Below are 54,723 nucleotides of genomic sequence, written 5' to 3'. Positions count from 1 at the left end.
CAAGCGAGAGGACCTGGTCGACGCAGTCAAACGCCTGGTACCTGGCTTTAACCCTCATTCGTGACGAAGTCAGCGGCAGCTCTTGCGCTGCTTGATTTCATCATCGCTCGGCCGTTCGTGAATGAAGACGAACTCCGGCTTGCCATCTGCCATATAGATCTCAAGCCAGCCCCACTCCTCCAGGGACTCATCTACCGGTACATCAGGGCGACGGTCTGCACGCCAAGGTTCTCTGGCTACTAGCGTTCTCATAGATGACCCTCCAGTGTTTTGCCCGGTATAGCTGATTCAGTAGCGGGCGCAACCCAAAATGCCGCGGGGATCTCTCTGTTGGCTTGAAAGTTTCTGCATCGACGTTAGACAGGATGTCGTAGGCACTTACGCCATCTCGAACTGAGCCGAAACTCGGCCTGACGACTCTTCTAACGGAGCATGATCATGAGCGAACTTCTTCTGCGCGTCGTTTACCTGGCCCTGGGCATCTACACCTTCGCCAGTGCACTCATTACCACCAGCTGCTTGATGACCAAGGGCGGTGGCAAAGTATCGGCGGTCGACGCTTTCAACATGGGAAGCTTGTGGCTGACCTTTGTGGCGTTGGTGCTGATCGTAGGCTGGGCCTCGAAAGCCACTGCCACCCAGCACGGCCGCAAGCTTCCAGAGGCCTTCCAGCGTGCCGCGTTTCTCGCGCTGGGTTTGTTCTTCTTCACCTGCGCATTCGCGTCCACTATGGCTCTCAGCAAGCCTGATCTCTCGCCATCCGACGTTCTCTGCGTGAGCTCTCTCTGGCTAACCTTCGTTGTGTTCGCTTCAGTCGTATGCATCACCCCGCGCGGTACCGCTGCCGGTGTCCCTCTGGCAGCTGTTGCAGCCGTCGCCTGAATTTCGCTACGCGAGTTTGAGGTGCTTCCTCCTCGGGATACAGGCAGAGTACAAGCTCAGAACATGCCTGTGCCGAGGGGAAGATGGCTGATCATCAAGAGACATTTGCTGCGTATGGCGGCATGGACAGCTACAGAGCTATTCATGAAGCGCTTTCTTGCGCGCTGGCTGAACCAGGTGCACAAGGAAACAATGCCCACGGCGCGCGAGCTGCCTTTCTTCTGAGTGAAATCGCTCCTCTGCTTCTGGTTTCGCGCGCTGTGCAGGTGATTCAGGCTCTTGAAGGTGCCGGTGCATCACGTCAACTGCTGCGTGAAGTTGAGGCTCTTCTCTCCCGGGATGCTGCTGACCAGGCTTTGCCGTTGGTGAGCAACCAATGAGCCGTCTCGATGAGCTCACCTTCGAGCAAGGTTTTCCCCTACCAGCTGGTTTGCCAACTCAGGGTTGGCAAACCAAGAGCGCCCGCTGCAAGGACGATAGGTACTTTGTGTCCCGGTGCGGTCGCCTACACCTCGAGCACGCAGGTTTAAAGGCAAGGTTCAGCAGCAACGATGCGTCTGGTGTCCTTCATCTGTACACATCTGGCATGAATGGTGAGGAATGGTTTGAGCTCTGGCTGCACTTTCACAACGGCCAGGTCCAACAAGCCACGACAGAGCCATCCAGGTTAGATGGTTTTCGTGGAGAGACCACTTGGCACTTAGACGCCAATCGGGTGAGTGAGGCGATCGACGATGTTGACGATCTGATTTCCATCATCCGTCTTGCCAGGGCTCAGGGAAACCGACAATTCACCTCGGACAGTGTCCGGATCATGGTTGGTCTGGCGCTCTGCGACAAGGATTTGCTGGGCGACGTTCCGCCGGTGAATGCCTGGCGGTATCTGTCATCTGAACAGGTAAAAGCTGTCAGCACCTGGTGGAAGTAGACTCCTCCTGTCGCGTCGAGTTTTGCAGCGCCAGTTTCCGCTACTACAGCGTTTCGTAGCCTGATAGCCTTGCTACACACCTACCTGAGATGTGACATGCCAAACCCTGGAGCCATCAGTGAGCAAGCTGACCGAAAGCTGGAAGCTCTACGCGGTTTACCCACCGGCGCCGCTGCCGGCCGGCCGTTAACGCTTTCTGAGATTGGAGTCGACCCCGCCGACACCGCGGGCAGTGGTGATCACTACTTGCGCCTTCTGTTCAGGGACATTGGCGAGGTGGTCGGTGCAGACTTCATCGAGTCTCTCGATCCCGTTCTCCTCGAGCAGTTCTGCGTTATGTCCGTTACTCGCAACGAGCCAGGCGGAGAGATCCTGAGGGCGCTCATCCAGTCCTTCATGACTGCTTACGCTCGGCGTGACTCTGCTGACGATGCAATGGTGTGCCTGGCAAACCTTCTTCAGGCCGCCGAGCAACAGCCGGACAATGGGTACCTGACAAACTAGGGCCTGCCTTCAAAAAAATGCCGTGTGCTGGTTCTGGCACAGGTGACAGCACCATCCAATGAGGTCACTTTCAAAAGGAGTGCACCTCATGACCCCAGTACCCAATATCCGCTCGACGCCTCAGTTGGGTTTCGACTTTCTCGGCTCTGAGCCCGAGGCCATGTCAGTGAATCGCCCTGGCAATACCATCTCGATCGAGTTCGAGACCGGTGTGAGCACGGGCATCAAAGTGGCGGACGCTCTTTCGCGCATGTACGTAGACGATCGTGTATTTCGCCTGGGTAAGACCAACTGGCGGATGTTGCTCGATCACGCCTTGGCCCGTGGTTACACGGAGCTCTACCAGGTTGATGATGGCCGCCTGGCCCTTCGGATTCCTGGCGATCGCTATGGTCCAATCGCTCGGATGCCTGAAGTAGGACCGGAGTATGTGAAGCGCACGCTGATGAGCAAGTCGCTTACCGCGATGCAGCGGCGCCAGGATACGGTCAAGTCCGGCCGCCTGGCTGCGGCAGCAGGACTCAAGCTCGAGTGGGCTGCTGGACTGAAAGGTCTTGAGCTGTTCGTGTTTGAGGGGCGCCGACTCGCGGCATCCATTGCGGTCTCTCTCGATGAGATCCCTGTGACTGCCCAAAGTTGGATTGCGGATGTGCCGATCCAGTCGGCGCACTTCACCAAGCTGATTCGCGACGCCTCGATTGATGATCGGGATGGCGCCCTGGGAATGGCAGCAGCCGGGTCCCTTGGCACCTTTCTTCAACCCGGGGGGAAATGAAATGCGGCGGCCAGTTCTTTTCGGAGTATTGGAGCACCTGCTCGAGGATGACCTGGATCTGGGTGCTTCAGATATCTGCCCCGGATTGATTCGGTCCGCGGGATCAGCGATCGCCGACATGTTCCTGGATCTGGGCTACCAGTTGATAGGCGAGTTCCAGGACGGTCGAGATTTAGTCCAGAGCTACTTCTGCCAGCGCACTGGTGAAAGCTTTGAATTGCTTGGTCTGACGATGGTTCTCAACACGCTGAACGATCAGATGCCGGTTTCGCTCCTGATTCGTTGTGTTGGTGCTGAGTCGGACCGCGTCCCTCGAGCAGGTAGCGCAGTCCGATATCGGGGCAGCTGGTATCGATTGCTCACCCCGCAGACGACCCTTCTGGATGTGTTGGAACTGGCTCGTGAGGTTCCCGCTCCTAGTTTCCCTTTCACGTTGCCGGAGGCGGCATAGATGGCTGCCCGTAAGAAAGGCCGGCGCGAACACGACCATCCACTGCGCGCGTTGCGCAAAACCATGGGCCTATCGCAGCAGGAGCTTGGTGATGAACTCGGCTTGGCTAGAACGACGATTCTCACTGCTGAGAAAAGTGACCCCAAGACCAGCTTGATGCTCTCGGCCATCGGCTTGGGGTGTCTCCGGATGAGCGGCGAGCGAGTCTTGAAGTTGACGGGCAAGAGAATGGCTGAGCGCCGATCTCTATTGGGGTTGAGTCAGAAGGATCTAGCCGAGGCTTTGGGCTACGCAGAGTCATCGGTCCAGACGTGGGAGCGTCAAGGCCCTCCTCTCTGGGTACATCCCGCCCTGGTAGCAGTGGCCGTGACTATAGTGGCTCGTTAGACACGCTCGAGCAGCCTCACCTTTACACCGCGCTCGCGCAGGATATCGCCTGCGCGCTGCAGTCTTGAGTCTCCACGCTCCGCAATGATTATTGCGTGCGAGAGGCCGCCGGGGAGTGTTTCCTCACGCGGGTGATCCTTGCAACGGTCTGCTGGTATCTGAAGCGCTTTCAACAACGTGGCCTTTTGGGGCGATTGGCAAATACCTGTCGGTACCAGCAGCTCTCCAACCTTGTGGTCGCCGACTAGCTGCGAGATCTTTCTGATCTCCTCGGGGGTGATACCACCATCTGCGGTAACCACAAACAGTCGATCCATGGAGGCCTTAGCAATCCCCACCTGCTCCATTCGAACGAAATCGAGTCTGCCTTTGCAGCTATTACAGATCCTAAAGCGACCGGAACTGATTGAAGAGTGCATGCGTTTCGAAAGCTGAAAGGTACGACACCGGCATCGATACTGATACGGCCTGGGTGAAGACTGCGTGGTGTCCATGCGGTGGCAACGGTCGGGCGCCAGGCCAAAGCAATCTGTCATGATCGCTTGCCAGCGGGGCCCATGCCCTTCACCTTTCCCATAAAGCTGAAACGCTACGAGATGTGCAACCTCATGAGGAATCGTCTGCCCGACAACCTCCTTTAGGTTGGCCTCAAGCAGGATTCGATTAATGCGGATCGTGGGTTGAGATCCATCCGGATAGACACGGAACTGCCCAGCAACACGGCCCTTTAGATCAAACCGGATCGCCGAGATACTGAACACGCACTTGTAGTGCTGCTCAGCAATAGCCAAGCATTCTCGCACTCTCTGGTAGGCCGCTTTGACGCTATCCAATCTGGTCCCCCTCCACTTGCATCGATGATGCCGTGACCTGCAATCGGTGCAAGCCAAGTTGGGTGGAGCGTTTCCCGTCGAATTTGCTGAACGGAAATAGGCTTGCGGGTGTACGCAGGGTGGTTAGGCTGAAGCCCTCACAGCTGAGGCTTCCCTATGATTGCTGCTAAGCAGTTCATTCAAACCGCGTTACAGATCGAGTTACTTCCCGCTGAATTCACTCTGGAGCAGACACTCGATCTGGTTACTCAGGCTTTGCAGAACAGTCTTGATTCACGCTCCGACGTCGACGAGGTGCGAATCACCGCGCTGCGGAAGGCCCTGGGCACCATTGAGTCGACCACAACTGATCCGGTAGCAGCTCTAACAGCAAAACGAGCGTTGGTGACCGACGATGACTGAGATGAGCCTGCAGCAAGTAATGGTTGCTGATCTGGTACCAGACGCGGCACCGGACCTAGAGATCTTCGGACATATGCTGGCGCTTGGCTTATCTGAGCTTGGCCTCAAGGCCCAGATGGAGCTTCTAGACGGTTGGGCAAGAATTTCCCTGGAGGTCGGCCTGGAAGCCTACCAGTTCGGAATTCTCGAACCGGAGCGGGCCGGACTTTCTAAGGATGCGATCGACCTCCGCTTTGGCTTTTCATTGTCATTTGGAGTTCCAGACGGCGGCCTTCTGGATTCCATTCCCGACGTCATATTGAGCCTGCCGGCGGTCACGACCGTTGGTGAGCTGTTGAGCATCGTGCAGGGAAAGGTAAGTCCCGGGGGGTTCGTAGCACTGGAGAATTTTTCGGCACGCCACGCGCTATCGGTCCCGATCGAAAAATTCCCCAAGAGCGTGTTGCTGGCCGTGGGCGAGGCAGGTGGCGAGGCAGGATGGCGAATGGAGGCGACAAGGATTCGATACGACCTCTGGACCCAGGACGGTGGCAAGCTGCAAATCCACTCTCTGGTACCGACCAACAATCCGCATGAAGCAGCTCGTGAGGCGAACGAGCTCGGCTACTGGCCGACGGTCTATCGTTGTCTATCGGGACGGTTTGTCTGCTTCAAGTCTACGAGTGGCGGTGTTTTCATTTAACCAGGTGACAAGGAGTTACTGCCCTAGGGTAGCAGGCAGTACTCCTGGAGAAGCTTCAGCCTATCACCGGAGTTCACAGGGCTGGGCTTGATCTCCGTGGTGATCGATCGTTCGGTTGTCTGGCGTACCGAAGGCATCTTGTTCGGACCCTGCCGGATTTCGTAGACGATGCGGACGTCATAGCAGTGCTGCTTCACGCAGCCTGCATCGGCAGTGCAACTCTTACCTGTTCTCTCAACGTACGGCTCAGTCTGCTTACAGGTGACCGCGGATAGACCGGCCGTGCACTGGAATCCTTCGAGCTTCAGGTCATGTACAAGGTTCTCGGTGGCCGGGCTTGGGCTCGCAATCCAACCCGCTGTGCAACCTGAGAGCATGGAGATCGCTGCCAGTGTGAGGATGTGGCTTCTAGGCACGAGGAAGATCTCTGGTGAAGAGGGAAGCAAAGTAACCGGTGTGTGCAAGCAGCGCGAACCAAAAGTGGTGCAGGAAGTTCACTGGATTTTGGTGTTAGCGCTTTGGCTGGAATTCCCAGGGTTGCGCCGTATCCTCTTGCTACCTCGAACCAGGATTCAAGAAATGCTGAGTAAATCCAAGCTCTCTCTCTGTGTTGCTGTAGCCCTAAGCGCAAGCGTTGGCATTGGGGTTCTGTTGTCTCTCCCACCGGCCGGAGAGGTCGAAGCGTCAGCTGCTCCTCTCCAGGATGCAGATCAGGTGAAAGCATCGATCGTCGAGCAGTTCCGGGATCACCCAGAGTCCTTCACTGTTGCTGCAGCAGCAGCACGTCTCGCTGATGCGAGAGTTGATGGATTCGCTGTGTGCGTGGCCACGGTTGAAGCGACTGCTGAGCAGTATGTGTCGGTCGCGAGTTACATCGATCAAGCCAGGAAGAACGCTGGCGCGTTCAAGTCGGTCGTTGATCACGTGATGGACCAGCCCCAAGGCATGAGTGACTGCGATTTTCGCGTCATCAGTGCCATTGCCCGACTGACTAAGTAGACCAGCCCTACCGACCCTAAGTGAGTTCTCTTGGCATGACAGAAGCAACGTTCAGTTTCACAGGCACCCCGACAGGAAGGCTGATCCAGCCTAAGAAGGCTCTCGTAGCCATCTTCTGGTATGTCACGGCACTGATAGTGGGGGTTCTGGCGTTCGCAGCCGGCGCTGGCATTCACGGCCTGCTGTTCAGCCAACTCGGAGGGGTTCTTTTCGTCGGCCTGTGCTATCTACTCGCCCGCCGATCGGGCGCTGCTGGCAAGTTCATTGGACGATTCGGAGTCAAGGATCTGGCCTTGGGTGTTGGGGCTGTAGCTTTCATCTACGCCGCCGCGCTGCTTGCTCAAAAGGCCCTGGATATACCTCAAGAAGCGATGATGGCTTCTCTGTTTCAGGATCGTACCGCCCTTGAGGTCTTCTCAATTCTGGTCGTCGTGCTGGTGCTGGCCCCAGTCGGCGAAGAGCTCGCAATGCGGCACTTTTTCCTTGGGGCTTTTGACTGGCGTCGAAACGTACGGGTGGCAACCTGTGCTGTTGTTGCTAGCTCAGGGGTATTTGCTTTGATCCACATAGGCCAGTACGACAACAAGCTGTCCCTTCTGGTGATATTTGCCGTCGGTGTTGTCGCGGGGTATTTGCGGATTCGCTCTGACGGGCTGTTGCTGCCTATGATCGTCCATGGGTGTGCAGGTGGTTGCGCGCTGATCGTCAACCTCCTTCTCTGAATTCTTTCCTCCCAGCAGCGCTATGCGATCGCTGCTTCTGGCACAACACCGCTGGCCACCTAATGACCTCGAATCCCAATCGAGGTCTACTCCATGAAACCCCTCTCTCGTGCTACCTGGATCGCATTCGCTTCGCTGACCTTCGGAATCCTTTTTGGCTGCGCTGCGATTGGCTCGCTGCTGGTTTCGAGTAATCCACCATTTTTTGTCCCGCACCTCCTTGCTACTGCTGTGGCTGCAGCGCCGGCAATGCTGGTTGCGTTCGGTGTTGCTGCATTCTGGAGGCCAGCCCGGGCCGGCTTGCCCCCGCTGCTATTTCTCGGTGGCTTTACAGTGCCCGTGGATCTGGCGTTCCTTTGCCTACAAGGCCTCTTTGGCGAGCAGACGCTCAGACTGATCATTGGCGTTCTGTTGGTTGCCGCGGCGGCATGGGTATCCATTCCGATTTCGGGCGCCCAGGGCCGCTGTCTGTTACTGGGTGAGCGAAAGAGTTCGTTAAAGGTCCGCGTTGAGCCGGTGATCTCGAAATGAGCGGCGTCGACGTGCACCATCAGAAAGCAGTGTCGATGACTGAGCGGGCTCGTAACTGGCTCAAGAGTAATCCAAGTCTGGTCGACGTCAGGAAGGCCCAAATGGCCGTTGTGGCAAAAGCCGAGTCTGAAGGTGGCGATCTGAACGAAAGCCGCAAGACCTCGGACCTTCTCAGTGAGTACTTTGTTGATCTAGGCGGCGACCTGGATGAGCTCTCGATGTTTCGGGATGAACAGCCGGAGGTGGCGACAGCTGCATGCCAGGCCGCTCAGCTCGACCTGTCCCCTCTCTGCCCGGACGGACCGATTTCGGCGCCGCTTGCTGCAGGGGAGAAACTCCAGTTGTTCCAGGATCTCCAACGGCAGTTTGGTCAACTGAAGGGGCGGTCATGACGAAGCCCCTTGATGCTGCCAGGCAATGGGTCACTGATGAGTCACCATCAGAAGAGGAGATCCAGCAGTCAGTAGACAACCTTTGCCATCTTTACGCGGGCCCGCCTGCAGGCATGGGGCACGAGGACATCTTGGCTGCTATGAGCTACCTGATGAATCTTCTCGGCAAGCCAATGGACGAGATAGTGGTTCCTGAACGAAAGAGCACCCTCAGCTTGGATTCCGGCCCGCTTATCGATTTTCAGGACGCAACGCAGGGAGAGTCCTCAGCTGAAAGCCTCGAGGAACGTCGAGTGCGTTTTGAAGCTCTCCGGATGGAGTTAAAGGCTCCCTTCTAGTCGGCCTCACGCCGGCGGCCCTTCAAGGGTTCAACTGGAAGGCTTGGTACGACGCTGGCGTCAACATATAGGTCGGCGTCGAAAGCCTTCATCACGGACTTGAGTTCCGCTTCCTGCAGCAGGCGTGCGAGCGCAGGATGATTTCTGGTGATCGACTGCCATGCCTCTTTCTTCCGGCCTTCAGAGAGGCCGGTGAGGCGTACAAGCTTCTCGCCGGCCGGCAGAAGGGGCATCGAATAGCTTTCCATCCAGCTGGGTGGCTTCTCGCTCATGAGTTCCAAGTCAGTATCACGTTGAGGAGTCACTACTTTGCCGCGGGCAGAAACGAGGTCAACTCAAAACCCCAGTCGGGATTTCCTGCGTCTGTTTTGACTGGTGCATACCCGTCGCCTCGTTAGAATTCCTCTCAATTCGGGTAATACAGCTCTGACATGAAGGCATTAATCATCACCGACCAGGCCAGCACAGCTTTTGGCGCTCTTCAGGCCCTGGATGAAATGTTTACTGAGCTGCAGGTTTGCAACTCGGTTGAAGCGGCAATGCAGTTAAGACCCGGCTTTGGCCCTGACATGATTGTCGTCACGGATCTGAACTCGCCGCGTCGTGCTGCCGCGAGCGTTGCCCAGGAAGCAGCTATTGGTGATACGCCGGTGATCATCCTCACCGCTGGGCTATCTGCTGTGTGCAGCACTTACCCTCGCTGCTCCGTTCGTTTAACGCCACCCTTGACCCCACTGCGGGCGCGGAGAGCTCTTGAGCACTTGGGGCTGCCGGTACCTGCTTCGAAATATCCACTCCCCGCAGTTGCGGGCAGCCACATGTCGTAAGGACTCTTCAAATGATCAAGCCGATCCTCAGCTATACCGCCCTGTGCCTCGCGATAACCGGCTGCGCTGCTAAGCAGCCTGAGTTGCATGACTGGGCATACCAGTACGACTCCCAAGTGCACTCGGGGACCGTTCATGTCAAAGAAACGACCAATGTGCCGAACGAGCAGTGCGATATCCATTGGCGCAATGGGCGGACCTATCAGCCAAGCGGTGTGCAACAGACAGTTGGCTTCCGTCTCGAGCTTCAGATTCATGATGAATACCAGGACTCCACCAGCGAGTTGATCAAGGTTGTGCTTCCGTCCAACCAAGGTAGCGATGTCCTGGTGCGCGACCTGCAGAAGACCAAGACGCTCATGCTGAGCCCAGATGCAAACGGGATCATGAAGCAGGGCGATCTGTTCTTCTTCCCGAACGGCTACTTTGTGCGTGCGGCCCAGCCGGCGTTTGTTGGCAATGACGTGACATTCTGCCTTGGGGTCGACCACACCTACCTGCCGGATAGCGAGCTGTCTTCTTCGAATCCTCAGATCAACATGGACAGGCTCAATATCCGCTTCGCTGCAGAACCTGGCGTTGAAAAGACCTACAGCTTCGGCTCGGCCAAAGTGACTGTTCGAGCTGTGCTTCTGTGAAGGCCAGGTCTGTACTGGTTCTGCAGCCAGGGATGGGGATTGCATCCACTCTGTCTGGACTCACTGCAACTGAGCTGGCGTGCTACGTCCTGGGCGTTTACGAGTCGATGTTCGTGGGTGAGAGCCCTGTTTACCCAGAAGGTAAGGCGCAATTCATCCGTGACGTCCTCTGTGAGGGTTACATGGAATGCACCGAGGTCGTGGAGTGGACAGGTGTTGATGAAGTGGTTGAGCTGGATCTGGAAACGATCGAGCCCACCCCGGCCCACCGGCTGGATCACGCCAGTTTCCGTGACGTATCAGCTCATAAGCTGATGATGAAGAAATTCGCAGCAACTCTAACTTGAGGTATCACATGCGCTGGATGGCCATGCTTTTTCTATTCTCCCCGGTGGTGGCTCAAGCCTCCACTGAGGAACTGAATGTCACGATTGCGTATGGAACCCTGGAGCCGGTTGTATATCACTATCCGCTCGATCAGGAGCGGCGCGAGATCGATCTGCGCAAAAGCGATCGCTACCATGTCGCTTTCAAGGACACAGTCACCAAGAAGAGTATCTGTCGTGAAGCTCAGTACAAGACTGGCCTCTCGCTTACCCTGAAGCCTCTGCCAAAGGAGAAGGACGGTGGGCAGAAGGTGGAAGTGATCGGCCTGGTATCTAAGTTGGCTGGTGTGACTGACGGAGAGCGACTTTCTTGTGGTCTCAACCAGGAAGTGACTCTGAGCCATCAGGACTTTTCGGATACCGTGCTCGTTGAGGAGAACAGATCCAAGGCGATCGTCATTGACGGTGCGTACACAGTTATCCTCAAGATCCAGTAGAGGCTTTCTAGCTGCAGGAGGTGCGTAATGGCTTGGCACTATTCGCGTGTTGATCACCTGGTCCCGACTGCAGTCTGCTTCTTCTGCGAACGCCCACTTCGCAGCGCGAAAGGAATCGTCATCACCGATGGTGTGAAGGAGGCCTACGCGGGACCAAATTGCGCCAAGAAGCACCTTGGGGCCCCAGAGGAGCGTCTACTTGACGTTGCGCGCCTAGCCTTGCTGGTTGTGTCCGAGGGCGACCCCGGAGAGTCATCAGGGACAGCACCTCAGCCGAATCCCTCAACCCCTGATCCAGTCCCCCAGCGAGGGACTGGCAGTTCCTCAACGACCCCGGTGGCAAGAGCCCCCCTCCCCCCCCTGGATTCTGTTGCGCAGTACTTGCGTCTGCGCTACGAGATCATGGGAGCTTTCAAGTTCCACAAGTCGGCCCTGCTCACTGAGGCGTATGACTCGCTCAAGAGCGGCGAAATGGACGAGATTCTTCGAAAGCGCGTTGCGGGCACTATGCGCAGCGCTGGTGAAAATCAGACCGTGTTCAGCGAACGCAACATCAAGATTTGCGTGGCCATGAATCACTGGCTTCAGGAGGCTGTCAGGGAGACCCCCAAGGAGAGAGCTGGATTCCTGCAGGGCATGCTCAGCGCCCTGCACTCACGCTGGTTCCTCACTCGAAAGCAGCTTGAGGGAATAAATGCTTGGGGTGAGGGCTTGCGCAAGCGAGTTCACGACTTCCCGCACCTCGACATCAGTGTTTTCGATGGCGTGGTTGTTCCAGATTTCATGCAACGCTCGGCCAAGACAGACCAAAAATCTTCGTAGCGTTGATGTAGAGAAAAGGATTTCCTACAGGTTCTGCCACAACTGGACTGACCTCAATCTGTGCCCATCAGCAAACAGAACGAGGCTCCAACCGTGACTGCATCCACCCCTGAAACTGCAATCGCAGCAGCTGTGCGCCAAGACACCCAACAGGTAGGCGATCAGCTCCTGACTATTCCGCTGAATCAGATTCGTCGGAATCCGAACATCGATCCGCGCAAAGGCCGCAACGCTCAAGACTTCAAAGACCTGTGTGCGAGTATCGCTAGCCAGGGTGTACTTCAGCCGATTCTGGTACGCCCCATCGAAGGCGCCGAGGTGCCCTATGAGGTTGTTGCGGGCAACAGCCGTTTCGACGGTTCGGTCGAAGTGGGCAAGGAGTCGATCCCGGCGCTTGTCCGTGTAATGACCGACGCCGAGGCTCGTACTGCAGCCGCCATTGAGAACATTCAGCGATCTGACCTGACGCCCATTGAGGAGGCTTGGCACTGCGTGCGCCTGCTTGCCGACTCAGGCAATGACCACAGCGAGGTTTGCCGCAAGCTGGGTTGGAGTCGCAAGCTGCTGGACAGTCGTGTTCTCCTCTCGAAATGCTGTGATGAAGTAGCTACTGCCCTGGTTAGTGGCCAGATCAAGCTCGGCCATGCTGAGCTGCTGGCACCGCTGGTGCCGGATGAACAGCGCAGCATCTGCAAGGCGATCATTGACCGCGAACTGACGGTTGTAGCGACTCGTGACCGCATGATGCAGCTTACACCACTGATCTCGACTGCCCGCTTCGATACCAGCGCCTGTGCAGGCTGCGAGCACAACAGTCAGCGCTACGCTGATCTGTTCAGTGCATCCGTTGGCGAGGCCAAGTGTCAGTACCGTGCGTGTTGGAACAAGAAGACTGAGGAGCTGATCGAGGTTAAGCGTCTTGAGGCCGAGGCTGACTACGGACTTGTCCACACAGACCTGACCCTCCCTGCGGACGGTTACATCCTGATTGCGGCGACTGGCCCAAGTGGTGTCGGTACGGCGCAGATGAACGCCTGCATGTCCTGCCCACGCTACGGTGCTGTTGTTTCGACCAGCCAGGGCCGTGAGGGTGAGGTTGCGGGTGGTTACTGCTTCGATAAGAACTGTCACGCCGATCACGTCAAGGCATACCAGTTGGTTGTCGCTGAAGCGAACGGCGAAACCGTTGCGGATGAAGAAGCAACTAGCGCGGAGGGTGCAGCAGCATCCACGGTGCCGGCAGCCGGTGCTGCGAAGAAAGGCCCAGCCAATACGCCAAAGGGGAAAGCCAAGCCCCAGGAGATCAAGCGCTCGATTAAGAAGGTAGCGTTCGGCATGTATGGCCGCATGGCCCAGCAGGCTATCCAGTCGAGCCGCCAACTGACTCTCGCGATCAGCATTGTCAGTCTCTATCTGGACGTGCGCTCTGACGTTCCTGACGAGGCTCTGAAAGCAGCGCTCAAGGACGTCAAATTCCCTGTAGGTCTGTCGAACTTCAGCCGCGCCAACTTCGAGGTGCAGCTCGCCGCGATGCCCGTTGAAACCCTGGAGCAACTCCTGTGCGACATCGCTGCTACCTCGGTGCTTCGTCGCGACAGTTCGGACAGTTTTGCCAAGTCGATCTCTGGTGCGCAGTCACTTGCCTTCGTTCAAGCATCGGAGATGAATCCGACCGACTTCTTCCAGATGACAGAGGAATACCTCAAGGCACTGACCAAGCCGGGAATCATTCAAGACTGCAAGGCCAGCGGTTTCGACAAGAAATTTGACGAGATCAAAGGCGACAAGGCGTTCTCCAAGCTGGCCGCAGGAAAGGTCGATGACCTTAACAAAGCGATCCTGGATTTCACTGAGTTCAGTTGGAGCGGCTACTTGCCTGAAGCGCTGAAAGTTTCTGCGCATACCGATTCTGCCACCGCCTGAGCGGCCCCAAGCTGACACCACTTTCACAGGAGCAACAACATGGAAACGAGTAAATCCATCCTGCACGCAGTCGCCAGTGCTCTGAGCAACGGCCAAAGTGCCCGAATCGATGTTACCGGCCTTGGCGACGGTAAGGTCAAAGTCATCTACACGCCTCAGATTGGTGAAACGCCTGAAGGCGCGAGCCAGGAGCTTATCAATCTGCGAGCGGCCATTGCCCGTCCCTTCGTTGTCACCGGCACTGCCGGTGAGATCGAGGACAGTTTCGCGGCCCGGCTTCAAGAGAAAGCTGCGGTTGTATCTCGTGGCATGAACGCCCTGGATGAAATCGAGCGGCTGGCCCAGGCGGCTCGCAGTACAACCAAACCTGCCGCTGCACCCCAGGCCCAGGCCCCAAGGGAGCTGTCTGCCGACGATGAAGAGGAGGAGGAAGACGGCAGTGGTGGCGAAACCTCTGCGACCGCTCAGGGCGGTGCGCCTGCCGAGGCTGCGCCCCAACAGAAACCGACATCTATCGCGGCCGAATTTTAAGGAGCAGTTATGGCACAGATTCTCGATTTGGTACGTGTTTTCCGTTTCGGCGCTCGTGACCTGCCTGATCCGAACCCGGCTCTGTCGCCGGAGGAAGTAATGAAGCACTACGCCGGCCAGTTCCCTCGCCTGCTGGGCGCAAAGGTCATCGAACCCATCATCGAAGGAGACAACCATGTCTACGAGTTCAAGCAAGCAAACTTCGGTGATCGGGGCTGACAGCCCCCTCGACCTGCTGCGGTCGTGGGCTGCTGGTGGCACGCCGGAAGGTGCGGAGAATAAGGAGCCTGATCTCCTACCTGAACAAAAGGTGCGACTGTGGAAACTGCTCTCCTCGCCCAGCAAGCCGGGAACCATTTTAAGTTCCCAATCCCCCCGCTAAGCCCCCTCAACCCGCCTCGCATTAGCGAGGCGGTACGAGACTCCCTAGCCGAAGTGTTCATGTCGAACTCAGGCTACCGCGTTGACTTCACCAATCACGGCGCTTTCTGCCTTGAGGCAGAGCGCGGTGGTTACCTGTCCGCTGATGACCTCTCTTTGTTGAACCTGTATCCCAACGGCTACGGGTTGTACCAACTGGTGGACTTGGCAGTTGAAAGGGTAGGTTCAAGCCTGCAACTGAACCTGGGGCAAATGCTCACGGAAGATCAGCAGAAGCTGCTGAGCAAGCATTTGAGCTCCAAGCACATCGAGGTTGGTTATGCCTCAACGATTGCCTTGGCCTGCGCGGAGGCCGGCTTGTTGAATGAGGCACAGCTCGCTCCAGTGGTGGCGAATGTCCGTGACAGTGGAGAAGACCTTCTGCGGCTGGCCCACGAATCTCTGGATGCGCTTATTCCCGAGGATTTGAGGCTGGAGCCCTCATTGAGCGATGACGAAACCTATGAGGTTATCGGCACTGCGATCCACGGAGAGCATCTCTACCTGGTCGCAACTGACCGGATGGTGATAAACCTCAAGTTCCCTGAACTGACTTCTGACTTCCTGCCGATCCACATCATCCTGGTCAAAACCCTCGACCTGATGTCTCGGCACCTTGTGCCGTTCAACACACCCGCCAGCGCTATGGGCTACGGCAGTCTTTATTGCTGCGCAATTGACGAGGCATATCAAGGGATGGAAAACGTGGTGGACATGAGCAATCCGATGGCCATCGCAAACTACCTGGAGACAACTCCGTCTGAAAATTTCCCATTTGAAGCTGAGATGATCGGTCTGTTCGATGAAGGGGACGGGCTCACCGAGGAGGCCATAAACCATGCGGTCTACACGCTTTCCGAAATGCACGAACTGAGAACCGACTTTGGCTACTCGGTGGCGAATGCGGACGAGCCCCATGAGGTGCCTGCGCTCATTCTTCAGGCGAAGGAGATACGCGATCACGGTTCAGAACATCGAGAGTTACTTGAGGTGCTGATTGAGGCACTTGAGCTATGCAAGCGGAACCGAGATGAAGGGTACTACTTTGACGAAAGTAACTTCCCAGGCTCTGAGGATGTCGGCCTGCGGTTCTTTGACTGCATTTGGGTAGAGGTTGACGAGAAGTTCCCAAATCTCTCCTGCGAGGCGCTCGATTACTTCAATTCGTATGCCCAAGAGTGTGCAGAGGTATGTGTCGGCCTGCCTATCGGTAACGCGGAGGTTCTGGCACAGGACACGTTGAAGATAATGGATAGAACTCGACAGTGCCTTGACCTGTTGACACGAATCCAATCTTCTCTTAAGGCCGCTCCCCATGCTCAATAACGATACCGAAGCCAAAGCCCTTGTCGTGTACAAGTCCAAGCAGTCCAATCGAATCGACCTGACTTGCCACGACGTTGTTAGCACGAATAAGCCGGGCGAGTTTGTGCTCGGGGCTGGCCGGGCCTTCTCCGTGGAGGACCGTGAGGCGCTGGTCGATGTCCTGCTCAACGTTGAGGATGGCGTCGAGTTTCTCAACCCCAGGATTCTGGTGAAAAGCCGCAGCTGCTTGGTTTGGTACACCCCGCCTCAGCGTATCGATGTGATGGTGAAGGAGGATGGCCCTCTCCGTTCCTTCAATGCCCCGATTCCCGGCCTGCTCTATATCGCCACTGGCGGGAAGCTTCGTTGCTACGCCTACAAAGGCAAGAACCGCCCTGATGCGGACACCCTGCTCTATCGTCCTCCGCTCGGAAACGTCTATGGGGATGGCTCTTTCTGCACGGGGAACGCGAAGACGCCGGGTGACCACTCGGTGTCCAGCATTGAGGGCTGGGAGAATTTTGTGCTGCGCTGCACTAACACCCACTTGGGCGGCGTTAGCGTGATCAATGGCGTGAGCGATTACAAAGCCTTCTGTAGCTTCTACCAGACGTTGAGCGAAAAGGGTGCCAAGAGCTTCCCCAGTGGCAAGCTGGTCGCTGTGTATGCTCGCGGCGGTCACCAGACGTTGGAACAAGCCGTCATGGCAGGTGGTGCCTAATGAGTGGCGCGGTTTTGAAATTGCCGGTTGCACCGGTACTGGAGGCCCCAGCTCGCTGGACTACCGACGAAATTGAAATCGTGGTGATCGGCGCGGGTGGTAACGGCAGCGAAGTTATCGACTGCCTCGCCAGCTTTCACGTTGCTCTGCGAAGCCTGGGCCATCCAGCGGGGTTGAAGGTAACGGTTATTGACGATTCGGAAGTGCGCGAATCTAACGTGGTACGCCAGCGGTTCTGGCCGTGTGACATTGGTCAGTACAAAGCGCTCGCGTTGACCAATCGCTATAACCTGAACCTCGGTACCGAGTGGAGTGGCCTTCCTTTCCGGTTCCCAAGCCCTGAGACAAAAGACTGCATGGAGACGGCAGATGTCGTCATCAGCTGCGTCGATGTGAACTCAGCCAGACGAGCAATCGGAAACTACGAAGGCCGCATTCAGCGGGACGCACTGTGGTTGGACATGGGCAATGCCCACCGCAATGGACAGGCTGTTTTAGGGGCGCTCCACAAGGTACGCCGCGATAGCTACCCGAGTGTGATTGAGGAGTACCCTGAAGTCGAAACTGGCGCGGATAGCAATGTGAAGTCGTGCTCTGTGGCTGAGTCCATTGCTTCCCAGGACTGTCTAGTGAACCGGACGGTTGCTACTGCGGCGATGAACCCCCTGTGGGAGTTGTTGCGCACTGGATCAACTCGGAAACACTGGATCATGGTCAACCTAGAAACGGGTGAGCAAGGCAGTTACCCGTTCCCGGCAACCTAGATCAAAGCCAACTGCTTCGAGCGGAAGACTACCTCGGCCAATCGTTCAGCTGCATCTTCAGCCTGAGATGACCGGGCCATGAAATGCTCGCGCAAGTCGCGGACATAGTGCCCGGAGCATTTCACGCAGATCGAGAAGTCCTGCAGGACGGGAAGATCACCGTCCGCGACTACTCCCACCACGCCCCCGTCCCGGACATGCACGGAACAAAGGGGAACCACCTGGTCAATCGACTCTCCAGTATTGCTCAAGGCAAGATGCACGCGCTGTTCAGCAAGTAGCATCAGCAGTACAGCGCTATGCGGCAGATCGACTGTGGTGGTCTTCAAGATGGGTCAGTTCCTCAGTTCGGCAGCCAGTATAACTTCGGTTCATCCATGCTGAGGGCCATTTTAGGGGCACTTCCTCCACACTATTTGGGGTAGAGGAACCACAATGCCCAGCATCCATTTCTACGACGCGATTACTATCGGTAAGCACCCTGCAGACGGTCAGCTCGTACGCTACGACTCCCTGTATTGCCTGCCTGGCTCTGTCGCACACGATTCAACGAACATTCAGCTGCGGGATGACGTCCTTGCATCGCCGGAACAGATTGAAGATGGCGATGCAGCTTTGATGGATCTGGCAGCAGGTGTATCTGAGCTGAGTTGGGCCCGCGCGGCTCACCGAGTGTTCACTGCTCCAGATTGCCTTCATGTCGCTTTCGGTGGTACCGGGCGGCTTGAACAGTTCCTGCGCTTCAGCATGTACCGGAATCTGCTGCCCTTCCCGGGGGCATCCCATCCGCATGGGCTTCATTGCCTCGACCTGGAGACGATCGCACTTGCGGTACAACTCCTGCGGCCAGAGGTATTTCCCTGGCCAGGTGTGAAGATGACCAACTTGCATCAATTCCTCACATGGGACGCGAAGCTAAGCGGCGACAGCCTTGCTGTTCGCTCCAAGGAGATATTGGGTGCTCTGGTAGAAGCGGCTCCCAAAATGGTTGAGCACTCGATAAAGACGTCGTGGTTGCCGGGTGTGAGGTCGTCCTTGGGACTCGACGGCGGTGAGGTGACAGACCTGGATGCAGTCCGGCCATCACTTATCATCCACTCATCTATCGGCGGCCGGCGCAGCGCCGTGATTGCGTTCCCGGTGGCAGTTGATACTAACTACCCTGACATTCTGTTTGCCGCAGACCTCGAATCCGATCTGACTGAGCTATGTGACCCTACAACGGATGACCTGAGTGTCCTGGTTCGCTCAAGGCCAGATGATCGGAGCAAACCTCTAGTTCGTATAAGCCTGGCTCGCCTCCCCTTCTGCTCGCCGCTAAAAGCCATACGCAAAGAGGACGCCATGCGCTTGGGGGTGAACCTGGAAGTGGTCGCGGCCAACGTGGCGCTTTTGCGAAACAGTCGTTTCCTCGCTGCTCGACTGAAGGAGGATGCAATCCTTGCCCTTCCCCCTCAACCGTTCGATGTCTATCACAGGCTATGGGCAGGAGAGTTCTCAGCAGTTGAACAAGAGCGGATGAGAAACCTGCAGGAAGCCGACCCAAGCAGATGGCTTGAGATCGCTTCAGGCTCGACCGATGCACGATTCATTGAGCTTTGCGAAAGGCTGTTGGGCCGTGAGGCACCGGGGTTGCTCCCCGAGTCGATGATGGAGACCTGGAAGAGCCATGTTCTAAGCAGAGCCACTGGGGATTTGGTGAAGGCAGAATCGCTGGCGAGCCTCATCAAACGGTCGCAGGATATTGTGGACAGATCCCCGACTGCTGTTGGCCTGGTGAGGCTGCATGAGCGCCTGGTCAGGATCACCGGACAACCGAGAGCGTCCACTTGATGACCACCTACGACCCATACGAGTTCGTGACTTTCACCGGATACCCTTCGGCCCAGCACCCGCTGGGGGAACCGTATTTCTCACTGATGCATTTCATCGAGTCTGAAAAATTCAGAGGTGTAGACGAGGACTATCGTTCTTACCTCAGAACCCTGGAAGACCCAATCGACTTTCGCCTTGAGACAGTGGGTGTGGCGCAGTGCCGGCATCGTGCAGATTGGGATGGGGTAAAGATCAACCTGATCCATGCCGGTCTCTGGATGCAACTCGTGCAGAGGCAGGAGGAGCTGCGAGAACGGGTGCTGATTCCCGAATGCTCAACGGGCATCCGATTGATTGATGAAGCGGCCAGATCGATTTACAAGCGACTGATTGAAGCCAACAAGCCAGAGGAAGCCTTGCGACGTGTGATCCTTGCTGGTGATTCAGGGCTTGCTCCAGCAGTGGTACGGGACATGCTCGATGGTATTTTCAAAAGCCGCCTTCCTGACGAGATCTACTTGCTTGCCGGCGATGATGTTGCCCGAGTTGCGAGCGACTATGCGACGAGCCGATACATCCCGATCCGCATGTTTGAGTCGGGAGAGGAGAGCAAAGTTGCAGAGGGAATGCTCTTGAAAGGCTCACATGTCTTCACGTTTGGCCGTGAACAAGCGCCAGTCTGCAACTTCGCTCAGGCAGTTCTTGAGCTCTCCACGCGACAGGGAAAGGTGGTGCACCACATTCCCGTGGGTGACTAACGTGCGCCTGGTCGTTGCATTGCTGGCATTGGCCTGCGGCTCTGGGTGCGTTTCCCAGCCAGCATGGGTGGCTTCCCCGGCCTCGGCCGCATGCTCTGATATCGCTAGCAAGGAGTGTCTGAGCGAGATACTGGTACAAAACGCGATCGGCCCTGCAGTCTCCGCTCAAGCACGCGATGCTGTAATCCGAGATGCTCGTTTGACCCTGGCCAGCATCGGCGTTTCAGAGCCTCAGTCCTTAATCGAGTTCATGGATAGCCAAGAGAAGTGGATGTGTGCTCTGCCCGAAGACGCGTTATGGCAGGCCGCAGAAGCCGTTGAGATGGCCCGAGCAGGACGGCTCCCGGCAGCAGTGAAGGCTATAGCCGCCCTCCCTGATGGAGCAGGCAAGCGCTTTGCTATGCAGAAGACGACTGCACTGGCAGCGAAGGTAAATGACCAAGAATCGCTGGGAGGCATGCTGGTGCTGCTCAGCCATGATGATAAGCAAGCCTACATTGAGGGCCTCCAGGCCCGCTTGCTGAATCTACTGTCCATAGGCGACTTGGAGCGTGCGTCATCCCTGCAGGCCGAGCTGCTTAACGGACTACCGGCTGGCAAGGAAGGTGGGCTGGCCGCCGCTCAAATTGCAATCAGCTATGTGGTGACGGGTCACACCGACGATGCTAATGCGTTCCTACGCAAAGCTGCGGCAAGGAACCCGGATGCAGCAAGTGATGACGTCAGGCGCCTGCTCAATATGATGATTGCCGCATCTCAGGGCACATACCCACCGCCGCAAGACTTCTTCGAGTTCTCCAGTGACGCAGTGCGCCTACAAGCGCACATGGAGATGGTGATCTTCTATGCCCGAATAGGCCAAACCGACTTTTCGCGACGGATTGCGGGGGACATGGCGAGGTTGGCCGAGAAGAGGTCGTTCAGGGGTGAGGTCGGAGTTTCTAATGCGGCCTTCAGCAAGCTGCTGATTGAGGCGTTTTAAGGTTTCACTAACTGCTAGGAAGGCTTCTGGCACGGGCCTCTGCGCTGGAAGATGGACGAAATCCAAATACGGAAGCGTCCAATGGCCAGCACTATTGAAACCACCTCCACCGATCTCGGAAATCTGCTGAAGCCCCTCTGCAGAATTTCGCCCCGCAAGAACGGTGGCGCTCACGGTTACCTCTTGTTTCAGCTTGCCGATGGATCTATCGAGGTTACTGCGAGCAACGCACACCAGCAGATGTCTCTCAAAGGTAATACTGCTGCCTTCTTGACCTCTGGTGATGACGAGAGCTTCTGCGTCCCGGCTGCCAAGCTGGAATCGATTGTGTCGGCCCTCCCCCGCTCGGCGGGCGTCACCTTGAGCCATAGTGATGGCAAGATCAAAGTGGTCTGCGGGAGTGCGCGATTCACCCTGTTGGCCTTCCCCGCATCTGATTTCCCGCAGATGACTATCGACAACTTTGCTTCGACGGTAATGCTGGTCGATGGCGCGATGGTTGCCGGTGCTCTCCGGCAGGTTGGCTTCTGCGCAGCTCGCAATGAGGCACGCCATTATCTGAATGGGGTGCTGTTTGAGATGGCGCCTGGGCGACTTACTCTCGCTGCTTCTGATGGGCTACGCATGGGCGTTGTAGACCTCTGTGTTGAGGCGGTCAACGATGATTCCTTCATTCTCCCCAGCAGCTGCATCGAAGACGTTGCACTGTTCATTTCGTCAGCTGCGGAGGAGCAGATTGAGTTGGCCATCTGCAGCAACCTGGTTCGATTTACATCACCGACAGGTGTTCTCTTCTCGACCTTGATCGATGGGAAGTTTCCTGACTACCGGCGTTTGATCAATGCAGCTGAGAAAGGGGTGCCCTTGCAGATCAATCGTCAGGAGATGGCTGACTCCCTCTCTCGCGTAGCTTTGCTGTCCCAAGGAGGTTCTCCGTTTGTACGGTTGGGCTGTCAAGGTGAGAGCCTAACTGTCCAGTCCGTTGCCGGTGACGACGCTGCGCTTGATGTTCTGCCTTGTGATTACACCGGTGAACCCTTTGAAGTCGGTCTGCAGGTTGGCTTGGCTAGTGAGATTGTGCGGTCGTTGCCGTCTGACCAACTTCGATTTGTTTACAACGGAGCTTCTGGCACGTTGCTACGTCCAACAGACTTCCCCTCACACAGTTTTGTATTGATGCCGGTTCGCCTCTAGCGCCGGCGAGGGGAATGAAGATGACCATGACTGCAACCAGTAAGAATGCTGTGAAGCCCAGCCACCGGTCTGGCAAGGTTGGTTTCCGCTTGCCAGAGGCGCTGCCTCCCATTCCCGTTCTCGATGGCCCCAAGACCCTGCTCAGTGCTGAGCAGGAGCAGGGCCTTGGATACCGAATCATCCAAGGCCAGCTGGACCTGGTAAGCGCCCTTGCGGTGGACACAGGCATCGTCGAGTCCATGGTGAAGGATATGTGGGACGCCTTGGGTGAAAACGACAACGCCGACAAGGCTGTCGCGCTGGTTTATCACCAGGGGCTCTGGCTCCGCGCTGGGATGCTGCCAAAGGCTGAGTTCGCAAACCTTGCGCGCAAGAAACTCAACTCGATCCGCAGTCTGATCAGTGAGCTGCGTGCCATGACGAAGCAGGGTTTGGATGAGACGCTGTTTACGGCCGCGGTACGCGACGAACTCCGCGCGCGCCTGGGTCAAATCCTTCCGTACGACTACATCCTGAATCGCGCAGCTGATCAGTTTCGAGTCAAGTGCAAAGGCCTGAGCGCACTTTGCCGTGACCTGGTGAAGTTCATTTCTGAAGAGGTACGCCTTTCTAAGGCTCAAGTTGAAGGCATCGTGTGTGGGAACTGGACATCGCCGAAGCTTATTCCGGCGTTGCTGGCATCAGGGGGCTATGAGCTGAAGTTCTATCCGCCGGCGGAGATGAAGCGCCTGCGCAACGGGATCGTTGAACGTCAGCACCAGATTCTGCATGCGGCAACTATTGGTGAAGCGCCTGCAGGTGACCTGCTGGCATCCTGGTCGGTCTTCATGCGTTTTGGTCGCGATATCGAGGCCTGTGTTGAAACCTTCGTCAAGGCGAACATGCGTCTGGTAGAGCGCCATGTCTATCAGTACCGCTTCGCTGACATTGAGATTGTTCGGTCCGCAGCGAACATGGGCCTGGTTCGCGCTGTTTACCGTTTTGCCCCGGAAATGGGATTCAAGTTCTCGACGATCGCTGTTACCTGGATTCGCGTCTGCATTCTGCGAGACCTCAATGAGCAAGAGATGATCCGCTTGCCTGAAGGTGCCCATCAATCGTTGCAGAAGCTGAAGGCGGCCCTAGCGGCCAACCCCAATGCATCGCAGGAAGCGCTGGAAGAGATGACGGGTTTGTCTGCAGACGACGTCGAGAACTTGATGTACCTGGTTGGTATCGGGAAACCCGTGTCTCTCGATAGCACCTACCAGGAGGCTGGTTCCGCTGATGTTGAAGGTATGCATGAATCGATTGCGGACACGAACATCAGCTTCGAGACGGAAGTTGTAGATGAGAATGCCAGCGAGTTTGTGGGTGGCATTCTCAGTGAGCTGCTGGATGATCGAGAGATGCTTGTGATCACTCATCGATTCGGTTTGGGAGGTACCGAGGAGAAGACCCTGGCTGACATGGCTGAGATGATGAATCTGTCCAAGGAGCGGGTTCGCCAGATCCAGTGCCAGGCCTTGGAGAAACTGCGCAATAGTGAATACGGCGAAAGCCTGCTCGAGCTCTGGGAGGAATGATCATGGGTTCACAACTGCCAGTCGCTGGTACAGCGATCGAAGTGCAAGGCGTGATGGGTAGCTTTGTGGGGGTAGATCTCAAAGCTGACGGTGGTGTTGCTTTCACCATTAAGGCGAGTCAGAGCAACGTCAGGCTGATGTCAGAGCGACTGCGAGCGCTAGGTTCAGATTCGATCGTGATCAGCGAAGAAGTGATCCAGGTGCCCTACTCCGATTGTCGCTGGCGCTCCATGCCAGCTGGCGGGCTGTTCGATGAGGAAACTCAGGTGATGCTCGGTCGTACCGAAGGCTGTCTGCAGGCGGGCAGGATTGCCCATGCGTTTCAAACGACACTTTCCCGGCGTAACAGGCTCTGAGCTCGTTCGATTTGACGTGACGATGCTCTCTGATCACTAGACACCATTTGCGCGTACTCAGCAGCGCCTTCGAAATCTCCTATGACCTGCAGTTGGTAGGCTAGCTGCAATTGAACATCAACATCCTCGTGATCCGGTTGGTCGAGAGTTGAAACCGGTGATGTCTCAGGCTCCTCAGTCATAGCCTCACTAGCAAGATCAGCGAGTGTGGTTTCAGGCTCTGCGGCCGCTGGCTGGGCTGGCGCTAGCCCTGGCATAGCTCTGAATCGCGTAGCTGTCGCCGTTTGGTCACCTGCGTTGGTTTCCGGCTCGAGTTCCGGTTGAGTGGCAACACGAACATGGGCATTCATTCGGCTGTTCCAGAGTATGCAAATCGCGATAGCCACAAACGCGATTCCCAGGGCCCCAATGAGTTCTTCCACCGTTAGATCTCCTCTTCAGTAATCCCAATAGTGGCTGTGGACTGCCCCTTTTAGCCGCTAGTGGCACAGAGCGTTGCTGCCAATACTAGCGTTATTCCAACAGAGGTAAGTCCCATGTCTATCGCCCCATCCCCTGATAACCAAGTCATCGAGATTCCAGTCAATATGAATGGCGTTCTTCGAGTGTCCCTTCCTCCTCACATGAGCGAGGAAGGCTTCCGCGAGCTGGCTATGGAGCGTTTCATTCAGAGCCTCAAGAATGAGGTTCTACTGGGCGAGTCGGGAGAGGCCACTTACTCATTCGATGGTGAAGTGTGGGGAACCGAGGGGCAGGCCCAGGTAGGAAATTTGATGTTCGAGGTGCAGCACGACCTAGCGCAGAACATCTCAGGAGCAGTAGTCGCTCTGAAGCCTCGCCCGGGCGAATTCGGTGCAAACCGGTTCCGTAGCCGAGTGTGTGCTTATGTCTCTGAGCATGAGGTCTACGTCACCGCTTTCGATCCAAAAGTGGGATCAGAGCGCGTTCTGACAACGGCTCGGATGGAGGGTGATGACGTGGTTGTACACGTGATGAATCCAGCCGACGAAGACGCGCATTCCGCAGGCGAGATAACTCCCCTTGCCAGCATCCCTTTCAGCGGTTTGGCTTCTGCACTGAATTGAGCATTTAGGGGCACTGCAGGCCCACTATTCCAGGTATGAAAAGCCTTTGGAGTAGCCTGCGGTGCCATTAACTCGACGGAAGTTTGTGAAGCTCTCAGCTGCTGCATGTGCTGCAGCTGCAGGGGTCGGCTTCGGGGTCAAGTCGCCCAAAGCCTGGGCAATCGATACATCAATCGTCCAACTCATCAGTGTTGACCCTGCCACACTCGAGTACATGGTCTACGGACCGTGTTGTTACTGGTGTGAGGACTACCTGATTGTCAGTCACTATCAACCTTGCGCAATCATTGAAGTGATTAAAGGTGGTGGCGATACGGCTATGGGTCAGTCGATGGGCAGTCCGCTTAGCACTGGTACCGACAATAACGATTACACCTCCATGCAGGTCCGAATCTGGGAGGCTCCTGAATGGGCCATTGATATGGCGATGGCCTATCAGTCTTGCAAACTATGTGGTGTTGACGAGGCGAGAACCGAGAATCCACCGAGCACCAATGTCGGCGATGTCTGTGGAGCGGCCGCAAATAAGTTGATCCAGAAGGCGGTTCAGCAGTTCAACAGCAACATGCCCGACTGCTTTCCTAAGCTTATCTACGACACAGAGATGGACCCGACCTGGAATACAGGGTGCCGTGACATCGCTATGGCGTCAGGCTTGGGCCTACTGGAGTGCAATACATTCACCTCGATGTTCAATCTCTTCGGCCAGGAGCGTTGCATCGGTCCGAACTGGGGCCCGTTGTATCCACGCCAGATGGCTTCCCACAACGACAACGCTGCCATCGCGGCCGGTATTGCGGCCTACCGAGCTATCCATGTCAGCGGCTTTGCGATTGGTTCCTTTCCGTTCAATGCGGCTTTGTCGGTTGGAAAGCTGCAGCAGACAGCTCCACATGTAACGGTCGGCTTCCAGGCGGGAAGCTTTGCCCTGGACACGGCGATGAGGCTCTATCCTGTCTCGCTCGAAGAGATCTATGCATTTGTCTGGTGGGTACCTGTGGGTTGCTGCAAGACCTATGACGAGGTGATGGGTATGTGCGAGCCCCAAATGCCCTGTTCCTAGCTTCTGGCACAGATTGAGATTCGTAGAGTAGTCCTCGAGCACACGAGGGCTACCAAAATGCAAAACAGCATCCAGATCCACACCGCACCACTGATCCGCAATTTCGCGACTCTTCTCGACGACGCCTCCATCCAAGTCACCACGAAACTCGGCACCGAAACTCTGGTACGTGCAGAGTTCAAGTGCACCACCTTCCCTTCTGACACCAATCAGCAGTTGAACTTCCTGAAAGAGCAGGTCGATCGCGCCAACCCTGGTGCAATTGATCTCCTGCGCGGTGTTGCTGGCCGCTGCCTGGAAGACCAGCTGGACGCAGTGCGACAGCTTATTGCTGGTTCTGGCACGCATCTCAACGGTTAAGACTTCACTTAGCGCATCCCGCGCATTCACGATAGGACAGACACCATGAACGAACAGAAGAAGAAGGCGCTTAGCGCAGCACTCGGCCAGATCGAAAAGCAGTTTGGCAAAGGTGCCGTTATCTGTATGGGCGACCATGAGCGCCAGGCGATCCCTGCGATCTCCACCGGCTCCCTTGGCCTCGACATCGCGCTGGGTATCGGCGGCCTGCCCAAGGGCCGTATCGTCGAGATCTACGGCCCGGAGTCTTCGGGTAAGACCACTCTGACTCTCTCCGTAATCGCCGAAGCGCAGAAGATCGGCGCTACCTGTGCCTTCGTCGACGCCGAACATGCCCTCGATCCCGACTATGCCGGCAAGCTTGGCGTCAATGTTGACGACCTGCTGGTCTCCCAGCCGGACACCGGCGAGCAGGCCCTGGAAATTACCGACATGCTGGTACGCTCCAATGCCGTTGACGTGATCATCGTTGACTCCGTGGCTGCCCTGGTGCCCAAGGCCGAGATCGAAGGCGAAATGGGCGATACCCATGTTGGCCTGCAGGCCCGCCTGATGAGCCAGGCGCTGCGCAAGATCACCGGCAACATCAAGAACGCCAACTGCCTGGTCATCTTCATCAACCAGATTCGCATGAAGATCGGCGTCATGTTCGGCAACCCGGAAACCACTACCGGTGGTAACGCTCTCAAGTTCTACGCTTCGGTACGCCTGGATATCCGCCGTACGGGCGCGGTGAAGGAAGGCGACGACGTGGTCGGCAGCGAAACCCGCGTCAAGGTGGTGAAGAACAAGGTAGCGCCGCCGTTCCGTCAGGCCGAATTCCAGATCATGTATGGCAAGGGTATCTACCGGACCGGTGAAATCATCGACCTGGGTGTGCCGTTGGGCATCGTGGAGAAGGCAGGGGCCTGGTACAGCTATCAGGGCAACAAGATCGGCCAGGGCAAGGCGAACGCGGCTAAGTACCTGGAAGATAACCCAGGTGTTGCTCAGGAAATCGAGCAACTGATTCTCGCTAAGCGTGTTACCGCTCCAGTGCCGGTTGAACAGGTTGAATCCCTCGAAGAAGAGGTAGCGGAAGCCGTGTAGTAGGCCTCCGCGGGCTTGAAACTAAAAGGCCACCGGAAGGTGGCCTTTTGTTATGCGTAGAGCTTAACCAGGTGCCTGGCTAACTCTGCAGGGGTCGCAGAGAGATTCACTGCGCCAGTTTTGCGAGCAGCATCAGGCATGCCCTTGGCGCCACATGAACCCTCCTCCTGAGCAAGGATGAGCTTTGCTTTACCTTTGATGCCGCGAATTGCAGCTGACCCATCCATTCCCATTCCGGAAAGGATGACTACCCCCAGACGGTTATGTGTTGCATACACGGAACGGATCAGCGAATCGATGTTGGGGTTAAATTGCAGTTCGCGCGGAGGGCTTGTTCTGAGCTTGATCGCCCCCCCCTTTATCTCGACATTGCTGTCACGCGGGATCATGTATATAGCCCCCTTCTCCACCAGCATGCCGTCAGACGCCGAGTGCACATTCCAGTTTGCAGCTACATCTCGGACTCGGTTGAGAATCTGGCCGTAGGCAGCTTCAGAGATGTGCTGTGCGATAAAGATGGCGATCGGCAGTGACGGCAGATCCGTGAGCATCTCTTTCAGTGCCTGTGGGCCGCCGGCGCTTGAACCGATGATCCAGATGTCTGGTGTGTGCTTGTTGTCGGCTTCATCCTTTTTGCTGCTCAGGTCGGTAGCCAGGTCAGGACGTGCAGCGATGAACGCTTCAATGGTCTTGTTACGCCACGCGATCCTCTCTTCACTGGTCATCTTGAACAGCTCCTTCTCATGAAGCAGGCAGATGTCAGTGTTGGCGACGAGATCCATGACTTCGTCACAGGTGTGAAGAGCTGGGTCGCTCAGATCAACGATGAGGAAGTGAACGGTGGTCGCTTCCAGTTCCCCGCTCTTAGCATGACTAAGGTCATAGGACGTGATCTGGCCAACCAACGGCTCTAGGAGCTCGATAGCGATCGATTTCTGCACTGCGTTCGTGCTGACGATTCCAACTCTCATACAGCTATCTCTCGGGGCATGTTTGCTTTTACTTCGGCAATTGCTTGCTCAAGCTCCTGCGCGTTGAACGGTTTTTTCAGGAATTTGTTCACCCCGGCTGCCTTAGCCCGGCCTTCGAATTCGTACTTGGTGGAGATCATGATGATGGGTATGTCCTGATACGCAGGCTTACTCCTGACCTCTTCGGTAAACTCGAAGCCTGTCTTGATGGGCATCTCGATATCCACGATGAAAAGATCAGGCCCCCGCTCAAGGGGCAGTTTGTCTAGGGCGTCCTGGCCATTGACAGCGCTAACCACGATGTAGCCGAAGCCTGTCAGCTGGCGCTCCAGCATCGTCCTGAAACCACGGGAGTCATCGATGACCATGACAACAGGCTTCTGATCACGCTTCATGGATCGAACACGGTTCTGTCGAACCTGGTACCCGTCATGGGATCGCTTCAGGTTAAGACGAGCGAGCTCGATGACATCAAGCACGAAGACCACTGTTCCGTCTTGGCGCTCGGTCTCTCCCACAATGCCCCTGACCTGAGACAGGATTCCTTCCAGCTTGCGGATGTGAATTTCTGGCATGGAGTCGACCTGGGCTACTTCGACTGCGATTCTGGTATCGCCCTGAGCACAGAGAATCAAGGTGGACTCTTGATCCTTGGATGGCGCACCACGAGAGTCGGGCATCGCAATCAGGTCTGCTAGATGTACAACTTCATACTCCTCGCCCTGGTGCTCAACCAAAGCAAACCCATTGGACTCCCGCATGGCTTCAAGTCCAGATCTACTGGTCATGAGGATCTGGCTGATGGAGTAGCCCTGGATTGCAAACCACTGACTGCCTGAGCTGACCATCATTGCTTTGTTTGCACCGATGGTGAACGGAAGCTCTATCGTGAAAGTAGTCCCCTTCCCTTGGGTCGCCCCAATATGCAGTTGGCCACCTAGGCTATCGACTGCAGCGGCAACGATATCCATGCCTACACCGCGGCCAGATACATTGGTGACATTTGACGCGGTCGAGAAACCGTTGTGGGTGATCAAGCGCATGATGTCCGCATCAGACAGCTCGTCAGCTGCTGAGATGATCTTTTTCTCGATCGCCTTTCTACGGACTGCTTGGATATCAATCCCTTTGCCATCGTCCTCAACGGTGATGACCACGTTCTTGGCTCTGCGTGACACGCTGATCACGATGGAGCCGGTCTCTGCTTTACCTGTTGCGGCGCGTTGTTCAGCCGACTCAATGCCATGGTCTACGGCATTCCGGAGGATGTGCGTAAGTGGCTCGGTGATGTTGTCGAGGATCATGCGGTCCATGATTACCTCTGCGCCGATGATGTTTAGCTCAACAGACTTTTTCGTGCTGGACATAGTCTGTTTCACTGCGCTCACCAGCCTAGGTTTGACGGTCATAAACGGAACCAGGCGGGAGTCCAGGAGGTCACGTTGCAGATTGCTGATCAGACCACCTTGTTCGCGTAGGGCTGTACGCATCTGACGGCCGACAACAATGGCGTCCGCAAACTCCTCTCTGATGTCATCGAACCCAGCGACCATACCTACATGCATTGCAGAGAGATCGTTAAATCTTTCGAGGCCAGCAAGTTCGCGATCTTCGTGATTGGGTAGCGACGGTTGGGAGTTGAGGAGACCTCGTAATGCGGTAGTGAACTGGCCTTGATGAAGGCTGTATGCGTCAAAGCGCTCGCGGATCTCTGTCAGGCGCATCAGCAGCTCTTCGTTCAAGCCGGCAAGGCGGTGGCGGATGGCAGTGAGCTCACTCGATTGTTCGGCTGCTGTCTCCAGTAGCTTCAGGTCAACCTTGATCTTTTCTGAAGCCACGAGTGTCCCAATCTTCACTCCAGGCGTTGCAGCTTCGACTGCCCGGGAGAGCATGTTGCGAATCAGCCCACTCGAAACATGAGCCGCTTCGTTTTCTACATCGACTTCGTCGAGTCTGTAGCGGCTATTGAACTCATCAACGGCCTCTTGCTCATACCGTTGCTTAGCGCTGACCTCCACTTCCTCATGAGATTCTGCATGCAGAATCTCTTCATCCAATGCAGAGGGAGTGATCACCTCAACTTCGGTGGCCGCTTGAGGAGCTGTTGAGTGGAGGACAACACTTTCAGTTTCAGGCGATACAACTGGTTCTTGTACCAGGCGGTGGTTTGTATCCTCTTCTGTGGCACTACTTGCTTCAGGTTGAGGTGCCTGCACTTCCGTTGACACAGCTTCAACAGTGTCAGTGCTGGCTACGCGCTCTTGTGCATGACGTTTAGCGTGCCCTTTCCCCCGGCCACCGCGGCGTGATTTCTTGCGAGTTGTGTCACCGGTACCTTCAACATTCAGTGCAACTGCTGACGGATGATCTTCGTCGTCTACAGCGGGTAGATCGGCTGTGTCTTGTGCTTCGGTCGTAGGCGTGTCGTGATTCGCCTTCTCTTCAGGCAACTCTGTTTCGGTGCTGGTGGCCTGCGGTACGACAGTTGTGTCGTCCGAAAAGAGCAAGGAGAGATCAATCTGGTTGTTGTCTACTGCATGCTCTAGGCAAGCAATTAGCTGCGTTGGTTTGCTATATGGGAGCTCACGACGCATGAGCGCAGTTAGGCTGCTGATTGAGTCGAGCGCGAAGCTCACCAGTTGGGCACAGTCATCATCCGGTGCAATCAGTTGAATCGCCAGGCTCTCGAATAGGCTTTCCATCGAGTGGGTGATTGAACCAATCGAATCTGCTTCGGCCATTAGAGCTGCCCCTTTAAGGGTGTGCATCTGGCGCTTAATGGTGGCAACAAGTTCTTTGTTGGACATGTCCCCAAGCCAGGCCTCTACGTTTGCTTGGAGGCTCGGCAGAACATCGTCTGCTTCGTCTATGTAAAAGCTGTATTCATCGTTGTACTCGCGTACGACTGGCTTGGTGACCTCTTCTGCTGGGCGATTGTTCACTGGAGCTGGAGCCGCTACTGGTTCGGGAGCGGGAACCGACACAGGAACCTCTGATCGAGTTTCTGCATGCAGAATCTCTTTGGCAGAAGGCTGAGAGTTGATCTGCTGGTGGTGTTCACGTCCGAGGACCGAGACTGTATCAAGCCAGTCTTCTACAAGAGGCGTTTCGGTAGTCCAAGGGAAGTCGTGGATGAAGTCGCTCGTATCGTTAAGCACAAGCTTGAGTTGAGCGACTTCACTGAGAGAGACACGCGATCCTTCAGCAGCTAGCGTATCTAGCCGTGCCTCCAGAGCACCGAAAAGCTCAACCAAGGGTGCGCAATCGACATTGGCAGAGTTACCCAGAATGGAATGGGCAGCTCGGCGGATATCACGACTGACCTCTAAGCTCCCTGAGTCACAGAAGCTCGTAAGCACGCGTAAAGATGTAGCGAACTCCTCCCGGAAGATTTCCATAAGAACCCCATCAACGCCGTCCGGATAAGGCCGCTGGTGAGTTTCAGCAACAAGAATGACCTCGGAAGTTGCTGCAGGGATGATCATTTCGGGTGTCAGTTGGTCAGCGTTCGCTAGTTGTTGTCTGGGTTCATCGCTGACCGTCTCTTCGTCGTGGCCAGCAAGCTTTAGCAAGTCGCTCTCAACATCACGGGTATAGAGGGCAACGGTGCCTCGGGCCGAGTATTCATCCATACACCGAAGAGTCATTTCTACGCCGGCCTTGATCGCCAGCTGCGCGTTCTGAACAACCTGTTCAGTTCTCGGCGTGTTCTGGCGCAACTCGGAAGCGGCCAGGGATAGAGACTTAGCCAGCCGATAGAAGAACTCATGTCCGTACAATTTGCCCGCCATACCGAGGCGGTCAGCAGCGCGAAACAGGGAGTCCATTGACTGTTGATTGACGACATCTGGGGTAGGCAGTAACCGCTCCAGGTCTGAACGGAGCTCCAACATCTCAGCGAGAAATGGATCGTCCGCAGCGTCTTCAGATTGAGCCTCTTCGAACAGCGCAATGAGGTCTGGGGTCGAGACCACTTCGGTGTGTTCGATGACAATACCCAGATCGGCAAGTCCCTCCTCGGCCCGTGTCAGAAGGAGCGGTGAGGGGGTCAGGCGAGAGGTAATGAAGCTCAGATAGGTCTCGACGGCAACCAGTGCCCTAGCCGCCAGGTCGGCCCTAGGGGAAGCTTTCAGCACATCGCCCTCGAGGAGATTGATGAAGCCCTGACCGGCGCCAAGTAGTACTTGGCCAGCGGTTGTCAGACCGGAGAATGAAAGTGCATTGGCTGTTGTGATCAGGCGTCCCAGGCCAGAGCGGAGATCCACTGCACCGGTATTGCTATCCATGTGTTGAGCGATTAGTCGACGTGTTACGGCGAGCTCTTGAACCGCGTTAGCTATAACGGACTCAATTACGTCAGAGCTAACGCCAGTCAAGTTCAGGCTACGAACAACGTCGTTAGGATTTAGGTTCTGCACCCGCTGATCCAGGAACATGACGTCGTTTTTCAGGGCTTCGATCAGACTGGGCTCGGCTAGGCCAGCCTGAGTCGTGACCCTTTCAACTTTACTGATGACGCTGGTGGCTACTGCCGCCAGATTGTCTTCATTCACCATGAACAGAACACTGGTGATCTGACGCATGGTGGTTTTGAACACTTCAAACTGGCTTTCAAAACTAGCTTGGGTCTTGCTCGCTACAGATCGACCTAGGGCAACCATGGACGTTTGGATCATAGGCTTTAGCTCGCCTATCACCTCACCAAGCGAGTCAGGCTGGATCTCATCGAGACGGGCCTGAAGGGCTGCCAGCTGGGACTGGTCAGTTGCTGCACGAACGTTGAATGTCTCCAGGACTTTCTGGATATGTTCTGGTAGCCGGCTGGACATCATCAGCACCCCAAGCAGAGACTTGAAGCGTGCCACCCCTAAAGTGTCCTTTGCAGCCTCTTCGCCTCCAGTTGCCGCCTTCTGTATGGCAACAGAGAGGGTTCTGATCTGCGTCATGGTGTTGCCAGCACTGCGGATTGCACCGCAGTCGAGTGCGTCCAGCAGGCTTTCACCGACCCACCAGAAGCAACCCACTTCCTGGTCGTAGGTAGCGACCTGTAGCTCCCGCAGAACTTCCTTCATCTCGGACAGTGCAGTTTTGTTCTGATTGCTCATGAACGAGCTGAAAGCCGCAAGGAATCGCTTCGGTGCGTTAGCAAAAGATCGGTTCCTCACAGAAGCAGGACAGTCTTTATCCTTGTGTGGAGGGTCAACGAAAACGAACTCAACGCTGTTTGGCAGCATGTTGTCTTCTTGCAACAGCTGAACGCCACGGATCTCTCGAATTTCGTTTATCTGCTTGGAAAGGATCACCGGGCTGTCTGGTGCGCCATCGATGATCATAGAGAGGTACTTTGGAACGGCGAGCAGACCATTCATCGCTGAGACGAGCGCATCCTCTCTACGGCCTACATGCTGAATACCGTTCTGAATGTTGCTCAGAAGTATCTTCACCTCATGGGCGAGCGAAACCGCACCTTTGCACTCAGTAACGACAACAGCCGAATGAATGAGAGAAACTTCGCTGAGGGCGCGTGTAAGTGCCTCATCTCGAGCTGTCTCTTGGTTTTTGAACCACACTGGCTGGGCATCAGCCGGGGGAGCAGAAAGGTCCTGGTTTTTCTTGTAGTACGTGTCGAGATGAATCTTGGCTGCATCAATGCTCTTTTGAATGGGAGAGCGGAGCCAGGTGAGGTGAGCAATGCGTGCGTGCTTAGACATCAGCGGGCCTTTGGAAGACGGTCAGATTTGTATGTGGGTGGCGAATCAGTCCGGTGCCAGCCCAACTTATGGCTTCAGCAGGCCCCGTGATTAGGTAGCCGCCTGGATCGAGCAAATTTGCGAGCCGATCCAGAATTTCGTACCGGGCTTCAGGCCGGTAATAGATCAGCATGTTCTGGGTTAGGACGATGTTCGGCCTTGAGAACGCGATTGGTCGCTCTGAGAGTATGTTGTGTTGCTCAAATGAGACGAGGCTACGAACCCAGGCATGAAAGCTCATGTGAGTCCTGCTGGTGGAAGCCGCTCTAGCGGGGACGGAGTCGTGCTTGGGATAGATGCCTGCTAGGGCTGTTTCAATGCAGACCGCTGAGACATCCGTACCATGAATACGGAACGCACACATACCTGCCATAAGCAGCTCTACGGCAATGCTGTAGGGCTCTTCTCCAGAAGAGCAACCTACGGACAGAATGCGGGGGCTCCGTAAGGATTTAGATATTTCCTTGATCAGCGTTAATGCTGCAGGAGATCGGAAGAACCTTGTTTCGTGGTTAGTGGCAAGGTGCAGGATCATTGTCCAGTGGTCAGCCTGGAGAGCATTCTGTTCTGCGGAGAACAGTAGTTTCTCGAGGTTGATACCAAGACCACTTGCGTACTGCTCCAGGGCGGAATGCAGAGCCTGATAGCGAATGGCGTCAATCTGGATTGAGAACCTCGTTTCGAGAATCTCAATCCACCGGGCGAAGGTGTCGCGCTGGGCTATGGCGCCAAAGCTGCTCATTAAGCTGTCTCTCTCCGGAAGTCCGCGATGAGCTTGTGAACGGCTTGGGCTTGCGTATTGACGCCCTGAACAGCAACAGCCGTTTGCTCACTGGCCGCGCTGTTTTCAGCGGTGTAGTGCACGATTGAGTCCATCGTGTGCCCTACTTCGCCAGACTGAACCTTCATGGATTTGGTCCCATCGATTACCTCCCCAACGCTGTTGGATAGGGTTTCAGTCATGGCGCTGATATCAGACAAGGCCGATTGGGCGATGGATGAGCGGTTTCGGAGTTGCTCCGTTTCGTGCTGGGCGGCATCCACTGCCTTCTGTGTGCCCTGAGCAGCGTCTGCCATGCTTTTGAGTACGACATTGATCTGCACTACTGCTTCTCGAGTGTCGCTTGCCAAACGCTCCATAGCAGCGGCTGAAGAGGCGACGGTCTTAGCTACTCCTTTATCTTCCAAGCGGTCGGCAATGAGGTTCGCTTGGAAGGAGACCAGCTGGGTTTTCGCCGCGGCTTCTGAAACGACACCTGACATGTTCTCGAGCGCTTGGAACGATTCGATTAGGTGTTTATAGGCATGCTGAATGGCCATGGTTTGTTGCTGCAGGATCACAGCGCTTTCATGTACATGGCCGACAGCCTGCTCCCCCTTGCGTACGCGGTCCTGCATTTCTGCAGAGATCTGGTCGGTCGAGCTCGTCATCTGTTCGATCTGAACGATGAAGGTGAGGAGGCCCTTGATGAGCTGGTTAACGTGGGTAATTGCCTTCTCTTGTTCGGCCCTGTTGGTAGCAACACTTTGTTCAGTCACAGATGCTTGCTCTGTAGCTGCCGCTAGGCCTGAGATGGTGTGGCTGACTTCATCGAAAATTGTTGCGATGCGGCCAACCATTCGATTCAACTCGACAGCAATCTCTCGGGTTGATTCGTTAGTTTCAGTCAGCCTCGCGCTGAGATTCCCATCGGCGATGACACCAATCTCAGTCAATAGGGTACTGATCTCTTTGGACTTGTTCCGAGTTGAATACTCGAGGTTACGTCCCTGTATCTCCACTCGCTCAGAACGAGTAGTGGTGATCTGCCGCATCAGCAGCATCGCGCCAACAGAGAGGAGTACTGAAGCAGCGCCGAGCCCGAAGACCATATAGATCCCATAAGGTCTGGCGGCTGGTAGGGCTTCAACGCTAGTAACCAGACCGGAGGTTGCGGCGTTAAACCGGTCTCGTGCAGCCCAAATTGTTTTCGCATGCGGAATGTTTTCGGCTGCACCAGAAGACGTCTGGATGGTCTTCTGGATTAGAACTTGGGTCGTACCAGCGCCGCGGTAGCTCGCAATGAGGGATTCGAGCATGGGCCCACTCTTGGGTAGCTGGCTGCCCAAGGCATTTAGCTCTGAAACATATTGCGCAAAGATGCTGCTCGATGCCTGAAGCGCTTCGGTGGTGACAGAGTTACCTGGCAGAAGGGATGTGGTACCAACTTCTAGCTGCGACACCGCCTGCTTCAGTCGCTTCTGCAACTCGTTGCCCGAGCCATCTAGGTGACTTAGTGCAGCCTTTGCTGAGCTGAGTGTCCCCTCCCCTGCCTTGGCCGCTTCTGCCAGGTTACGGGAATACAGGTCTGTCGAGCCACGCCGGCTGATGATCTGGGAGAACGACGGAGCAAGCTCCTCCCACACCGCACGTAGAGTCGACAAATTGGCCTGCACATTAGACGGAGCAGGAGAGATACCCCGTACAGGATCTCCGTTCTGCATGCTGTCGAGGAGTCGATCAATAGTCACTTCAAGCGACTCAATTTCGGCTGCATACGTGCTGTCAGCCGCAGCACGCTCAGTCAGATAAATAGCCTGCGAGATGTTGCTCTGCAGTGCATAGGACTGTTTGAGCAGGAAGCTCTCCTGCGCCTGGTGCTGTAGGTAGTTGTACCCAGTGACACCGCTTGCAGCTCCAGTTCCGAGGGCCAGAAGAACGGCGAAGTTGAACAGCGAGTTGTTTGTGCTCATGGTTGTGCTCGGCTTAGAGGTCGATTTTTTGGAGCTTTGGGTCTGAGAGAACTGACTTGAGGTCAACGACTGCCCAGGTTCTTTGGTTGTCTCGGACAGTGCCTCGAACACATGCGCCAAGGCCTGGCGGGATCTTCAAATCTGGATCTTGGTGATCCTCGACGTCGCTGCCTGAAATGAATGCCAGGACTTCGTCCACCACCAAGCCAATCGTGCCCACACGTTGGTCGCCCTTCACGAATAGAGCAATTTCACTACCAGGGGCTTGCTGGGTCACCGAGCGGGGAATTGAAAGCAGCCGGCCAGCACTTATGAACGCAACCAACTCGCGTCCCAAGCGCCCCACCCCAAGCACCCATGGTTTCGTTCCAGGTACTTGGCTCATGGTTCTAGGAAGACTGTCCAAAGCCTCGAGCGACCTTGAGGGACTCAGGCAGTAGGTGTCACCGATCCGGTAACCAACCAGTTTCATGTTTGAGATGAGCGATTGATTACTCAAGGAAGCTCTCCAACTCGGTTAGTGCTGCGAGGATGCTTTCTCGTGTGAAGGGCTTGGTCATGTATGTGTTAGCCCCGGCGAGCAAACCAGCTTGTTTGTCGAAGATGCTGCTGGCGCTAGATAGCATGGCTATAGGCTTGCCCCCCCAGCCACTCCAATTCCTTAGCAGCTGAATCAACTGCAACCCATCAATTCCATCCATCTCTCGATCGATGATGCAGGCGTCTGGTTGGTGCTCGCGGATGACATCCAAGGCTTGGTAGCCATCAGATGCGGTGAAGACAGTGATGTTGGCGCTGCTTAGTAGGCTTTGCCCGAGCCTGCGCATACCTGCAGCGTCGTCGACGATGCATACCGACCGGATCTGGGTCATGGAGAACTCCTCGTGTATTCCGTAATAGTGGTTACGAGGTGCACCAAATCGACCAATACATCTCCGGCGGTTTATGTTGTTGACGCTACTACTTGCCCCCTCCGTTCCTCCGCGGCCGTTGTGACTTGAATTACCTGAGTGAGGCGCTATAACGTCGTGTAACGGTTACACGCTTTTCTGGGGGTTACACGTGTATCAAAGAGAACTCAGCAATCTGACGTCATTGGGCATCAACACAGTGAAGGTTGAGGTTCGCTACATACCGATCGAGCTCTTGCATCCCGGTATCTGGCAGCAGCGGACGCGGTTCGATGACGAAAGCATTGATGAGTTGGCTGCATCCATGCGGTCTGGTGGAACAAATGTCGCAGCCATTATCGCCAGGCCACGAGCCGAGGGTGGCTTCAGCATCATTGCAGGTGAGCGACGTTGGCGGGCTGGTCAACGTGTTCCGATGCATGAAATGAAGGTTGAGATTGGCGATTACTCTCATGAACAGGCCATGTTCATTGCTTCTGTGGAGAACCTGCAGCGAGAGGATCTCAACCCCATGGACGAGGCCCGTGGCTACCAAACCTTTCTGAGTGAAATGGGCGTCACCCATGACGAACTGGCTACTGCCATCGGGAAAAGCCGATCTCGTGTGACAAGCTACTTGGGGCTGTTATCGCTTGATATCCGGGTACGAGATGCACTTGAGTCAGGCCGATTCACTTACGGCCAGGCAAGGCAGCTTACTCCTATCAAGTCGCTTCGGACGCAGAGGGAGATATGCGAAAAGGCAATTCGTCTCCAGTGGTCCGTAAAGCAGATCGCTGCGGAAGTTGCGAAGGTTATGGATAAGCCAAAGCCAGTGGCCAGGCTATCGGATACAGACGTTGATTTGCGCAGGTTAGAGAGGAGCGTGAGTGAGGCCACAGGGCTTGAGTGCATCGTGAAGCGATCTCCTCAAGGTCAGTGGCAAATTGGGTTCAATGCCGGTAACTCGGACTCGTTCCAGGGGCTTCTTGAACGCCTTGGTGTATTGACCGATGAGGCTGAGTCGGATCAGTAGATCGTGGTGGTGATCTCAAATACCCTGGTTTTGGGTACTGCTCGCCCACTATTAGTTAAATACTTGCTTCCCCTGGTCTAGCCAGGGTCTAACGCCCTTTGAAGGGCTGATCTAGGGCCTAGGTACCTTCCGCATGCGTAACCCTTTCAAGCTGTCCATACTTGCCATTGCCTTAGCAATGGCAGGGTGCAGCTCGCAAAGCAAACCAGTCGAACTTGGCATGGTCGCTTCTCAAAATCAGTATGACGACCAGATCCAGGATGGACTCGGGCCCCAGCGCTACTCGGAAGCACAGTTACTTGCTCAGCGACAGTTCAATGAGTTTCAAGGCCAGCTTGATGAATTGGAGGAAAAGCGGCGCTCACTTGATGCTGCGATCAATGCAAGGGCTTATGAGAACGGGGCAGTTGAGGCTCCTGCCTCTCTAAGTGAGGCTGGGCGTATTAGTGACTACCAGGCTGCTTCAAAAGCATCACAGGTTCAGGTCGCTGAAGCCTCCTCCTATCTTGTGCTCCAGCAATCAAGGCTGGAGAACCAGCGTGATCAGGACTTGCTCGCCGCCGAACGTGATGCGTCTCAACAGATAGCTGCCGTCGAGAATGAAGAGCGGGCCGCACTTGCTTCAGCTGAATCAGAGTTGCGGGAGGAGATCGCAGGTCGCAAGAGTATAGAGTCGGCTAACCAACTCGCTGCGACGAAGCAGTTTGAAGAACAGCGGTTCGCCCTAGCAGTCGCCAATGCTGATGCTGAGCGTGTCGCTAGGACAGCGCTCGACCAGGAAACTACGGCGCTTGAGAAACTGAAGCTGGAAGCGTCCGCCCGTGTTGCTGGTCATGAAGCTCGAATTGCTGATTTGCGTAGGCAGATCGAAGAGATTGAGCGAACTCTTATTCAAGTCCGGGCCAGTGATGGTGTCTTAATCGCAGGGCAGGAGGCCAAGGTCTTAGCCGCTCAAACTGAGATTGACAGGCTTGCCTCGGTTGGTAAGCAACTTCGTTCGGCACCTGTTGCTGTAGCCTCTTCTGCCCCTTCAAGCGACCTCGTTCAGCTCAAGCAGATTGAGTTGGCGCGTCTTTCTGCGGATTCGGAAGCCCGGATTTCAAAACGTGTTGCCGCAATCAGAGCTGACCTCGATGCTAAGAAAGCTGGAATCGTTGCCCGGGCTCGAACTGAGATTGCATCACTGCAGGCATCGGCCGAGATGGCGAAAGCCAAGGTTGTAGCGCCCGTTGTGACTGCAAGGGCGGTTTACTCAGGACAGGCCACAAAACAGGCAACTACCAACCTGGTACCTAAAGCCCCGCTAAGAAAGCCAACTGCAAGCCCTAAGACACCAGTACTTACAGTCAACCGATTTGAGCCGAAGGTTGATTCGACCCCGAGTGTTCCATCCTCCGATGAGCTTGGTGGCGCGGTACTAGCTGTTGGTGCTGGTGTTAGAAATCCGGCGCCTAGCGCTACGGCCGCCCCACTTGTTATTGCTGCACAGACGCGCTCAGTCTACGACGTGTTCTACGCCTACAAGGATCAGTCGAGCTGGACCAACTTCCAGAAATATCTCAGGGCTTACGGCATCACTGATTTCGAAGCTACCCATAATAACGGTGCGGGTGAGTTCCTGATCTACTGCGGTCGTTACTACAGTGCGGAGGAGGCCGGCTCTCGCGTTGCGTACTTGAATGGCAAGACCAATACGAAGCATGTCCAGGTCCGTGAGACCCAGGTACCGCTGTGAGTGATGCTGGAGAGTTTCTGCATGCAGAAACTTTCCGTCCAGTGCGACAGGGTTAGGCTCGCGGGCATTCCCCCTCCCCAAGGTTTCTGCATGCAGAAACTTTGAGCAAGATCTCCTACTGAATACTCTGTAGCTCGCAATGCTTGATGAATTCAGGGCATTGAGCTGCATTGCAGGCTTTTGACTTGAAAAGTTCCGCAGCGCGGGTAGAGTGGGCACATCACAAGGAGCCCGCTATGACCAAGAAGAAACGCCTCAAAACCCCCGGCAAGGTCACTACGTTCAACGCGCAGAAGGGCGGTGTGGGCAAAACGACTCTCGCCTATCACTACGCATGCTTCACTGCAGCCAATGGTTACCGAACTGTAGTGATTGACCTGGACGGGCAGGGCAACCTGTCCGGCCGCTTCTTCCCAGTGCCAGGAACCCGTATCAACGGGTATCGATCAGTACACATGTTTGACTCCGAGCAGCGGGATTTTCACCCTCTGGAGTCCTCTGTTGGTGTGGACGTTGTCTACGCCCTAAATCGCGACGTCGCGCTCTTCGACATTGAGCAAATGCCACTCGGTGAAGCCGTGACGTGCTTCAACACCAAGCTGGAGGCGTTTCGCGAAGAGTATGACGTAATCATCATCGATACCCCGCCTTCCCATGGAAACAAGATTACAGCTGCATGCGTGGCTGCTGACTATCTGTTTGTTCCTGTCGAGTTGGCTGCGTTCGCGGTTGAGGGAGTCGAGAACGTACTGGAAACGCTGCAGGAGATTAGCCGGTTGATCGATTACGAGATCAAGGCAACTGGTGTGATCTGTAACAAGCTCCGTGCAGTCAATTCACATGAGCACGCTCTGGCCGATCTGCGTGCGGCAGTTGGCCCACTCATCCTCAAGCAGTGCCTGGTAAACCGAGGTTCTGTTGATGACGCTCTCCGCGACGGTGTACCCGTTTGGGACAAGAAAAGTACTGGAGCCCAGCGGGATGCTGGTAAAGAGATGCGTATCTTGATGAAGGAAATTGCCGGTTTGACGAATTTGAAAGTAGATGGGAAAGCGGGGGCGCGTAAATGAAAGATCTGAGTAAGCTGGCCGGCTTGGCGTCGCTTAATGCGGTACAGAACTCGACCCAAGAGGATCGTGTTCTTCTACTCGATCCTGACCAAATTCTCGTTAAGGACCAGGTTCGGAAGAAGTTCAAGGCGATTGATGAACTAGCTGAGTCCATGAAGATTCAGCAACAGCAACCGATCGTAGTAGGGCCCCTAGACAAGGACACTGGTAAGTACCCCCTCCAAAAGGGCGAGCGCCGGTGGCGTGCTGCCAAGTTAATAGGCGGCGAGTTCAAACTAAAGGCAATCGTGGACTCGACTGTTCGCAGTCAGTCTCAGTCCAGCATGTCGCAGCTGATCGAGAATATTCAGCGAGAAGATCTCTCGCCGCTGGAAATTGCTCGTCAACTCGTGAAGGCTCGTGAAGAGATGCGCGCCGAGGGCAAGAAAGGTACTGGCCGCGAGCTTGCCGCTGAAGCGAAGAAGCCTGAATCCTGGATTTCCCGGCACCTTGCACTTGCAGACCTGCCCGACGAAATTGCGCAACTGCTCGATGACGACATCACGATCGACAGTGAAATCCTTCATTCACTGAAACAGATCGGTGAGCTGGACAACGAGCGACTTAAGGCGCTTCTTGCCGTAGCTCGTGATCCAGATATGCCGCCTCTGTCTCGTGACCAAGTTCGTCAGGAACTGCGCGATGCCAAAGGTGGTGGTAAGGAAGGGAAGGGCGGTGTGCAGGCATCTCAGGCTGTGAACACCGGTTCTGGCGGTGCCACCCCCAATACACAGGCAACTGGTGCTGGGCGCACTGAACAAGCTGGAACTGAGTCTTCAGCGACGGGTGCGCAGTCGCAGCAAGAACCTGAATCAGCACCTGCCAAGCAGGCTACTGGCGGCACTGAACAGCAGAGTGAAACTCCTCCAGCTCCGCCTGCTGAACCCGCGCGCGCGCCAGGTACTGGTGGGAAAGTTCAGCCAAAACTACACAAGGCCGAAGTGATGTCGATCGAACCGGCCAAGATGGTCGTACAGGTTCGAGTGGCCATGGACGAGGTCGTACTTACTGGTGAGTTGCTGCTGAACAAAATCTCGGGTGATCCGCATAAAGGATTGGTATCGGTGCTTATCGGCGGTCGTCCTGTTGAAAAGCTTGTGCGTCTGGACCAGCTGGAGATCGTCACGATGATGGAGCTGGCAGACGACTAAAACATTCTGCATGCAGAAACTTTAATGGGCCTGATGGCCCATTTTTTTTGCATGGATTTTGTGTACATGGCGGACTTGAATCCGCCCAGCATGCCTCATAGCCTGAACACGCTTTTTCGTGATCTTCCCGTGCTCGAGACATTTCTCTTGTGCTGATCACAACCATCTCCCGCCTGCGCTATTTCGCTAGGTTGTTGATGGGGTCACTTTCATTGATGGCATTCCATCGTGGATATGACCAGCAAGCTTTACCCGGAATCCTCGACTCTGTCTTGGATACCTGCTTGACCGTTCTTTAACAAAGTCATGTCTGGGTTGTCGTCTGTCTGGATGGCTGCCTGCGACTTTGCGTTTGGTGTTTTCACACCATTCGCCATCTCGCTGTCCCCCTTAGCACCGCTTTGCGCTGCATGAGGAAGGTCTGCGTGGTTTTGGCGTTTGGTGTGAGCTCCCTAGCACTCACCATTCGGCATTACCTAGTCGCAGATAGCTTCTTCAACGGACTTAAACCCTGACCCCTCGGGCGAACTCAAATCGCCCTTGGGTGGTTTGTATCGCTTCGTTCCCATATGGAGTGATACGAAATGATGTTGAAAGCAATCGCCGCACTGACTTTGGTCGCCGCTGCTCTGGCCTACTTCCCTGGCCATGATGCGCAGTCTGCTGTTCAGAAGGCTTCCGATACCCGTTGCGCTGCCTTTAAAGCCAACGGCTTGGAGTGCTGATTCATCTGCCCTATGACTTTATGTCGGGGCACCCCTCGTGGAGCTTCACAGAAGCTGCAGGAGAGGTGTCCTGGCGGAACTACTAGAGGCCCGTCCGCGAAAGCGGCCGGGCCTTTTGTATTTCTAGTCCCCCATGTCCTTGAATACTCATGCCGGACTCACTAGGGTCGAACGTGATCTATCCGTCAGTTCATCCATGCGCAATTCCGCTGTATGGCTGGCGAAGATTCCTCGACCTAGCTACTGCCGGGCTGAGGGTTCTTTAACAAACCGCACTTACGTACACACAACCCAAAAGGGCACGCCTATCGCCCTTTGGGTCACGGCTGCCTCATTCATCGAAGGAGTTAGCTATGACCCAAGAAAACGAACGTCCTTCTCTGAAGGAGGTCATTGACGGCATTGTGGATAAAGCAGGTTGGCTGGAGATCATCGGTCGAGTTGCACCACAATTCAGGAACGCGATCAGCCACCTCGGAAGTAACGTCGACTGCCCCTTTTCCAACCGTCATGGAAAGGGAGGGGGCACAGACTCCTTCCGTTTCTCGACGCATGAGAAATACGAAGGTCGATCGATCTGTTCTTGCAAGCAAGACGGGTGGCAGCCAGTCGATCTTCTGATCGAAGCTGGTGTTGGGAGTAACTGCACTGAGGTATGGCTTGAGATCAAACGGGCCTTCCAAGGTGGCAACGAGTACCGTGCTAGATCGACAGCAGTCGCTGCTCCTCGTAAGAGAGAGCGCCCGACCTATGAAGAGAATGCGCGTATCTCGAATGGGCTGAATGCGGTAGTCAAGGATTGCATTCACCTCGGACACCCTGATGCTCGCATCGGGCGTGTTTACTTCCGGCGCCGTGGTATCCCGCTCAATGCTGCTATCGGTGACGTCATGTTCCATCCTGCGCTGCCGTACTTCCACACCTTCGTGGAAGGGGGTGAGCGCAAGAAGGAGCTGATCGGTTGCTTCCCGGCTATCGTGTCGATGTTCCGTAATCAGGCAGGCAAGCTGATGAACCTTCATCGGATTTACCTGGACGAGAACGGTCAGAAGCTCGAGCATCCGAAAGTGAAGAAGCCGAAGAAGGTCTGCCAAGGTCTGGAGGGGTGGTCCAAAACCTCCATCGCTGTCGCTCGCGTAGAAGGCTGCAGGACTCTGCACATTTGCGAGGGCGTAGAGAAGGGCTGGGGCATTCACCTGGCAACAGGAGAAACGGTGAGAGCAGCAAACAGCTGCACCTCGCTCCCTGGGCAAGTAGTGAATCGAGCTGAGTTTGACGATGTCGTGTTGTGGTCTGACCTCGACCCGTACAACGAAGCGCGTGACCAGTATGGTGATGGGCAACGCTACATGTGGAAGCTGTATATCGAGTTGATCCGGCAAGGGTTCCGAGTATGCCTGATGCTGCCTGATACGAATCCCACGAAGGAAGCTAAGGGGCCTGACTGGGAGGACTTGATAGTAGAGAACGGCGTGTTGGAAATGCCTATTGCTGGTCGATTCGACCGCTTGTGCGAGTTCGCTCAAGAGGGTGGTGTGTTTACGCCAATGGGACATGCCAAGAAGCGCTCGCAAGAGCAGTTCGACGTTACCCCTGCGGCGGCGTAGGCGCTGAATGAAACCCCGGCCAGCTATTGCTGGTCGGGGTTTTTTCATGCTCTTGTTTGGCTTGACGAGGCCCTGGTGCTGGGGTAAAAATTCAGGTGTCCTAATAGCCCTCCATGAGAGCTAGCCTGTACTACGTCAATGCATTCATTGGGGTTTTACAGGGTGTCCACCGTGCGTCAGCTACTGCTGGTCATGTTGTACACAGACATCGTTGGAACCATTCTGAAACGGCTTCACGCTGTTTCACATTTGGGATACCAGGCACGTCCTGTTGCGTTCGCGCTTCTAGTAGATGTGTACCAGGTATAGGTATCCCTGCCGAGCATTTGCGATTCGCGAGTGATCAGGCCCCTCCTGGCTTTGCCTTCCCCTGCACGGGTAACTCTTTGAGCTTATCCCCGGTGCAGTCGGGGATATAGGAGGAATCACCATGTACAAAGAAACAACTCTGTTGTCTGTGCCACCGGTTTGGGTACCTCCAGCCGATAATGACTTTGAGCATGCGAAAGCGAGCTTTTTGTCAGGCGAAGACGACGGAAGTCGTTTTGGTGATCAAAACTTGGATATCGACGAGTCAGAAGACTCGCCGTTCTAACTAACCATTTCCCTTGGGGGCAAACACACTGCCCCCGGGCTAGTCGTGCGCGCCCAAATAGGTGAGAGCATGACTTCACAACTCAATCCGGCCTATATCTTCAACCCTATGGGTGACGATTCGGTCGTTGAACTATCTCCAACGCAGATACTTAAAGGTTTGGTGTGTCTGCGATCCCTTGGCTACTCCAGGGCGAAAGTTAAGTCCAAAGCAACCCCGGTAAACCTTGTGTTTGGTTCAGCCTTGCACTGGGTTATTGAAGGATTTGTTAAGGGCTTTATCCCGAAAGACGAAATGGAACGACGCTTCGAGGAGAAATTCCAAGAGCTCTCCATGGCCGGCCTAATCAGCATGGCTAAGTCAAAGACTCGTGAGGTTAACGAGGCGATCGGGAAGCGTCTTGCTGGGCAATTTCCCGCATTCTACGAGAACCTCGGCCTACGGCCGGTTGTGATTGAGGGTGGGTTCAAGCTGCAGATTGGTCCTAAGACGTTCATCAACATGGTCATCGACTTTGTTGGTGTGGCGGAACGAGACATCATCTTCAATGGTGAAGTCTTTGCGCGCAAAGGCGATACAGTCATCCTCGATTGGAAGACTGCCGCCGTGAAAGAAGGCGCGTTGTTCGCGGAAGTTGCACTGCAACTAACGCTGTACTGGGCCGCTGTTTGCCTTGCCTGCAAAAAACTGGGAATCAAGCCTCCCTCTGCGTGCGGTTTCGCCTCCGGGCAAAAGCCGAACATCACGAAAGAGGATTCAGAGTCTTTGATCAATGCCACGTGGATGCCAATCCAGTGGACGCGGCGCAGCACGAGTGATGTCGAGGAAGCCCTTGATCTAGCCCGTGCATTGGCTGGGCGTATTAGACGCGGAGAATTCCACCGCGTTTCTGGTGCGGCCTACAACTCACCTTGTGACAGTCAAACATTGTGCGACTACGCAGGGCTATGCCTTACCGCTTCTACTCGGGGCTACAAAATACCGGACGGGCTGACTATTGCAGACCTCGTCTAAACCTCATAACCCTAACAGGGCAGCACATGCCCTGTGGGGTAAGTGCAGCCCTTCGGAGTTCTCATGAAAGAGTCCTATCGAATGGAGCTGTACGCTCAACGTGCAATTCGTCAACGCAAGATTGAACAGCAGCAAAACCAGGCAGGGGAGGGGAGCAATCTCCAGAGTTATCTCAAGCAAGGAAAGCTGATTAGTCAGGCGCTGGCATCAATTCCCGCACTTGAGCGAATCGAGTATCTGAAGCGTCACAGCGATCGCTTTGTGAGCTCGGATGGTGCAGAAGAAATAGCAGTGGTCTGGGGCCCTAACTCACAGGTAGTGACCCACAGAATTCTAAGTGCAGAGATGCGTGCAGAATTTGGTGGTCAACACTATTTGGGATCGTGGGTGAGGAAACTCGGACCTAATGAACGCGAGGCCCTTCGAGCGGATTTGATTCGCCGTTTGGAGGCTCGAGCTGAGCAAAGAGTTGAGGAGAAAAAGCAGCATGTAATTGTGCTGACTTTGGAGCCGGAACCACTGCCTGAATTCCTCACGGTTCAGCCTGAGGAAGAAATACCAAATTTCCTTCGTTAGAAGGGCGAGTACCTGCCTCCGGGCCGGAAGACAACACTTCCGGCGGGACGCCCCGGGTGTGTTTTATCAACACGCGACGGCGTATTTGGAGGTCAGATGACTTACTTAAAAAATCTGATGCTGGTCATCGTGTCAGCAATCATGGGTACTGCTTCTGCCTCCTTGTTTGTAGGGTGGACAATCACTGAGCAACAAGTCGTATTTGTTGTTTCCGTTTTGATGGTCGCCGTAATGACGGCCAGGTCTTCAACCTCCGCAAGGAGCAAGAAAAGGAGCAGAAAAGTGCAGCAGAGAAAAACGCGCAAGCGCACATCTCGACGCGGCAAAAAGAAAAGCCGTGGCCCTTAAGCAGCTAAGTGTGTGGTTCGAAAGAAGCATTCATTTAATTGCCGAGGAGTACGGCCATGTTGTCATTTCCAGGAGCCATCATAGTGTTGCTTGCTGCTTTCGCGGTTTGGCTGCGCTGTGACTACTGCGAGAAAAACGGTAAGGACTTCCTTCCGTTGTGACATTCAACACCCCAGCAGTGGGGTACATAGCTGTTCCATTAAACCTAATCAGCAGTTGCTGATTGGGCGTGTAAAGCGCCCAGTCCAGCATTGCTGGATCGGGCGTGTGCTTTGAACCACGCCCGAGTCTGCAGCCGGGCGTGCTCTATATATCTCCCGTCTGCAGCGGGTAGGAACATCAAAATGCACGCATTTGAAGAAGGTAAAACTGCAGCTCAGCAAGGCGTCGACCCGTTTGAAAATCCGTACCCGATGTACTCCTCGGAAGGGGACGCGTGGGGAACGGGCTGGCTGGTCGGCCACGATCCGGAGCAATTCGGTCACTGCGCTGCACGCTACATCAGCGAATCCACTCAACACTAAGCGGCGGCGCAAGCTGTCTCTATGCGGTTTTCCATGAAGCCCGCATGTGCGGGTGGGGAGTTTTGCAAATGCTGAGCAAAGACTTGAAGACTCGTGGTCTCATTGAAGTGATCACCTTGACGCACCAACTGGCAGAACCTTGGGAGCTTGGCCGCCTGGCGGCTCAGGCCTACGGGGTGATGTCGGAGAACCCCTTCAAGGCAGAAACCGTTTCCCACCAAGAGTGGGCGCGCGGGTTCGTCTTTGGGGCTCAAATGGCGGCAGGTGAGGTGGAAGTGATTGTCCTCGAGGACGTAGCGGAAACGCTGCCAGTCATCGAGAGCGAGATCCTTCCGGAACGTGCCTTCTGGGCATCGGCAAAGCTTCTGCAGTGCAGTCGTCAGCTTTCGGACGAGCAGCTTGCTGCTCGGATCGGCGTCGGCGTATCGCGCCTGCAGGATGCGATGCAGTTCCATCATCTGTGCGATGTGGAAAACATCGAGCTGGCCCGTGCGGCTAGCTAGACCCAACAACACACGCCCTAAATAGGGCGCATTTCCTCAACCGGGTGTCCATTCGGGCTCAACAGCTCGAAACACCCGGCTCCGGCCCCGGGTGCAGTTCCATTTTGCCCCGAGGTCCGGCGGGTGCGAGGAAATCAGATGAATCATTCAAGCCGATCGACCTGCTTTGAATTGCTGCTCCAAGCCGCTTTGGCTTCGAGCCAGATGCGCGTCCTCAATGTGATTTTCCAAGAGGACGTGCACTATGGCTCTGGCGTTGTCGGTAAGCGGATTCGTTACTCGGAGAAGCAACGGCTGGATCGAAGCCATCCCTATGACCAGGCCTGTGATGCTGCTCGGAACCTCTGTGAGGTTCTTGCGCGGTACTGCAGGAGATTCAAAATCGACCCGCGGCTCTCGCCTCTCTATGAGGGGCTTGGGTTCAAGGAAGAGGTTGAGAAGATTCTGGAGAGGCACAGGGTTGTTGAGTGCGAAGTGCTAACACCTGCTGCGATTTTTCATGCGGCAGAGAAAGGCAACAAGCTGCTCTACGATGGCTGGCAAATAACCGTAGGAAATGCTGATTTTGCAACCGACGCGTACGGGCAGGATCAGTGGTGCGAACCATTGATCCTGTCAAAGGTTGGGAGTGAACCGATCATCCTTTGGATGCCCGGGGAAACGAAAGACCGTGCTCGTGAGGCCTATCGCGAAATCACTGGGGAGAAATTCCCTGGCGATGATGGGCTTGGCAAAGATCCGCTTCATGCCTACGAAAGGTATTGCGGGCTCTCCTAGAGGGCTCGCTTTAACCTCCCAAAACCTCATCACCAGTGTGCTGGAACAAACATCCAGCTCACGCCGGGTGTTTGTTCGAGCTCTCTGCTCGATATCCACCCGGCTCCGGCCCCGGGTGTTTTTTCTCTATGCCCCGAGGTCCGGCGGGTGCGAGGTAACACCAATGAACAACGTAGCTAACGCAGCGGAAATGACTGTTGCTGAAGTCCAGGCCAAGCACATGGAATCCATCAAGTCCCAAAAGGTTGAGATGGTACCTGCGCATGAACTGTTCGGTTTTCAGCAGCCAATGGCTGGTGTCGGGAAACTCCCGGTACCGGTAGACGCTCATCCCTTGACGCCAGTATGTGACTCCGACTTTGTGTTTCCTGAGGGGCTGGTTCGCCGGTTCCTTTTGAGCATGCAGTCGCGGGAAAGCATCATGCTGGTCGGCGATAAGGGGACAGGTAAATCGTCCCTCGTTGCCCAGGTTCACAACCGGCTGAATAAGCCGCTCCTGGGTATCAACGGAAGCAGTGGCGTCGATGAAACTCACCTCCTCGGGTCGAAGACCATTGAGGGTGGCGATGTTAAGTCCTTCGACGGGGTTCTCAGCTATGCCTACCGGCACGGTCTGTCCTTCCTGCTCGATGAAGTCTGCACCCTGAGACCAGGTGTTCTTGTCGGCATCAACGACTTCCTCCAGGGAGATTCGGTGGTGACGCTGAAGCACCACGGTATTAACCCTGAACTTGATCCGAGGCACCTGCTGTCGCTCGGTTCGGGGATCAATATCGTCAAGCACCCAATGTTCCGGTTGTTCGCAACCGACAACACCGGGGGCAAGCAGAGCCGCGACCTGCGGTTCGCTGGTACCAACGGGCAGAACGCTGCAGTACGTAGCCGCTTTACTTCCTTCAAGGTGCCGTTCATGGCTCCGGACAAGGAAATGGCGGCACTCAAGAAAATCGCAACTGCTCTCGCCGCTTCGCGGAAATTGGAAGCAGTAAGTGATGTAGAGATCCGCGGTATGGTTGAGTTCGCCCTCCGGTTCCGGAAGGCGTTCGCAGCCGAGCTGGCCACCGACAACATCTCGTTCCGCGAGCTGAAGCGGTGGGTGACGAAGCGCACAATCTACGGCGGTGATCCTGCTGCTCTGGATGAGTCCTTCGTTGATGCTCTCTACACCAACCTAGAGACGCTGGATCAAGTACAGGCAATGGCTCATTTCGAAAGCGCATTCGGGCGCAAGCTCGAGCTGCCGGAGGAGTACAGCCTGAGCGCTGACATGATTGCTGATGGCTTCATCAAGCAAGTTGCGTAAGGAGGCAGCAATGTTCTTCTTGAGCAATACGAAAGGTGCGTTTCTCGCCGGCTACGTGCCGGCGGGCGACACCACTGCGATCATGTTTGAAGGCCAATCTGGCGGTGGACGGACAAAGATCCACAAGAAGTTCGAGGAGCGTCGTGAGACGCCCGAGGCTGCTTGGGATTTCCTCTGCAGTCAGGTATCCGAAGCTCGCGCCGATGGCTACCAAGACGGAAGCTACCAAAGCAGCACGCTGAAACCACCAGGTGACACATTCTCGGATGTGTTCCCCCTGGCGCGTCGAGGCATATATGCACGCGTTGAGTCCATGACGCATGAACAGTTCTCAGCCGGTCTCGATCGGCTGAATGAAGTTCACGCAAACGTGGAAGAAGTAGGTGTGAAGGTCTCCGTCCTGGACGGCGGCCGCTGGGTACGACTGAGCCTCGGTTCGGTCGTGATCGAGTACGGCTATGTACCGACCGCACTCTGGGAAACCATGAGTGCCAAGGCGCAAGAGCTGAGCACCGAGAAGCGGATGATGAATGGCAACTACCTGCTACCAGAGGGGAAAGGGCTATGGCATCTGCAGACTCAGGAGAGCGTGCTGGACGTGTACATCCGGGCCTTCATGGCTGGAGCTATCACGGCTGGCGCGAAGATCCTCTTCAATTCGGATCACCACTGGGGTTTCTCAGAGGTGTCACCGTTTCTCAATGGCGACGTTACTGCACTGAGCTGGTATCAGCTCAATCCAGGGCTGCTGAGGAAAGTCCGCGCTCTAGAGCCCCAACCAGAGCCAATTGGTGGTTGGGACTTTTACCTTTAACCAAGTGGCCCTTCGGGGCCGCATAACCTCTCTCCATGAGTTGGACCAAACATCCAGCTCACGCCGGGTGTTTGTTCGAGTTCATTGAGCTCACAGGCCCGGCACCGTGCCCGGGTTCATCCTTCATTTTCCTGTGCACGGCAGGTAAGAGGTTCCTATGAACATTCTCAAATCGCTGGTTGTTCGCATCGATTCCGCTCTGGATTCCTTCTGGATTGGGCTGGTGCTGCGCACCTATCACAAGGTTCAGGCCGAGCGTTACAGCCGAAAGGCTGCGCGCCTTGCTTGGACTGGAACCCTTCGCTCCAACTATGTCGTTGTGCGCCGTGAGGCCCAGCGTCACCAGGCTGAAGCGAACATGTTAGGTGGGAAAGCGTAAGGGATTGGCTTCGGCCTCTCTCATCGCTGAGCTGGACTAATCCTCCAGCTTTGGCTGGGTAACAGGGGTCTTCGATCCCAAACACCCGGCCACGCGACCGGGTGTGATTCATTTGCCCCGGTCGCGACGGGTGCGAGGAAATCCCTATGCAAAGCGCAGCGTCTAACGCGATGTTGAACTACAGCGTTCAAGATATTACCGAGGGTTGGATGGCCTTCCTGAAAGTCATGGCCACCAACTACGGATTGAAGTTCGTGATCGGTGAACGTGTTCCCCCAGCGACTGATGGGAAGACGGTCTACCTTCCGGCCCTGCCGATGGTCCTCACCGCAGACGACCTGGACCTGTTCAAAGGGGACGGGTTCCATGAGATCGGCCACATCATCTACTCCAACATTCCGTTCTTTCAGGCATTCGCCAAGCAGCATGGCAACTTCGGTCGCTTCCTGCTGAATGCCCTCGACGACGTGTTCATGGAGCGGAAGCAAGCCGCAAATGACAGGCAAGCTGGGTACTACCTCAGAAGGTCTGCGCAGGTAATGTTTGAGCGGAAGCAATTTCGTGATGGCAGCGCCTCGCCGGCTGAAGCAGTTGGTTGCTATTCGCTGTGCTTCCTGAGCGCTCAAGTCTGGAGTGAGTACGTGCCACCTCTCGAGGTGGTAACGGCTAACTTCAACAAGCACTTTGGTGAGCATGCAGACACCGTTCGGGAGCACCTGGACGATGTGCTGCTATCTGAGTTTCCTAGTGTGCAGTCGACTGACCATGGCGGTGCCCTTGCGCTCCGGATCATGGCAATGCTGCAAGCGCTGGGACATGAGGATGAACAGAAACGCAACCAACAAAGCACTACTTCTCCCAAGAGCAATGAGGGCGAATCGCCCGAAAGCTCCGAAGGAGATGCCAACCAACCTGGTGACAAGAAGGAGCAATCCGACAAGTCGAAAGGGGAGGGCGGTGCTGGGAAAGATGGCCAGCAAGGCGCCGGCGGAAATGACCCCAAGGACAGCTCCAAAGCAGACGGCTCCGGCCGTTCGCTGAAGGAGATTGTTGACGAAATCCTCCAGGACAAGAGCCTGGGTGATGGGGAGGTATTTGACCGCCGGGAAGCAGTGCAGGGCCTTTCGGACTCCGTAGCGCGAGGTAAGAACCCTGAATACAAGGGCCAATCAGTTGTGCCCAAGATGGTAGTCGACGGTAAAGCGCAAGAACCTGGGAAACCTGGTTTTGGCGTAGCCAGCGGCGCAGGCGTAGGAGAGGTGGTTGACGGTATTGCCGTTTGCCGCCCTGACGCTAGTGAGGCAAAGGAAGTGGTTCAGCGCCTTGGGGTTCGCCCTCAGGTACTGGCTCATCGTCTGCAGGCCTTGCTCATGCAGCAGGAAGAGGCGGAATCCATTCCTGCACCCCGCGGGCAACTCGGCCAGGCAAACCTCTATCGCTTCGGCTTAGGGGATGTCCGGATATTCACTCAGCAAGAAGAGCTGGAACGACCCACCACAGCGGTTTCGTTGGTCCTCGACCTGTCGTCTTCGACACAGGATGAGATCGACAAGAAATTTGCTCAGGGAGGGAAGGAACAGTTTATGGCCACCAAGCAACCCAGCACGCTGCGCTCGATCATTGAGTCTGCTGTGCTGCTCGAGAAGGTCCTCGACCAGATCGGTACGCCTAGGGAGATCCTCGGATTTGCCCCGCGCGTAGGTGAGTTGATGTCGATGGTTCGTAGCTTCGGCGAGGATCATCAAACAGCAATGGCAAGGCTTGGAGGTTTGCGTCGAATCGCCGGTGGGAATCAAACCCCAATCGGTGAAGCGGTGTTTCATGCTGGGAGACGTCTGGTCAGCCAGGCAACCAATCGGAAAGTGATGTTCGTGCTGACTGATGGTGTACCGAGCAACGTGACTAAAGCTGTCGAGATGACCCAACACTTTCAGAAAGCAGGTGTTCGTGTGGTGTACCTGGTTATCGGTGAGTCGGTCCGTACGGACTGGCTGGCAGATGCAGGAATCCCGCACGCAGTTGCGAAGACGAGTGCCGATGTAAGTCCGGTTCTGCTTCGTGAAGCAAAACACTTGCTTGGCTGATTCGGTGTGCATTCATCGCTGCTCTGGTTAACCCCAGGGCAGCGACGGTACCGCACGCCAGATGGGCATTGAGAACACAACTGATCAAAAACCAAGGAGACGCGGTAATGGGACACGTAGAGCAATACGAGTTCACGGATGCGCGCTTTGATGCGGCGTACTCCGCGAAAACCCAGGAGGAGATTCAAAGGCTGGCGGACAGGGTGGGCTATTCAGGCCCATTCCAGGTCGC

63 protein-coding genes (2 of these 63 running past the window's edge) are annotated in these 54,723 nt (G+C 55.5%); 53 read left to right on the top strand and 10 right to left on the bottom strand.

The annotated features are described in order from the left end of the window. Positions 1-64 carry the end of a response regulator gene (locus ACSVIK_RS03095; RefSeq protein WP_442442917.1) on the top strand. 332 nt of this gene lie to the left of the window's left edge, so 64 of the gene's 396 nt are visible here — the last part of the coding sequence; its start codon lies beyond the left edge, outside the window; the stop codon is at positions 62-64. A 5-nt stretch (positions 65-69) separates the two neighbouring features. Here the strand turns inward: ACSVIK_RS03095 and ACSVIK_RS03090 are convergent, their stop codons facing one another. Further along, positions 70-252, bottom strand: coding sequence for a hypothetical protein (locus ACSVIK_RS03090; protein WP_442442916.1), 183 nt, complete (start codon positions 250-252; stop codon positions 70-72). A gap of 186 nt (positions 253-438) precedes the next feature. Here ACSVIK_RS03090 and ACSVIK_RS03085 point away from each other — a divergent pair, with 186 nt between their 5' ends. From ACSVIK_RS03085 to ACSVIK_RS03060, 6 genes are all read left to right on the top strand, one after another. Beyond that, a complete protein-coding gene (locus ACSVIK_RS03085) occupies positions 439-882 on the top strand; it encodes a hypothetical protein (RefSeq protein ID WP_442442915.1) in 444 nt (147 codons plus the stop codon). A gap of 83 nt (positions 883-965) precedes the next feature. After that, entirely contained in the window at positions 966-1,262 is a 297-nt protein-coding gene (locus tag ACSVIK_RS03080) for a hypothetical protein (RefSeq protein ID WP_442442914.1), read from the top strand. Continuing rightward, complete coding sequence (locus ACSVIK_RS03075) at positions 1,259-1,810, top strand: hypothetical protein (RefSeq protein WP_442442913.1); 552 nt, start codon at positions 1,259-1,261, stop codon at positions 1,808-1,810. The genes ACSVIK_RS03080 and ACSVIK_RS03075 overlap by 4 nt, the downstream gene beginning before the upstream one ends. A 96-nt stretch (positions 1,811-1,906) precedes the next feature. After that, positions 1,907-2,314 (top strand): hypothetical protein, encoded by a 408-nt coding sequence (locus tag ACSVIK_RS03070; RefSeq protein ID WP_442442912.1) that lies wholly within the window; start codon positions 1,907-1,909, stop codon positions 2,312-2,314. 88 nt (positions 2,315-2,402) lie between these two features. After that, complete coding sequence (locus ACSVIK_RS03065; protein ID WP_442442911.1) at positions 2,403-3,089, top strand: hypothetical protein; 687 nt, start codon at positions 2,403-2,405, stop codon at positions 3,087-3,089. After that, on the top strand, positions 3,025-3,540 hold the full coding sequence (locus ACSVIK_RS03060; protein WP_442442910.1) for a hypothetical protein: 516 nt from the start codon (positions 3,025-3,027) through the stop codon (positions 3,538-3,540). The genes ACSVIK_RS03065 and ACSVIK_RS03060 overlap by 65 nt, the downstream gene beginning before the upstream one ends. Before the next feature lie 383 nt (positions 3,541-3,923). Here ACSVIK_RS03060 and ACSVIK_RS03055 read toward each other — a convergent pair whose 3' ends face one another. Next, positions 3,924-4,760: a SprT family zinc-dependent metalloprotease gene (locus ACSVIK_RS03055; protein ID WP_442442909.1), complete on the bottom strand. Its 837-nt coding sequence runs from the start codon at positions 4,758-4,760 to the stop codon at positions 3,924-3,926. Between the two features lie 156 nt (positions 4,761-4,916). Between ACSVIK_RS03055 and ACSVIK_RS03050 the strand changes: the two genes are divergently transcribed. The 7 genes from ACSVIK_RS03050 (at position 4,917) to ACSVIK_RS03020 (ending at position 8,826) form a co-directional block, all read left to right on the top strand. Continuing rightward, complete coding sequence (locus ACSVIK_RS03050; protein WP_442442908.1) at positions 4,917-5,162, top strand: hypothetical protein; 246 nt, start codon at positions 4,917-4,919, stop codon at positions 5,160-5,162. Between the two features lies 1 nt (position 5,163). After that, entirely contained in the window at positions 5,164-5,844 is a 681-nt protein-coding gene (locus ACSVIK_RS03045) for a hypothetical protein (RefSeq protein ID WP_442442907.1), read from the top strand. Between the two features lie 375 nt (positions 5,845-6,219). After that, positions 6,220-6,843: a hypothetical protein gene (locus ACSVIK_RS03040; RefSeq protein WP_442442906.1), complete on the top strand. Its 624-nt coding sequence runs from the start codon at positions 6,220-6,222 to the stop codon at positions 6,841-6,843. Between the two features lie 35 nt (positions 6,844-6,878). Further along, entirely contained in the window at positions 6,879-7,565 is a 687-nt protein-coding gene (locus tag ACSVIK_RS03035; protein WP_442442905.1) for a CPBP family intramembrane glutamic endopeptidase, read from the top strand. 93 nt (positions 7,566-7,658) lie between these two features. Further along, positions 7,659-8,096 (top strand): hypothetical protein, encoded by a 438-nt coding sequence (locus ACSVIK_RS03030; RefSeq protein ID WP_442442904.1) that lies wholly within the window; start codon positions 7,659-7,661, stop codon positions 8,094-8,096. Further along, positions 8,093-8,488 (top strand): hypothetical protein, encoded by a 396-nt coding sequence (locus tag ACSVIK_RS03025; RefSeq protein ID WP_442442903.1) that lies wholly within the window; start codon positions 8,093-8,095, stop codon positions 8,486-8,488. The genes ACSVIK_RS03030 and ACSVIK_RS03025 overlap by 4 nt, the downstream gene beginning before the upstream one ends. Beyond that, positions 8,485-8,826 (top strand): hypothetical protein, encoded by a 342-nt coding sequence (locus tag ACSVIK_RS03020; RefSeq protein WP_442442902.1) that lies wholly within the window; start codon positions 8,485-8,487, stop codon positions 8,824-8,826. The genes ACSVIK_RS03025 and ACSVIK_RS03020 overlap by 4 nt, the downstream gene beginning before the upstream one ends. On the opposite strand, the gene ACSVIK_RS03015 is transcribed toward ACSVIK_RS03020, so the two are convergent. Beyond that, a complete protein-coding gene (locus ACSVIK_RS03015; protein WP_442442901.1) occupies positions 8,823-9,098 on the bottom strand; it encodes a hypothetical protein in 276 nt (91 codons plus the stop codon). The genes ACSVIK_RS03020 and ACSVIK_RS03015 overlap by 4 nt on opposite strands. Before the next feature lie 159 nt (positions 9,099-9,257). Here ACSVIK_RS03015 and ACSVIK_RS03010 point away from each other — a divergent pair, with 159 nt between their 5' ends. From ACSVIK_RS03010 to ACSVIK_RS02960, 11 genes are all read left to right on the top strand, one after another. Further along, positions 9,258-9,653: a hypothetical protein gene (locus tag ACSVIK_RS03010; protein ID WP_442442900.1), complete on the top strand. Its 396-nt coding sequence runs from the start codon at positions 9,258-9,260 to the stop codon at positions 9,651-9,653. A gap of 11 nt (positions 9,654-9,664) precedes the next feature. Continuing rightward, positions 9,665-10,291, top strand: a complete 627-nt coding sequence (locus ACSVIK_RS03005; RefSeq protein ID WP_442442899.1) for a hypothetical protein — start codon at positions 9,665-9,667, stop codon at positions 10,289-10,291. 32 nt (positions 10,292-10,323) lie between these two features. Further along, positions 10,324-10,638 (top strand): hypothetical protein, encoded by a 315-nt coding sequence (locus ACSVIK_RS03000; RefSeq protein WP_442442898.1) that lies wholly within the window; start codon positions 10,324-10,326, stop codon positions 10,636-10,638. 8 nt (positions 10,639-10,646) lie between these two features. Beyond that, entirely contained in the window at positions 10,647-11,114 is a 468-nt protein-coding gene (locus tag ACSVIK_RS02995; RefSeq protein ID WP_442442897.1) for a hypothetical protein, read from the top strand. 381 nt (positions 11,115-11,495) lie between these two features. Next, positions 11,496-11,936 carry a hypothetical protein gene (locus tag ACSVIK_RS02990; protein WP_442442896.1) on the top strand — a complete coding sequence of 147 codons (441 nt, stop codon included), beginning with the start codon at positions 11,496-11,498 and terminating at the stop codon, positions 11,934-11,936. 93 nt (positions 11,937-12,029) lie between these two features. Beyond that, entirely contained in the window at positions 12,030-13,859 is a 1,830-nt protein-coding gene (locus ACSVIK_RS02985; protein ID WP_442442895.1) for a PRTRC system ParB family protein, read from the top strand. A gap of 39 nt (positions 13,860-13,898) precedes the next feature. Continuing rightward, positions 13,899-14,390 carry a PRTRC system protein E gene (locus tag ACSVIK_RS02980; RefSeq protein ID WP_442442894.1) on the top strand — a complete coding sequence of 164 codons (492 nt, stop codon included), beginning with the start codon at positions 13,899-13,901 and terminating at the stop codon, positions 14,388-14,390. 9 nt (positions 14,391-14,399) lie between these two features. Continuing rightward, a complete protein-coding gene (locus ACSVIK_RS02975; RefSeq protein WP_270137913.1) occupies positions 14,400-14,609 on the top strand; it encodes a PRTRC system protein C in 210 nt (69 codons plus the stop codon). 222 nt (positions 14,610-14,831) lie between these two features. Next, a complete protein-coding gene (locus ACSVIK_RS02970; protein WP_442442893.1) occupies positions 14,832-16,136 on the top strand; it encodes a hypothetical protein in 1,305 nt (434 codons plus the stop codon). Beyond that, positions 16,126-16,836 (top strand): PRTRC system protein B, encoded by a 711-nt coding sequence (locus ACSVIK_RS02965; protein ID WP_442442892.1) that lies wholly within the window; start codon positions 16,126-16,128, stop codon positions 16,834-16,836. Before ACSVIK_RS02970 ends, ACSVIK_RS02965 begins: the two co-directional genes overlap by 11 nt. Continuing rightward, entirely contained in the window at positions 16,836-17,600 is a 765-nt protein-coding gene (locus ACSVIK_RS02960; protein ID WP_442442891.1) for a PRTRC system ThiF family protein, read from the top strand. Before ACSVIK_RS02965 ends, ACSVIK_RS02960 begins: the two co-directional genes overlap by 1 nt. Here the strand turns inward: ACSVIK_RS02960 and ACSVIK_RS02955 are convergent. Continuing rightward, positions 17,597-17,929, bottom strand: a complete 333-nt coding sequence (locus tag ACSVIK_RS02955; RefSeq protein ID WP_442442890.1) for a hypothetical protein — start codon at positions 17,927-17,929, stop codon at positions 17,597-17,599. The two genes, ACSVIK_RS02960 and ACSVIK_RS02955, sit on opposite strands and share 4 nt — an antisense overlap. 106 nt (positions 17,930-18,035) lie before the next feature. Here ACSVIK_RS02955 and ACSVIK_RS02950 point away from each other — a divergent pair, with 106 nt between their 5' ends. The 10 genes from ACSVIK_RS02950 (at position 18,036) to recA (ending at position 27,867) form a co-directional block, all read left to right on the top strand. Continuing rightward, positions 18,036-19,433 (top strand): hypothetical protein, encoded by a 1,398-nt coding sequence (locus tag ACSVIK_RS02950; protein ID WP_442442889.1) that lies wholly within the window; start codon positions 18,036-18,038, stop codon positions 19,431-19,433. Continuing rightward, a complete protein-coding gene (locus ACSVIK_RS02945; protein ID WP_442442888.1) occupies positions 19,433-20,173 on the top strand; it encodes a hypothetical protein in 741 nt (246 codons plus the stop codon). Before ACSVIK_RS02950 ends, ACSVIK_RS02945 begins: the two co-directional genes overlap by 1 nt. A gap of 199 nt (positions 20,174-20,372) precedes the next feature. Next, positions 20,373-21,155, top strand: coding sequence for a hypothetical protein (locus ACSVIK_RS02940; protein WP_442442887.1), 783 nt, complete (start codon positions 20,373-20,375; stop codon positions 21,153-21,155). Positions 21,156-21,236: 81 nt separating this feature from the next. Beyond that, positions 21,237-22,349 (top strand): DNA polymerase III subunit beta, encoded by a 1,113-nt coding sequence (gene dnaN, locus ACSVIK_RS02935; RefSeq protein ID WP_442442886.1) that lies wholly within the window; start codon positions 21,237-21,239, stop codon positions 22,347-22,349. A gap of 26 nt (positions 22,350-22,375) precedes the next feature. Beyond that, a complete protein-coding gene (locus ACSVIK_RS02930; protein ID WP_442442885.1) occupies positions 22,376-23,914 on the top strand; it encodes a sigma-70 family RNA polymerase sigma factor in 1,539 nt (512 codons plus the stop codon). A 2-nt stretch (positions 23,915-23,916) separates the two neighbouring features. Next, on the top strand, positions 23,917-24,270 hold the full coding sequence (locus tag ACSVIK_RS02925) for a hypothetical protein (protein ID WP_442442884.1): 354 nt from the start codon (positions 23,917-23,919) through the stop codon (positions 24,268-24,270). Positions 24,271-24,806: 536 nt separating this feature from the next. Then, the gene (locus ACSVIK_RS02920; protein WP_442442883.1) at positions 24,807-25,355 is read left to right on the top strand and encodes a hypothetical protein; all 549 of its coding nucleotides are present in this window, start codon (positions 24,807-24,809) and stop codon (positions 25,353-25,355) included. A gap of 61 nt (positions 25,356-25,416) precedes the next feature. Then, a complete protein-coding gene (locus ACSVIK_RS02915) occupies positions 25,417-26,418 on the top strand; it encodes a twin-arginine translocation signal domain-containing protein (protein WP_442442882.1) in 1,002 nt (333 codons plus the stop codon). A gap of 57 nt (positions 26,419-26,475) precedes the next feature. Continuing rightward, positions 26,476-26,778 (top strand): hypothetical protein, encoded by a 303-nt coding sequence (locus ACSVIK_RS02910; RefSeq protein WP_442442881.1) that lies wholly within the window; start codon positions 26,476-26,478, stop codon positions 26,776-26,778. A gap of 45 nt (positions 26,779-26,823) precedes the next feature. Then, entirely contained in the window at positions 26,824-27,867 is a 1,044-nt protein-coding gene (gene recA, locus ACSVIK_RS02905; protein WP_442442880.1) for a recombinase RecA, read from the top strand. A gap of 50 nt (positions 27,868-27,917) precedes the next feature. Here the strand turns inward: recA and ACSVIK_RS02900 are convergent, their stop codons facing one another. Genes ACSVIK_RS02900 through ACSVIK_RS02875 form a run of 6 tightly spaced genes read right to left on the bottom strand, consistent with a single transcriptional unit; the run spans position 27,918 to position 38,193 of the window. After that, entirely contained in the window at positions 27,918-28,838 is a 921-nt protein-coding gene (locus ACSVIK_RS02900) for a chemotaxis protein CheB (protein ID WP_442442879.1), read from the bottom strand. After that, entirely contained in the window at positions 28,835-34,549 is a 5,715-nt protein-coding gene (locus ACSVIK_RS02895) for a response regulator (protein ID WP_442442878.1), read from the bottom strand. The genes ACSVIK_RS02900 and ACSVIK_RS02895 overlap by 4 nt, the downstream gene beginning before the upstream one ends. Beyond that, the gene (locus tag ACSVIK_RS02890; RefSeq protein WP_442442877.1) at positions 34,542-35,330 is read right to left on the bottom strand and encodes a CheR family methyltransferase; all 789 of its coding nucleotides are present in this window, start codon (positions 35,328-35,330) and stop codon (positions 34,542-34,544) included. Before ACSVIK_RS02890 ends, ACSVIK_RS02895 begins: the two co-directional genes overlap by 8 nt. Then, positions 35,330-37,321, bottom strand: coding sequence for a methyl-accepting chemotaxis protein (locus ACSVIK_RS02885; protein WP_442442876.1), 1,992 nt, complete (start codon positions 37,319-37,321; stop codon positions 35,330-35,332). The genes ACSVIK_RS02890 and ACSVIK_RS02885 overlap by 1 nt, the downstream gene beginning before the upstream one ends. A gap of 13 nt (positions 37,322-37,334) precedes the next feature. Further along, positions 37,335-37,820 carry a chemotaxis protein CheW gene (locus ACSVIK_RS02880; protein WP_442442875.1) on the bottom strand — a complete coding sequence of 162 codons (486 nt, stop codon included), beginning with the start codon at positions 37,818-37,820 and terminating at the stop codon, positions 37,335-37,337. Further along, the gene (locus ACSVIK_RS02875; RefSeq protein WP_442442874.1) at positions 37,813-38,193 is read right to left on the bottom strand and encodes a response regulator; all 381 of its coding nucleotides are present in this window, start codon (positions 38,191-38,193) and stop codon (positions 37,813-37,815) included. The genes ACSVIK_RS02880 and ACSVIK_RS02875 overlap by 8 nt, the downstream gene beginning before the upstream one ends. 190 nt (positions 38,194-38,383) lie before the next feature. Here ACSVIK_RS02875 and ACSVIK_RS02870 point away from each other — a divergent pair, with 190 nt between their 5' ends. From ACSVIK_RS02870 to ACSVIK_RS02785, 18 genes are all read left to right on the top strand, one after another. Beyond that, complete coding sequence (locus ACSVIK_RS02870; RefSeq protein WP_442442873.1) at positions 38,384-39,247, top strand: ParB/RepB/Spo0J family partition protein; 864 nt, start codon at positions 38,384-38,386, stop codon at positions 39,245-39,247. A 133-nt stretch (positions 39,248-39,380) separates the two neighbouring features. After that, positions 39,381-40,982: a hypothetical protein gene (locus ACSVIK_RS02865; RefSeq protein WP_442442872.1), complete on the top strand. Its 1,602-nt coding sequence runs from the start codon at positions 39,381-39,383 to the stop codon at positions 40,980-40,982. 236 nt (positions 40,983-41,218) lie between these two features. Then, positions 41,219-42,052, top strand: coding sequence for a ParA family protein (locus tag ACSVIK_RS02860; RefSeq protein WP_442442871.1), 834 nt, complete (start codon positions 41,219-41,221; stop codon positions 42,050-42,052). Continuing rightward, positions 42,049-43,242, top strand: coding sequence for a ParB/RepB/Spo0J family partition protein (locus ACSVIK_RS02855; protein WP_442442870.1), 1,194 nt, complete (start codon positions 42,049-42,051; stop codon positions 43,240-43,242). Before ACSVIK_RS02860 ends, ACSVIK_RS02855 begins: the two co-directional genes overlap by 4 nt. Positions 43,243-43,826: 584 nt before the next feature. Then, positions 43,827-43,967, top strand: coding sequence for a hypothetical protein (locus tag ACSVIK_RS02850; protein ID WP_442442869.1), 141 nt, complete (start codon positions 43,827-43,829; stop codon positions 43,965-43,967). Between the two features lie 353 nt (positions 43,968-44,320). Next, complete coding sequence (locus tag ACSVIK_RS02845) at positions 44,321-45,574, top strand: DUF7146 domain-containing protein (RefSeq protein WP_442442868.1); 1,254 nt, start codon at positions 44,321-44,323, stop codon at positions 45,572-45,574. Positions 45,575-46,004: 430 nt separating this feature from the next. After that, positions 46,005-46,169 (top strand): hypothetical protein, encoded by a 165-nt coding sequence (locus tag ACSVIK_RS02840; RefSeq protein WP_442442867.1) that lies wholly within the window; start codon positions 46,005-46,007, stop codon positions 46,167-46,169. A gap of 69 nt (positions 46,170-46,238) precedes the next feature. Then, positions 46,239-47,183 carry a PD-(D/E)XK nuclease family protein gene (locus ACSVIK_RS02835; RefSeq protein ID WP_442442866.1) on the top strand — a complete coding sequence of 315 codons (945 nt, stop codon included), beginning with the start codon at positions 46,239-46,241 and terminating at the stop codon, positions 47,181-47,183. A gap of 63 nt (positions 47,184-47,246) precedes the next feature. Next, positions 47,247-47,759, top strand: a complete 513-nt coding sequence (locus ACSVIK_RS02830) for a hypothetical protein (protein WP_442442865.1) — start codon at positions 47,247-47,249, stop codon at positions 47,757-47,759. Between the two features lie 96 nt (positions 47,760-47,855). Continuing rightward, entirely contained in the window at positions 47,856-48,107 is a 252-nt protein-coding gene (locus ACSVIK_RS02825; RefSeq protein ID WP_442442864.1) for a hypothetical protein, read from the top strand. A gap of 344 nt (positions 48,108-48,451) precedes the next feature. Continuing rightward, positions 48,452-48,631, top strand: a complete 180-nt coding sequence (locus tag ACSVIK_RS02820; RefSeq protein WP_442442863.1) for a hypothetical protein — start codon at positions 48,452-48,454, stop codon at positions 48,629-48,631. Positions 48,632-48,699: 68 nt separating this feature from the next. Then, positions 48,700-49,134, top strand: a complete 435-nt coding sequence (locus tag ACSVIK_RS02815) for a hypothetical protein (RefSeq protein ID WP_442442862.1) — start codon at positions 48,700-48,702, stop codon at positions 49,132-49,134. Positions 49,135-49,272: 138 nt separating this feature from the next. Beyond that, the gene (locus ACSVIK_RS02810; protein ID WP_442442861.1) at positions 49,273-49,911 is read left to right on the top strand and encodes a hypothetical protein; all 639 of its coding nucleotides are present in this window, start codon (positions 49,273-49,275) and stop codon (positions 49,909-49,911) included. A 163-nt stretch (positions 49,912-50,074) separates the two neighbouring features. Further along, entirely contained in the window at positions 50,075-51,214 is a 1,140-nt protein-coding gene (locus ACSVIK_RS02805; protein WP_442442860.1) for an AAA family ATPase, read from the top strand. Positions 51,215-51,224: 10 nt separating this feature from the next. Then, the gene (locus tag ACSVIK_RS02800) at positions 51,225-52,028 is read left to right on the top strand and encodes a hypothetical protein (protein WP_442442859.1); all 804 of its coding nucleotides are present in this window, start codon (positions 51,225-51,227) and stop codon (positions 52,026-52,028) included. A 157-nt stretch (positions 52,029-52,185) separates the two neighbouring features. Next, positions 52,186-52,407 (top strand): hypothetical protein, encoded by a 222-nt coding sequence (locus tag ACSVIK_RS02795; protein ID WP_442442858.1) that lies wholly within the window; start codon positions 52,186-52,188, stop codon positions 52,405-52,407. Between the two features lie 146 nt (positions 52,408-52,553). Then, positions 52,554-54,491 (top strand): VWA domain-containing protein, encoded by a 1,938-nt coding sequence (locus tag ACSVIK_RS02790; protein ID WP_442442857.1) that lies wholly within the window; start codon positions 52,554-52,556, stop codon positions 54,489-54,491. 107 nt (positions 54,492-54,598) lie between these two features. Beyond that, positions 54,599-54,723 carry the 5' portion of a hypothetical protein gene (locus tag ACSVIK_RS02785; RefSeq protein WP_442442856.1) on the top strand. It continues 94 nt past the right edge of the window, so 125 of the gene's 219 nt are visible here — the first part of the coding sequence; the start codon lies at positions 54,599-54,601; the stop codon falls past the right edge of the window.

Source organism: Pseudomonas sp. NCHU5216, assembly GCF_052156495.1.
In the GTDB taxonomy this organism is placed as follows: domain Bacteria; phylum Pseudomonadota; class Gammaproteobacteria; order Pseudomonadales; family Pseudomonadaceae; genus Aquipseudomonas.
This window is presented reverse-complemented; position numbering and strand designations above follow the sequence as displayed.

What these genes read in the sequence shown, in the direction of transcription:
- ACSVIK_RS03090 (WP_442442916.1), bottom strand. Translation starts at nt 252, where the DNA reads ATGAGAACGCTAGTAGCCAGAGAACCTTGGCGTGCAGACCGTCGCCCT.
- ACSVIK_RS03085 (WP_442442915.1), top strand. Translation starts at nt 439, where the DNA reads ATGAGCGAACTTCTTCTGCGCGTCGTTTACCTGGCCCTGGGCATCTAC.
- ACSVIK_RS03080 (WP_442442914.1), top strand. Translation starts at nt 966, where the DNA reads ATGGCTGATCATCAAGAGACATTTGCTGCGTATGGCGGCATGGACAGC.
- ACSVIK_RS03075 (WP_442442913.1), top strand. Translation starts at nt 1,259, where the DNA reads ATGAGCCGTCTCGATGAGCTCACCTTCGAGCAAGGTTTTCCCCTACCA.
- ACSVIK_RS03070 (WP_442442912.1), top strand. Translation starts at nt 1,907, where the DNA reads ATGCCAAACCCTGGAGCCATCAGTGAGCAAGCTGACCGAAAGCTGGAA.
- ACSVIK_RS03065 (WP_442442911.1), top strand. Translation starts at nt 2,403, where the DNA reads ATGACCCCAGTACCCAATATCCGCTCGACGCCTCAGTTGGGTTTCGAC.
- ACSVIK_RS03060 (WP_442442910.1), top strand. Translation starts at nt 3,025, where the DNA reads ATGGCGCCCTGGGAATGGCAGCAGCCGGGTCCCTTGGCACCTTTCTTC.
- ACSVIK_RS03050 (WP_442442908.1), top strand. Translation starts at nt 4,917, where the DNA reads ATGATTGCTGCTAAGCAGTTCATTCAAACCGCGTTACAGATCGAGTTA.
- ACSVIK_RS03045 (WP_442442907.1), top strand. Translation starts at nt 5,164, where the DNA reads ATGAGCCTGCAGCAAGTAATGGTTGCTGATCTGGTACCAGACGCGGCA.
- ACSVIK_RS03040 (WP_442442906.1), top strand. Translation starts at nt 6,220, where the DNA reads ATGGAGATCGCTGCCAGTGTGAGGATGTGGCTTCTAGGCACGAGGAAG.
- ACSVIK_RS03035 (WP_442442905.1), top strand. Translation starts at nt 6,879, where the DNA reads ATGACAGAAGCAACGTTCAGTTTCACAGGCACCCCGACAGGAAGGCTG.
- ACSVIK_RS03030 (WP_442442904.1), top strand. Translation starts at nt 7,659, where the DNA reads ATGAAACCCCTCTCTCGTGCTACCTGGATCGCATTCGCTTCGCTGACC.
- ACSVIK_RS03025 (WP_442442903.1), top strand. Translation starts at nt 8,093, where the DNA reads ATGAGCGGCGTCGACGTGCACCATCAGAAAGCAGTGTCGATGACTGAG.
- ACSVIK_RS03020 (WP_442442902.1), top strand. Translation starts at nt 8,485, where the DNA reads ATGACGAAGCCCCTTGATGCTGCCAGGCAATGGGTCACTGATGAGTCA.
- ACSVIK_RS03015 (WP_442442901.1), bottom strand. Translation starts at nt 9,098, where the DNA reads ATGAGCGAGAAGCCACCCAGCTGGATGGAAAGCTATTCGATGCCCCTT.
- ACSVIK_RS03010 (WP_442442900.1), top strand. Translation starts at nt 9,258, where the DNA reads ATGAAGGCATTAATCATCACCGACCAGGCCAGCACAGCTTTTGGCGCT.
- ACSVIK_RS03005 (WP_442442899.1), top strand. Translation starts at nt 9,665, where the DNA reads ATGATCAAGCCGATCCTCAGCTATACCGCCCTGTGCCTCGCGATAACC.
- ACSVIK_RS03000 (WP_442442898.1), top strand. Translation starts at nt 10,324, where the DNA reads ATGGGGATTGCATCCACTCTGTCTGGACTCACTGCAACTGAGCTGGCG.
- ACSVIK_RS02995 (WP_442442897.1), top strand. Translation starts at nt 10,647, where the DNA reads ATGCGCTGGATGGCCATGCTTTTTCTATTCTCCCCGGTGGTGGCTCAA.
- ACSVIK_RS02980 (WP_442442894.1), top strand. Translation starts at nt 13,899, where the DNA reads ATGGAAACGAGTAAATCCATCCTGCACGCAGTCGCCAGTGCTCTGAGC.
- ACSVIK_RS02975 (WP_270137913.1), top strand. Translation starts at nt 14,400, where the DNA reads ATGGCACAGATTCTCGATTTGGTACGTGTTTTCCGTTTCGGCGCTCGT.
- ACSVIK_RS02970 (WP_442442893.1), top strand. Translation starts at nt 14,832, where the DNA reads ATGTCGAACTCAGGCTACCGCGTTGACTTCACCAATCACGGCGCTTTC.
- ACSVIK_RS02965 (WP_442442892.1), top strand. Translation starts at nt 16,126, where the DNA reads ATGCTCAATAACGATACCGAAGCCAAAGCCCTTGTCGTGTACAAGTCC.
- ACSVIK_RS02960 (WP_442442891.1), top strand. Translation starts at nt 16,836, where the DNA reads ATGAGTGGCGCGGTTTTGAAATTGCCGGTTGCACCGGTACTGGAGGCC.
- ACSVIK_RS02950 (WP_442442889.1), top strand. Translation starts at nt 18,036, where the DNA reads ATGCCCAGCATCCATTTCTACGACGCGATTACTATCGGTAAGCACCCT.
- ACSVIK_RS02945 (WP_442442888.1), top strand. Translation starts at nt 19,433, where the DNA reads ATGACCACCTACGACCCATACGAGTTCGTGACTTTCACCGGATACCCT.
- dnaN (WP_442442886.1), top strand. Translation starts at nt 21,237, where the DNA reads ATGGCCAGCACTATTGAAACCACCTCCACCGATCTCGGAAATCTGCTG.
- ACSVIK_RS02930 (WP_442442885.1), top strand. Translation starts at nt 22,376, where the DNA reads ATGACTGCAACCAGTAAGAATGCTGTGAAGCCCAGCCACCGGTCTGGC.
- ACSVIK_RS02925 (WP_442442884.1), top strand. Translation starts at nt 23,917, where the DNA reads ATGGGTTCACAACTGCCAGTCGCTGGTACAGCGATCGAAGTGCAAGGC.
- ACSVIK_RS02920 (WP_442442883.1), top strand. Translation starts at nt 24,807, where the DNA reads ATGTCTATCGCCCCATCCCCTGATAACCAAGTCATCGAGATTCCAGTC.
- ACSVIK_RS02910 (WP_442442881.1), top strand. Translation starts at nt 26,476, where the DNA reads ATGCAAAACAGCATCCAGATCCACACCGCACCACTGATCCGCAATTTC.
- recA (WP_442442880.1), top strand. Translation starts at nt 26,824, where the DNA reads ATGAACGAACAGAAGAAGAAGGCGCTTAGCGCAGCACTCGGCCAGATC.
- ACSVIK_RS02900 (WP_442442879.1), bottom strand. Translation starts at nt 28,838, where the DNA reads ATGAGAGTTGGAATCGTCAGCACGAACGCAGTGCAGAAATCGATCGCT.
- ACSVIK_RS02895 (WP_442442878.1), bottom strand. Translation starts at nt 34,549, where the DNA reads ATGTCTAAGCACGCACGCATTGCTCACCTCACCTGGCTCCGCTCTCCC.
- ACSVIK_RS02890 (WP_442442877.1), bottom strand. Translation starts at nt 35,330, where the DNA reads ATGAGCAGCTTTGGCGCCATAGCCCAGCGCGACACCTTCGCCCGGTGG.
- ACSVIK_RS02885 (WP_442442876.1), bottom strand. Translation starts at nt 37,321, where the DNA reads ATGAGCACAAACAACTCGCTGTTCAACTTCGCCGTTCTTCTGGCCCTC.
- ACSVIK_RS02875 (WP_442442874.1), bottom strand. Translation starts at nt 38,193, where the DNA reads ATGACCCAGATCCGGTCGGTATGCATCGTCGACGACGCTGCAGGTATG.
- ACSVIK_RS02865 (WP_442442872.1), top strand. Translation starts at nt 39,381, where the DNA reads ATGCGTAACCCTTTCAAGCTGTCCATACTTGCCATTGCCTTAGCAATG.
- ACSVIK_RS02860 (WP_442442871.1), top strand. Translation starts at nt 41,219, where the DNA reads ATGACCAAGAAGAAACGCCTCAAAACCCCCGGCAAGGTCACTACGTTC.
- ACSVIK_RS02855 (WP_442442870.1), top strand. Translation starts at nt 42,049, where the DNA reads ATGAAAGATCTGAGTAAGCTGGCCGGCTTGGCGTCGCTTAATGCGGTA.
- ACSVIK_RS02850 (WP_442442869.1), top strand. Translation starts at nt 43,827, where the DNA reads ATGATGTTGAAAGCAATCGCCGCACTGACTTTGGTCGCCGCTGCTCTG.
- ACSVIK_RS02845 (WP_442442868.1), top strand. Translation starts at nt 44,321, where the DNA reads ATGACCCAAGAAAACGAACGTCCTTCTCTGAAGGAGGTCATTGACGGC.
- ACSVIK_RS02840 (WP_442442867.1), top strand. Translation starts at nt 46,005, where the DNA reads ATGTACAAAGAAACAACTCTGTTGTCTGTGCCACCGGTTTGGGTACCT.
- ACSVIK_RS02835 (WP_442442866.1), top strand. Translation starts at nt 46,239, where the DNA reads ATGACTTCACAACTCAATCCGGCCTATATCTTCAACCCTATGGGTGAC.
- ACSVIK_RS02830 (WP_442442865.1), top strand. Translation starts at nt 47,247, where the DNA reads ATGAAAGAGTCCTATCGAATGGAGCTGTACGCTCAACGTGCAATTCGT.
- ACSVIK_RS02825 (WP_442442864.1), top strand. Translation starts at nt 47,856, where the DNA reads ATGACTTACTTAAAAAATCTGATGCTGGTCATCGTGTCAGCAATCATG.
- ACSVIK_RS02820 (WP_442442863.1), top strand. Translation starts at nt 48,452, where the DNA reads ATGCACGCATTTGAAGAAGGTAAAACTGCAGCTCAGCAAGGCGTCGAC.
- ACSVIK_RS02815 (WP_442442862.1), top strand. Translation starts at nt 48,700, where the DNA reads ATGCTGAGCAAAGACTTGAAGACTCGTGGTCTCATTGAAGTGATCACC.
- ACSVIK_RS02810 (WP_442442861.1), top strand. Translation starts at nt 49,273, where the DNA reads ATGAATCATTCAAGCCGATCGACCTGCTTTGAATTGCTGCTCCAAGCC.
- ACSVIK_RS02805 (WP_442442860.1), top strand. Translation starts at nt 50,075, where the DNA reads ATGAACAACGTAGCTAACGCAGCGGAAATGACTGTTGCTGAAGTCCAG.
- ACSVIK_RS02800 (WP_442442859.1), top strand. Translation starts at nt 51,225, where the DNA reads ATGTTCTTCTTGAGCAATACGAAAGGTGCGTTTCTCGCCGGCTACGTG.
- ACSVIK_RS02795 (WP_442442858.1), top strand. Translation starts at nt 52,186, where the DNA reads ATGAACATTCTCAAATCGCTGGTTGTTCGCATCGATTCCGCTCTGGAT.
- ACSVIK_RS02790 (WP_442442857.1), top strand. Translation starts at nt 52,554, where the DNA reads ATGCAAAGCGCAGCGTCTAACGCGATGTTGAACTACAGCGTTCAAGAT.